Origin of the sequence: Lentisphaera araneosa HTCC2155 (assembly GCF_000170755.1) — a bacterium.
GTDB classification, from domain to species: Bacteria; Verrucomicrobiota; Lentisphaeria; order Lentisphaerales; family Lentisphaeraceae; genus Lentisphaera; species Lentisphaera araneosa.
Genome location: NZ_ABCK01000014.1, coordinates 1 through 57,671, shown reverse-complemented (window position 1 = coordinate 57,671; position 57,671 = coordinate 1). Strand labels below are relative to the sequence as shown.

The 57,671-nt window shown below is 38.3% G+C and carries 45 protein-coding genes (1 of these 45 running past the window's edge); 24 read left to right on the top strand and 21 right to left on the bottom strand.

Annotated elements, in window-relative coordinates; all coding sequences use genetic code 11:
- A protein-coding gene (locus tag LNTAR_RS14515) for a tetratricopeptide repeat protein (RefSeq protein WP_007279476.1) crosses the window boundary here: on the bottom strand, positions 1 to 338 show its 5' portion. 1,792 nt of this gene lie to the left of the window's left edge; 338 of the gene's 2,130 nt are visible here — the first part of the coding sequence; it begins with the start codon at positions 336 to 338; its stop codon lies beyond the left edge, outside the window.
- A gap of 72 nt (positions 339 to 410) precedes the next feature.
- Here LNTAR_RS14515 and LNTAR_RS14510 point away from each other — a divergent pair, with 72 nt between their 5' ends.
- Positions 411 to 716: a transposase gene (locus LNTAR_RS14510; RefSeq protein ID WP_007279475.1), complete on the top strand. Its 306-nt coding sequence runs from the start codon at positions 411 to 413 to the stop codon at positions 714 to 716.
- Positions 717 to 751: 35 nt separating this feature from the next.
- Positions 752 to 1,732 carry an IS3 family transposase gene (locus LNTAR_RS14505; protein ID WP_157473611.1) on the top strand — a complete coding sequence of 327 codons (981 nt, stop codon included), beginning with the start codon at positions 752 to 754 and terminating at the stop codon, positions 1,730 to 1,732.
- 53 nt (positions 1,733 to 1,785) lie between these two features.
- Here LNTAR_RS14505 and LNTAR_RS14500 read toward each other — a convergent pair whose 3' ends face one another.
- Positions 1,786 to 2,736, bottom strand: coding sequence for a hypothetical protein (locus LNTAR_RS14500; protein ID WP_157473605.1), 951 nt, complete (start codon positions 2,734 to 2,736; stop codon positions 1,786 to 1,788).
- A 345-nt stretch (positions 2,737 to 3,081) separates the two neighbouring features.
- Here LNTAR_RS14500 and LNTAR_RS14495 point away from each other — a divergent pair, with 345 nt between their 5' ends.
- The 4 genes from LNTAR_RS14495 to LNTAR_RS14480 are packed head-to-tail and all read left to right on the top strand — an operon-like array spanning position 3,082 to position 5,455.
- A complete protein-coding gene (locus LNTAR_RS14495; RefSeq protein ID WP_007279472.1) occupies positions 3,082 to 3,732 on the top strand; it encodes an alpha/beta hydrolase in 651 nt (216 codons plus the stop codon).
- A complete protein-coding gene (locus LNTAR_RS14490; RefSeq protein ID WP_007279471.1) occupies positions 3,729 to 4,022 on the top strand; it encodes a hypothetical protein in 294 nt (97 codons plus the stop codon). The genes LNTAR_RS14495 and LNTAR_RS14490 overlap by 4 nt, the downstream gene beginning before the upstream one ends.
- A gap of 9 nt (positions 4,023 to 4,031) precedes the next feature.
- Entirely contained in the window at positions 4,032 to 4,970 is a 939-nt protein-coding gene (locus LNTAR_RS14485) for an AEC family transporter (RefSeq protein ID WP_007279470.1), read from the top strand.
- A gap of 2 nt (positions 4,971 to 4,972) precedes the next feature.
- Positions 4,973 to 5,455: a GNAT family N-acetyltransferase gene (locus LNTAR_RS14480; RefSeq protein ID WP_007279469.1), complete on the top strand. Its 483-nt coding sequence runs from the start codon at positions 4,973 to 4,975 to the stop codon at positions 5,453 to 5,455.
- A gap of 162 nt (positions 5,456 to 5,617) precedes the next feature.
- Here the strand turns inward: LNTAR_RS14480 and LNTAR_RS14475 are convergent, their stop codons facing one another.
- The 11 genes from LNTAR_RS14475 to LNTAR_RS14425 form a co-directional block, all read right to left on the bottom strand.
- A complete protein-coding gene (locus LNTAR_RS14475; RefSeq protein ID WP_007279468.1) occupies positions 5,618 to 6,568 on the bottom strand; it encodes a TIM barrel protein in 951 nt (316 codons plus the stop codon).
- Positions 6,569 to 6,626: 58 nt separating this feature from the next.
- Entirely contained in the window at positions 6,627 to 8,138 is a 1,512-nt protein-coding gene (locus tag LNTAR_RS14470) for a DUF5077 domain-containing protein (protein ID WP_007279467.1), read from the bottom strand.
- 140 nt (positions 8,139 to 8,278) lie between these two features.
- Positions 8,279 to 10,459 carry a glutamine synthetase III family protein gene (locus LNTAR_RS14465; RefSeq protein ID WP_007279466.1) on the bottom strand — a complete coding sequence of 727 codons (2,181 nt, stop codon included), beginning with the start codon at positions 10,457 to 10,459 and terminating at the stop codon, positions 8,279 to 8,281.
- A gap of 395 nt (positions 10,460 to 10,854) precedes the next feature.
- Positions 10,855 to 11,574, bottom strand: coding sequence for an SIMPL domain-containing protein (locus tag LNTAR_RS14460; protein WP_007279465.1), 720 nt, complete (start codon positions 11,572 to 11,574; stop codon positions 10,855 to 10,857).
- Positions 11,575 to 11,698: 124 nt separating this feature from the next.
- Positions 11,699 to 13,126, bottom strand: coding sequence for an SUMF1/EgtB/PvdO family nonheme iron enzyme (locus LNTAR_RS14455; RefSeq protein ID WP_007279464.1), 1,428 nt, complete (start codon positions 13,124 to 13,126; stop codon positions 11,699 to 11,701).
- On the bottom strand, positions 13,123 to 14,082 hold the full coding sequence (locus LNTAR_RS14450; RefSeq protein ID WP_007279463.1) for an FAD:protein FMN transferase: 960 nt from the start codon (positions 14,080 to 14,082) through the stop codon (positions 13,123 to 13,125). The genes LNTAR_RS14455 and LNTAR_RS14450 overlap by 4 nt, the downstream gene beginning before the upstream one ends.
- Before the next feature lie 86 nt (positions 14,083 to 14,168).
- Entirely contained in the window at positions 14,169 to 15,029 is an 861-nt protein-coding gene (locus tag LNTAR_RS14445; RefSeq protein WP_007279462.1) for a sugar phosphate isomerase/epimerase family protein, read from the bottom strand.
- A 7-nt stretch (positions 15,030 to 15,036) separates the two neighbouring features.
- Positions 15,037 to 16,314: a Gfo/Idh/MocA family protein gene (locus LNTAR_RS14440; RefSeq protein ID WP_007279461.1), complete on the bottom strand. Its 1,278-nt coding sequence runs from the start codon at positions 16,312 to 16,314 to the stop codon at positions 15,037 to 15,039.
- A 281-nt stretch (positions 16,315 to 16,595) separates the two neighbouring features.
- Positions 16,596 to 16,916 (bottom strand): hypothetical protein, encoded by a 321-nt coding sequence (locus LNTAR_RS14435; protein ID WP_007279460.1) that lies wholly within the window; start codon positions 16,914 to 16,916, stop codon positions 16,596 to 16,598.
- Positions 16,909 to 17,835 carry a hypothetical protein gene (locus LNTAR_RS14430; RefSeq protein WP_007279459.1) on the bottom strand — a complete coding sequence of 309 codons (927 nt, stop codon included), beginning with the start codon at positions 17,833 to 17,835 and terminating at the stop codon, positions 16,909 to 16,911. The genes LNTAR_RS14435 and LNTAR_RS14430 overlap by 8 nt, the downstream gene beginning before the upstream one ends.
- Before the next feature lie 57 nt (positions 17,836 to 17,892).
- On the bottom strand, positions 17,893 to 18,612 hold the full coding sequence (locus tag LNTAR_RS14425; RefSeq protein WP_007279458.1) for a Rossmann-fold NAD(P)-binding domain-containing protein: 720 nt from the start codon (positions 18,610 to 18,612) through the stop codon (positions 17,893 to 17,895).
- 91 nt (positions 18,613 to 18,703) lie between these two features.
- Between LNTAR_RS14425 and LNTAR_RS14420 the strand changes: the two genes are divergently transcribed.
- The 4 genes from LNTAR_RS14420 to LNTAR_RS14405 all read left to right on the top strand — a co-directional run bounded on the left by LNTAR_RS14420 (position 18,704) and on the right by LNTAR_RS14405 (position 23,077).
- A complete protein-coding gene (locus LNTAR_RS14420) occupies positions 18,704 to 19,378 on the top strand; it encodes a hypothetical protein (protein ID WP_007279457.1) in 675 nt (224 codons plus the stop codon).
- An 84-nt stretch (positions 19,379 to 19,462) separates the two neighbouring features.
- The gene (locus LNTAR_RS14415) at positions 19,463 to 20,686 is read left to right on the top strand and encodes a hypothetical protein (protein ID WP_007279456.1); all 1,224 of its coding nucleotides are present in this window, start codon (positions 19,463 to 19,465) and stop codon (positions 20,684 to 20,686) included.
- Position 20,687: 1 nt separating this feature from the next.
- On the top strand, positions 20,688 to 22,670 hold the full coding sequence (uvrB, locus tag LNTAR_RS14410) for an excinuclease ABC subunit UvrB (RefSeq protein ID WP_040915005.1): 1,983 nt from the start codon (positions 20,688 to 20,690) through the stop codon (positions 22,668 to 22,670).
- On the top strand, positions 22,670 to 23,077 hold the full coding sequence (locus LNTAR_RS14405) for a DUF3293 domain-containing protein (protein WP_007279454.1): 408 nt from the start codon (positions 22,670 to 22,672) through the stop codon (positions 23,075 to 23,077). The genes uvrB and LNTAR_RS14405 overlap by 1 nt, the downstream gene beginning before the upstream one ends.
- Position 23,078: 1 nt before the next feature.
- Here the strand turns inward: LNTAR_RS14405 and LNTAR_RS14400 are convergent, their stop codons facing one another.
- The 3 genes from LNTAR_RS14400 to LNTAR_RS14390 all read right to left on the bottom strand — a co-directional run bounded on the left by LNTAR_RS14400 (position 23,079) and on the right by LNTAR_RS14390 (position 28,252).
- Positions 23,079 to 24,047 carry a DUF3500 domain-containing protein gene (locus LNTAR_RS14400; protein WP_007279453.1) on the bottom strand — a complete coding sequence of 323 codons (969 nt, stop codon included), beginning with the start codon at positions 24,045 to 24,047 and terminating at the stop codon, positions 23,079 to 23,081.
- 120 nt (positions 24,048 to 24,167) lie between these two features.
- Positions 24,168 to 26,789: a leucine--tRNA ligase gene (gene leuS, locus LNTAR_RS14395; protein ID WP_007279452.1), complete on the bottom strand. Its 2,622-nt coding sequence runs from the start codon at positions 26,787 to 26,789 to the stop codon at positions 24,168 to 24,170.
- 125 nt (positions 26,790 to 26,914) lie between these two features.
- A complete protein-coding gene (locus LNTAR_RS14390) occupies positions 26,915 to 28,252 on the bottom strand; it encodes a hypothetical protein (protein ID WP_007279451.1) in 1,338 nt (445 codons plus the stop codon).
- A gap of 338 nt (positions 28,253 to 28,590) precedes the next feature.
- Between LNTAR_RS14390 and LNTAR_RS14385 the strand changes: the two genes are divergently transcribed.
- From LNTAR_RS14385 to nspC, 4 genes are all read left to right on the top strand, one after another.
- Entirely contained in the window at positions 28,591 to 30,321 is a 1,731-nt protein-coding gene (locus tag LNTAR_RS14385; RefSeq protein WP_007279450.1) for an MFS transporter, read from the top strand.
- Between the two features lie 139 nt (positions 30,322 to 30,460).
- Positions 30,461 to 32,611, top strand: coding sequence for a DUF4159 domain-containing protein (locus LNTAR_RS14380; RefSeq protein WP_007279449.1), 2,151 nt, complete (start codon positions 30,461 to 30,463; stop codon positions 32,609 to 32,611).
- Positions 32,612 to 32,665: 54 nt separating this feature from the next.
- Positions 32,666 to 33,751: a HesA/MoeB/ThiF family protein gene (gene moeB / locus LNTAR_RS14375; protein ID WP_007279448.1), complete on the top strand. Its 1,086-nt coding sequence runs from the start codon at positions 32,666 to 32,668 to the stop codon at positions 33,749 to 33,751.
- A gap of 6 nt (positions 33,752 to 33,757) precedes the next feature.
- On the top strand, positions 33,758 to 34,927 hold the full coding sequence (gene nspC / locus LNTAR_RS14370; protein WP_007279447.1) for a carboxynorspermidine decarboxylase: 1,170 nt from the start codon (positions 33,758 to 33,760) through the stop codon (positions 34,925 to 34,927).
- Here the strand turns inward: nspC and larC are convergent.
- The 3 genes from larC to LNTAR_RS14355 all read right to left on the bottom strand — a co-directional run bounded on the left by larC (position 34,922) and on the right by LNTAR_RS14355 (position 38,568).
- Positions 34,922 to 36,352, bottom strand: a complete 1,431-nt coding sequence (larC, locus tag LNTAR_RS14365) for a nickel pincer cofactor biosynthesis protein LarC (RefSeq protein ID WP_007279446.1) — start codon at positions 36,350 to 36,352, stop codon at positions 34,922 to 34,924. The genes nspC and larC overlap by 6 nt on opposite strands.
- A gap of 275 nt (positions 36,353 to 36,627) precedes the next feature.
- Positions 36,628 to 37,476 (bottom strand): sigma-70 family RNA polymerase sigma factor, encoded by an 849-nt coding sequence (locus tag LNTAR_RS14360; protein WP_007279444.1) that lies wholly within the window; start codon positions 37,474 to 37,476, stop codon positions 36,628 to 36,630.
- A gap of 576 nt (positions 37,477 to 38,052) precedes the next feature.
- Positions 38,053 to 38,568: a DUF5063 domain-containing protein gene (locus tag LNTAR_RS14355; RefSeq protein WP_007279443.1), complete on the bottom strand. Its 516-nt coding sequence runs from the start codon at positions 38,566 to 38,568 to the stop codon at positions 38,053 to 38,055.
- A gap of 100 nt (positions 38,569 to 38,668) precedes the next feature.
- Between LNTAR_RS14355 and LNTAR_RS14350 the strand changes: the two genes are divergently transcribed.
- The 9 genes from LNTAR_RS14350 (at position 38,669) to LNTAR_RS14310 (ending at position 53,732) form a co-directional block, all read left to right on the top strand.
- Positions 38,669 to 39,196, top strand: coding sequence for an NUDIX hydrolase (locus tag LNTAR_RS14350; protein ID WP_007279442.1), 528 nt, complete (start codon positions 38,669 to 38,671; stop codon positions 39,194 to 39,196).
- A 98-nt stretch (positions 39,197 to 39,294) separates the two neighbouring features.
- The gene (locus tag LNTAR_RS14345; RefSeq protein WP_007279441.1) at positions 39,295 to 40,269 is read left to right on the top strand and encodes a CsgG/HfaB family protein; all 975 of its coding nucleotides are present in this window, start codon (positions 39,295 to 39,297) and stop codon (positions 40,267 to 40,269) included.
- Positions 40,266 to 41,138 carry a hypothetical protein gene (locus tag LNTAR_RS14340; protein ID WP_007279440.1) on the top strand — a complete coding sequence of 291 codons (873 nt, stop codon included), beginning with the start codon at positions 40,266 to 40,268 and terminating at the stop codon, positions 41,136 to 41,138. Before LNTAR_RS14345 ends, LNTAR_RS14340 begins: the two co-directional genes overlap by 4 nt.
- A 19-nt stretch (positions 41,139 to 41,157) precedes the next feature.
- Positions 41,158 to 45,063 carry a hypothetical protein gene (locus LNTAR_RS14335; protein WP_007279439.1) on the top strand — a complete coding sequence of 1,302 codons (3,906 nt, stop codon included), beginning with the start codon at positions 41,158 to 41,160 and terminating at the stop codon, positions 45,061 to 45,063.
- 101 nt (positions 45,064 to 45,164) lie between these two features.
- On the top strand, positions 45,165 to 48,197 hold the full coding sequence (locus LNTAR_RS14330; protein WP_157473603.1) for a hypothetical protein: 3,033 nt from the start codon (positions 45,165 to 45,167) through the stop codon (positions 48,195 to 48,197).
- A 321-nt stretch (positions 48,198 to 48,518) separates the two neighbouring features.
- Positions 48,519 to 49,409, top strand: coding sequence for a hypothetical protein (locus tag LNTAR_RS14325; RefSeq protein WP_007279437.1), 891 nt, complete (start codon positions 48,519 to 48,521; stop codon positions 49,407 to 49,409).
- Between the two features lie 290 nt (positions 49,410 to 49,699).
- On the top strand, positions 49,700 to 51,034 hold the full coding sequence (locus LNTAR_RS14320; protein ID WP_007279435.1) for a hypothetical protein: 1,335 nt from the start codon (positions 49,700 to 49,702) through the stop codon (positions 51,032 to 51,034).
- Between the two features lie 140 nt (positions 51,035 to 51,174).
- Positions 51,175 to 53,046, top strand: coding sequence for a hypothetical protein (locus LNTAR_RS14315; protein WP_162026405.1), 1,872 nt, complete (start codon positions 51,175 to 51,177; stop codon positions 53,044 to 53,046).
- Entirely contained in the window at positions 52,995 to 53,732 is a 738-nt protein-coding gene (locus tag LNTAR_RS14310) for a hypothetical protein (protein ID WP_007279433.1), read from the top strand. Before LNTAR_RS14315 ends, LNTAR_RS14310 begins: the two co-directional genes overlap by 52 nt.
- Here LNTAR_RS14310 and LNTAR_RS14305 read toward each other — a convergent pair.
- Together LNTAR_RS14305 and LNTAR_RS14300 are read right to left on the bottom strand one after the other, a co-directional pair.
- The gene (locus LNTAR_RS14305; RefSeq protein ID WP_007279432.1) at positions 53,729 to 54,409 is read right to left on the bottom strand and encodes a response regulator transcription factor; all 681 of its coding nucleotides are present in this window, start codon (positions 54,407 to 54,409) and stop codon (positions 53,729 to 53,731) included. The genes LNTAR_RS14310 and LNTAR_RS14305 overlap by 4 nt on opposite strands.
- The gene (locus tag LNTAR_RS14300) at positions 54,406 to 55,920 is read right to left on the bottom strand and encodes a sensor histidine kinase (RefSeq protein ID WP_007279431.1); all 1,515 of its coding nucleotides are present in this window, start codon (positions 55,918 to 55,920) and stop codon (positions 54,406 to 54,408) included. Before LNTAR_RS14300 ends, LNTAR_RS14305 begins: the two co-directional genes overlap by 4 nt.
- 407 nt (positions 55,921 to 56,327) lie before the next feature.
- On the opposite strand from LNTAR_RS14300, the gene LNTAR_RS14295 reads away from it, so the two are divergent.
- Positions 56,328 to 57,539, top strand: a complete 1,212-nt coding sequence (locus LNTAR_RS14295) for a polymorphic toxin-type HINT domain-containing protein (protein ID WP_007279430.1) — start codon at positions 56,328 to 56,330, stop codon at positions 57,537 to 57,539.
- The last annotated feature ends 132 nt before the right edge of the window (positions 57,540 to 57,671 follow it).

Sequence of the window (57,671 nt, the reverse complement as noted above, 5' to 3'; positions counted from 1 at the left end):
GACTCTAAGTACGCGTAGAATATTTTTAGATTTATTTCTTTATCTAATGAAGATTTAAAAAAATCATAAAGTAAAACTTCTTTCTTTTGATTTATAAATTCCTCCCCAATAGAACCATAAAGAGATAAATAGCCTCTATTAGAAATCAACTTCGATAATACATCATAAGCTTTTTCTAGTTTATTATCTAACAGTAAAGAATAGAAATAAAATCGTAGAGCTTCATTTAGTTCATGATCACGATGATGATAATTATTTTTGTCTGTTGTCAGCTCTAAAACCTTTCCACTTTTAAGCTCTAGTTTTTCCTTGTTTTCTTTGGGTTTGTCCTGCCTCACTCAAAGGTTCGCAATTTTGGATGTCAGATTTTCAGCTTATAATAAAACAAGAAAATAAGCAAGGAATAAGCTATGTCTGAAAAAGCAAGAAACCATATTAGCAGTGCAGAGAAAGTGTTAGCTGTTAAACGTCATTTACTCGAAGGAGTCGAGGTATCGGTAATTTGTGAAGAGTTAGATATCAACCCAAATCGTTTCTATGAATGGCAAAGTAAGCTCTTTAGCAATGGATCAGAAGCGTTAACACCGTCAAAGGAATCGCGAGCGGTCAAGAAAAAGATTGAAACTTTAGAGTCAAAAATTCGTCAAAAAGATCAAGTCGTCTTAGAACTTGCCAGCGAACTGATCGAAGCCAAAAAAAAAGCTGGGGAACTTTAAATAAACTTTGGGTTGAGCCTGATTTACGCGATGAGATCGTTGATTTCGTAGCTGACAAGAAGGCTCAATGCAAAATAAGCGAAGAACGCCTACTAGTATATATCGGCATTAGCCGAAGGAGGTTTTATGACTGGAAACAAGCTCATGGAGAACCTCGGAAATACTCTGATAACTTTATACGGACGAATATGATTACGAATCAAGAGAAAGAGGCTATTATTGATTTCTATCTATGCCACCCTTCGGATGGCTATCGTCGTTGTGCTTACATGATGATTGATCAGGATATTGCCTACGTTCAACCATCTTCCGTATACAGGGTCTTAAGCAAAGCTGGCGTTATGAGAAACCGTAACGCCAAAGAAAGTAAAAAAGGTACAGGCTTTGTACAGCCGCTAAAGGCTCATGAACAATGGCATTCCGATATTACTAACATCACTGCTGGTGATACGGTGTATTATCTAATCAGTATTCTCGATGGATATAGCCGCTCCATTATTGCCTGGGAATTAAGGGAAAGTATGAAAGTGCAAGATGTTAATATCGTTTTTCAAAAAGCTAAGGAACTTTATCCTGAGGCTCGACCACGGTGCATCAGTGATAACGGCTCACAATACAAATGTAAGGAGTTTTCACAATTCATTACCCGCAATGAATATTCACATACAAGCACATCGCCTTATTATCCGCAAAGTAATGGCAAGCAAGAGCGTTTTCACGGCTCTCTGAAAAAGGAATGTATCAGAGTTAATTGCCCTTTGAGTATGGCTGATGCTAAGCGTCTTATCGGCGAATATATTGAGTATTACAATACCCAGAGGCTTCACAGCTCTATTTACTATATCGCTCCACATGACAGGCTTAATGGTCTCACGCAACAGATTCTTGACAAGAGAGATCAAAAATTAAAACTGGCTAAACAAAAGAGAATGGAAAGCAATTCCATAATCTCAATGCAGCCACACTTCTCAAAAAACACCTCAATGGAGGGGGAGGTTGGTGGAATGCGGGGATAAATGAATGATTAAGGACTTATCGGTTATTGATTTTTTAATCGCCTATGATAGGTCTATACCACCCAGCTTAAAATCGATTTCATTTTGAGAAGTTTTAGATGAACCAAGACAGGTTTATTTACAAACTTTTTTTCAAAAGCTTCAAATAATTCAATATTAGGTATATCAAAACAAAGTTCCCAGTGAGCTTTATTTAGCTCAGCAATCATTTTTAAAGCTATTTTCTGTGCTAAAGAATAAGTATCACTGCCTTTAACAAAACGAAATGATAAGTTTATGTTTTTTGTCTTGAAAGTTTTAACTAATATTTTTTCAGCTTCTTTTCTTCCTACAAGTGTCACTAAATCTGGCATATTAATATATTGTGGAGAGTCGTACTGACTAGCTTGGTTAAGATCTTCCTCTAACTGGACAATTTCTGGTGGTTTTGAACCTTCCACTTCTAGTGATAAAAGGGGGATTAATGAAGCCAATAAACTATTCTGGTGTCTTTTATCAGAGTCATCTAAATTATTAATTTGATTTGATAACTCTGTAACAATCTCTTCTTGCTTCACAATATCATTATTGAGAACACTCATGAGTAACTTAAGATGAAGTTCACGGACTTTATCTTTGTTAGTATTGCCTTCTCTTTTTTCAATTAAGGTAGTTAACTCATCCCATTTATTTGGTTCTGGGAATAAATCTAATAAATGCCCCTTTTTTTCTTTCTTGAAATAGTCATATAGTTCCATGTAATTATCATAATTGAGTTCTAAATAACTATCATAAAGAGCCAGCCAATTGAGACTTACCTCTGCATTATTATTCTGTTTATTTTTATTTTTAATTCCTTCATAAACAGCAAGCCATTCCTGTACTGGACTTTTAGACTTTTCTTCTTCATCTTGGACAGAAACTTGTTTTAGAAAATTATTAGCTCCGAGACACTGGATTTCACCTGAATAGCTGTTGAAAATAAAAGCTGAAGTCGCAATAAATATTAGTTTCGCTCTCATCATTCCCCCTTAATGTTTTAGATGATTTTAATTTATTATTCCATTTATGATTTTCTAGCTATAGGGATATAGCTCACATTAAAAAGCTTATCTATTTACAAGTCTTTTATCTTCCTGGAGTTTTAATGAAAGTATAGGTGGTGAGCCTTTGAAAAGTCGTATTTATAAAGGTGTATATGTGAAAAATAGATATCCCCAAAACTATTGAAATGTCATTGCTAGAGTCAACAAGTTAGATTTTTAAAGTTAAAGCTTGTTTAGGCAAATCATTAAAGTTATTTTTCAAATTCGTGACTATGTAATTTTAAGTCGCTCACTATATTGACGAAATTTTATTTGGAGTCAAAAATGTTTGAAATTACTGAGTGGCAGCGAAGTGGCGATAAAGCGACGCGAGCCCTTGTTATTATGATGCATGGCTATGGAGCCGATATGCATGATTTAGTTCCTTTATCTTCAGCTTTTGGGCCAGGAGTTGTGACTTATAGCCTCAATGCACCGGGCTTATTACCTTCGCCCGAAGGAACGATTATGGGGCGTTCGTGGTTTAATTTAATTTCGAGCCCTTTTGGAATGGAATACGACCTCGAAGATGTTGAGGATTCAGCTCAAGCGGTAAAGACTTTCCTCGAAAAAATTATCCCACAAGAAAATGCCCCAAAAGTTTATTTGCTCGGCTTTTCCCAGGGAGCCTGCTTGGTTCATTATTTACTTTTGCGAGAAGCGCAAATGATTGATGGGGGTATGGCGCTGAGTGGACGCTTTGTGGATGAAGTTTTTGAAGGCGATTTTAACTGGTCAGAAATTCAAGATAAAAAACTCTTCATGAGTCATGGTGAAAGTGATTATGTCATCTCCTACGAATCAGGAGAGAAAATTAGAGAGTTTTACATTGGCAATGAAAAGTCTTTTGATTTTGTCGATTTCCCTGGTGGTCACGACATACCCGTAAAAGTTTTTAAGGCAATGAAAAATTGGTTTAATAAGGTGTGTTCATGAAGAAAGTGAACCTCATTGCTTCTGCAAAAATCAGCATCATGGATAGTCATGAAAATGCGATCATCCTTATCTTCAAAAATGCAGATGCGGGCTTTAGTGGCCTATGTGTTCAAGGCTCATCATTAAGTGAGCTTTTTAAAGGCAAAACAGAGCGCGAGCCCTATGATGCCTGTCGAGACTGGTTTAGCGAGCATCAAGATGGCTTTCTAGATGTGAAAACACTCGATTTACAAGACTCTCAAGTGAAACGTGCATTGGCAAGGTCGGAAGAGCTTCTCAAGAGCCTATAGGCACTTCTGATGGAAGCTGTCGTCAATTCAATCCTCCCGGTATTTGCCCTTATCATTATCGGTAAAGTGATTCACTATTACCGATTTTTTAAGGATGATTTTTTTAAGCAATGCAATGACTTGGTCTATTATTTAGCTTTGCCTTCTTTGCTGTTTATTTCTGCAGCGGGAGCCAATCCCAAGCAGATATTAGGTTCTTTGAAGTTCAGTGCTGTTTTGTGTGCGACAGCCTTATCTTGCGTACTTTTAAGCTTGATTGTAGCATGTTTACTGAAGATGAAGCGTTCCCATGCTGCAACCGCTTCGCATGTGGCTTTTCGAGGTAATTTGGCTTACGCGGGAATGCCCGTAGTATTTTTACTCTTTAGTAGTTTAGCTTATAGTGATTCCGACTTAGCCCGTGCGGTTATTATGATTCTTCCGGTAATCGTTTTCTACAATTTACTCGGATTGATTTTAGCGATGCGGGGAGATGATTCAAAAGAGAAAATTAGTGCGCTGAAGTTGTGTGCCCAAATAGCTAAGAATCCACTCATTATTTCTAGTGTGGCGGGTTTGATTTTTGCCTGCCTAAAGATTGACTTGCCCACTTTTGCGCAATCCACATTTAAGAGTATTGGGTCCATGAGCTTTCCCTTAGTTCTCTTAGCGCTTGGTGCTTCACTTTCTTTAAGTCAAAGTAAAAAGATCATCAAAGAAACCGTGACCTTTAGTCTTGTGAAGTGCTTGGTGTCGCCATTAATTGCAGCGGGCTTTTTATTGCTTATTCAAAGTTCCGATTCCGATCGCTGTGCATTGCTGATTTATGCAGCTTGTCCAAGTGCGGTTTCGTCTTATATTTTCACGTCAAAATATCATGGTTGGAAAGAACTCAACTCCGCTGTCGTTGTAGTGAGTACACTTCTATCATTGCCGGTGATGGCAGCTCTTATTTTAATTCTGGAATAGTTATGAATTTACAAATTATTAAAGTCGATTATAGCGATGAAAAGCAGGGAGTAGATTTATGCTACCTCTTAAACGAATACGCCAAGGACCCCATGGGTGGAGGCGAAGCGCTTAATAAGAAAGTGTTAAATTCACTCCCGGCTAAACTTCAAGACTTTCCTGGAGCTACAAGTTTTATTGCCTACCTAGATAATCAGCCAGCGGGTTTAGTGAATGGCTTTTTGGGTTTTTCGACTTTTAAAGCTCAGCCACTTTTTAATATTCACGATTTCGCAGTACTCAAAAAATATCGCGGAATGAAAGTGAGTTCTCAGCTCATGAAGACTATAGATGAGTATGCTAAAGAGCAGTGCTGTTGTAAGATCACTCTTGAGGTACTCAACAAGAACCAAATTGCCCTACAAGCTTACAAAAATTTTGGTTTTGCTGCTTACGAACTTGATCCAAAGGCCGGGCAAGCAATTTTCCTAGAAAAAGAGATATAGAGCTAAGAAAATGCAGGCAAGATGCCTGCGCTCCCAGCTTAATTAGAAATACCGCATAGAATGAGGAGCTCCCAGCTTATTTAACTGCAGCGAATGAAATGAGCGATCTGCAGTGAGCTATGCGAACGATCTGCAAGCACGAAGTGCAATCTTTTAACTTTTTTAGACCTTAGCAATCACCGCACGTGTTTTTTGAATAGCTTCTGCAAGGAAGGCTTTTGGTTCGCGTTTGCGGTATTCGGGATTGTAGAGTTCAAGAGAAACACAGCCCTTGTAGCCGATCTCTTTCAGGGGCTTGAGGTAACTCACGAGATCAATTTGGCCGTCGCCAGGAAGTACGCGGCGACTATCTAGTCCTTTGGCATTGCTGGGCTTGAGGTCTTTTGCGGCATCCGCAAATTGAAAGATGGTGATCATCTCTGGATTGAGTCGTCCAATGCCATTGGGAGATTCCTCTGTAAGGAACATATGGAAAGTATCGGGGATGACCTGAGCGTTTTCAACACCCGAGAGTAGGCCAATATGAACGGCATCGGCAAGTTTCTCTAAACCGGGAACAAAGTTGAGAAAAATGATGCCTGGATCGAGATTAAATTCCTTAGCCATTTTACAAATTTCGGCATAAGCCCAAGCGGCATTATAATGATCTAAAGGTTCTTTGCGGTCAAATTTGGGGATGATTTGTGCATGAGAAGCACCAACTTCACTGATCATGCGCAGACGTTCACGATGTTGCTCGCGATCTTTTTCAAAGGTTTCTTTATCTGGAGCCAAAGAACCCCAAACACCAATGACGCTTGGAACAAACATGCCGAGGTCTTTGACTTTTTGTGCGAGGTCTTTGAGACTTTTACCTGACTCTTCATGAGCTTTGAGTTCGCGATCCCAAGGTTCAATAGCATCGAAACCCGCTTCAGCAGCAAGCTCGATCTTTTTTTCGAGGGAGATTTTCTTGGAGAGAGTCGCCGTATCGAGACAGAGAGGCCAAGGACTTATGCCGTTCTGCCAAGAGTTTTTTACTTTGGAACTTGTCTTGTTTGAGGCACAAGAGGATAGGGCTACGGTGGCGGCTCCAGCAGCGATAGTGGATTTAATGAATTCTCGTCTTTGCATATAATTCTCTCCTAAGTTTGTTTACACTTTATTACTTCACCAAAAATTAAACTTTACATTAAATATAAATGTATTCTAAATTTCCTTCGGTTTTCTTTGGTGGTATATCTTCGTTTATGACGTCATTTTTCTCTTTATCTAAATTAATGTTATCGAGCTTCGGCGCAGTATTTTTATTACTGATTTTTGCCGTACTATGGTTTTCTTGTATAGAACTTTTTTTATTTGTATGAGTCTGTGGAGTTGGTGTTTTTTCTAAACTGGCGTAGCTCTTACTTTTCTCTATTTTATAATGAAAGACAGTTTGTTTGTCTGATTGATCAAGATTGAAAACAGGTAAGCCACTTATTTTGAGTTGACTTAAGTTCATGACCGCAATTCCCGGTTTTGTTTTTGGGACAATCGTCACGGTATACGTACCAGCTTTGTTGATATAGATTTTACCTAAATCTACTTTTTGAAAAGCAGTCCAATTTTCGGTTTTCACGACCTTCGCACTCAGTTCTTGTGCGCCAATATTAACGCTATATTCCGCGAGTTCGTCGTGAGGAAAAGCTTGTTCAATACTAACATTAACGAAGCCTGGATGTTTGAGTTCAACTTGCCATTTAATCCAAGTTTGAGAATCATTCCAAAATTCTAAAGCACCATTTATAAGGCGCGCTTCACCCTGGTTAATGAGTTCACCTTGATCCGCTTTGAGTGTAAACTGAAGTTTTTCTGCAGCCTCTTTTTTCTGTAAGAATTCATCAATGCTATAAAGTGAGTTAGGAAGTTTTTGCCAATGTGATTTACTATAAGTACGATAGAGGCTTTTTTGGTGTGTTTTTAAGATATGATTATTGATATACCAAGCGAGACTGTGACTGGTGAAGTCATTTAGATCGCGATGTTGTTTAATGTATTTGTAAAGTTGGGCATGACTAGCTAATGATCGTTTGAGTCCTCTTAAGCTAGCTTTTGTTGGCACCATCATTTTTTCACCATGACATTCGAAACAACGCGATTTATAGAGTTCGGCATTGTAGTGAGTGAACTGTTTTTTCGTACCTGCTTTCATGATGAAAAATTCTTTAAGACTAAAAGAATTAATGGGGATGATACGCATACGGTGGATTTTTACCTCACTATTAAAATTTAAGACAATTTCATTAGCCTTATTATTTTCATTGTGACTACCGTTGAAATATTCAGGGTTAAAGCGTGATGCATCGCCGAAGTATATAGTTGGTTTTTCGGGGACTCTAATAGACTTTTGTTCATTAGCTAAACGTCTGTAAGTAAAGTTTATGTGTTTAAGTCGTTTAGTAGGGAGATCGATTGCTAATTTTTGCTGATCAACACTTAAACTACTGTTCTCTGATAAAGCTTCCACCATGATATCGACTTGAACAGCAAGCTGATCTGTTAATATCGATAGATTTCCTTGACCTTGAAAAACGTTGTCTTTTAAGGAAAAATCATCAGTTTTTAATGCTTGGATTTGTTTGCCATTAAATAAATATTGGGTTTTAGCGATAGCACTTACAAGGCATAAGTGAATAATAATTAGGCTATATACTACTTTCATTATCGTCTCCTTTTTTATTACCTTTAGACGATAAAACTATTTTATCAAACAAAACTAGTATACTTCTAGTGTGTTTTTATATGTTAGCCTAAAAAAGGCCGGCTGCTAGAGCCGGCCCGTGCTTTCAGATAATCTTTAGATTATTTGATGAAAAGCATCTCTGTGTAGTTTGGTAGTGGCCAGAGATCATCAGCAATAGATGCTTCAAGAGCATCAGCAGCAGCACGTACTTCGAGCATTGCAGGAAGGATAGTGTGTGCGTAGTATACACATTCTTCAGTGGCATCTTCGATGTGCTTGCTACGAATTTCTTTAAGCTTTGCTACAGCTGAGCTAAGAGCAGCAATTTGACCTGTAACAGCTACGAGAGCTGACTTGTCGCCTTCTACACCAGCTGCACTAAGTGAAGCGATGTTTTCTGCGAGTTCAGTTTGGTAACGAACTGCAGCAGGAAGGATTTGAGTTTCAGCCATACGCTCAGTGAGGTTAGCTTCAACGTTAACTTTAGCAGCATATTGCTCTTGGTAGATGTTTTGACGTGACTCGAGTTCAACTTTAGAAAGAACGCCTTGCTTCTCGAACATAGCGACGTTTTCAGGAGTTGTGATCTCAGTAAGTGCTTCAGCAGAAGTCTTAAGGTTTTTAAGACCGCGCTTAGCAGCTTCAACTTGCCACTCGTCAGAGTAACCATTGCCATTGAAGACAATTTGACCAGACTCATCCATAACATCTTTAACAGTTGCGAAAACCGCATCTTCGATTGAAGAACCTGCTGCAATTTTTGCTTCAAGTGATGATCCGATAGAACTAAGAGCATCAGCCATCATAGTATTAAGAGCAACGAGAGGACCAGCAATTGATTGCAGTGAACCAACAGCACGGAACTCGAAACGGTTACCAGTGAAAGCGAAAGGAGATGTACGGTTACGGTCACCAGCATCACGTGGAAGTTGTGGCATTGAATCAACACCGAGGTTCATTAAACCACCATCGATAGAAGTTGTTGCTTTACCAGTGCTCTGGATTTGAGCAAAAACGTCTGCGAGTTGGTCACCGAGGAAAACAGAAAGAATCGCAGGAGGAGCTTCGTTAGCACCGAGACGGTGGTCGTTAGAAGCAGAAGCGATTACAGCGCGGAGAAGACCTTGGTTTTTCTCAACAGAAGAAATAACAGCAGCACAGAAAGTGATGAACTGGAGGTTATCGTGAGGAGTTTTACCTGGATCGAGGAGGTTACCCTGAGTTGTGTTACCAATTGACCAGTTAAGGTGCTTACCAGAACCATTAAGACCAGCGAAAGGCTTCTCGTGGAAGATTGCCGTCATGCCGTGCTTGTTAGCAGTAGCTTTAATGATGTGAACGATGAGTTGTTGGTGATCAGTAGCAACGTTAGCTGTTTCGTATACAGGAGCGATTTCGAACTGACCAGGAGCAACTTCGTTGTGACGAGTTTTTACTGGGATAGCGAGTTTGAAACACTCTTGCTCAACTTCCATCATGAAGTTAAGTACACGTGCAGGTACTGCACCGAAGTAGTGGTCGTCGAACTCTTGACCTTTAACTGGAGCAGCACCGAAAACGGTACGGTCAGCTGAGATGAGGTCAGGGCGAGCGTAGAAGAAGTTAGTGTCAACGAGGAAGTACTCTTGCTCAGGACCAGCGAAAGAAGTAACTTTAGTAACTTCTTCACCAGGATTGAGGATTTCGAGAACTTTGTGCGCTGCTTTGTCAACAGCTTGCATTGAACGGAGAACTGGAGTTTTCTTATCGAGTGCTTCACCAGTCCAAGAAACGAAACAAGTAGGGATACAAAGTGTTGTACCGTTGTCAGATTCGAGGATGTAAGCAGGAGAAGTTACGTCCCAAGCCGTGTAACCACGTGCTTCGAAAGTGTCACGGATACCACCGTTAGGGAAAGATGATGCATCAGGCTCACCTTGTACGAGGAGCTTACCAGAGAATTCAGTAATGCATTTGCCTTCGCCATCAGGAGAAAGGAATGAATCGTGCTTTTCAGCAGAAGAACCAGTGAGTGGATAGAAAACGTGCGTGTAGTGAGTTGCACCTTTTTCAAGTGCCCAGTCTTTCATTGCTGTAGCAACAACGTCTGCAGCAGCAAGATCTAGGTCAGAACCAGCGTCGATAGTCGCTTTTACTGATTTGTAAGTGTTCTTAGGAAGGCGAGCTTTCATGACCTCGTCAGTGAAAACATTGCAACCATAGAATTCAGTTACAGGGTTGTCGATATAGTTCATTGGTTCGACGTAAGTACCGTCGATAACTGCCTGGATGGCATTTTGTCTAGAGATAGAACCACTCATTGTGTGTAGCCTCTTTTTTCTTGTTTAGGTTAAAATTACAAAAATGTAAACTTTTTAATTTTTATGTCCGATACTGTAAAAGTCGAATCAATACTGTCAAGTAATTAGATCCGCAAAAGTCCTAAAAAAAGGCTTCTGATGTAAAAAACGACAATTTTGTAATACTTAAATATTATTATGGGGGATATTAAGGCAAGATAAACCTGTTAAGTACTAATTTAAAAAGAGTTAAAGTTTACTCATTCCGATTTCGTAAAAATACTCATTTTCTTATATAGCATCTGATATTTGTGTTTTATCCAAGCTTCTTGACTATGATTGACTAGGTTTTTGTCGATGCGAAAGTCCCGGGGACACATTATATATAAATGATAGAATTATAAAAAGAAATGCTCTTATTTATCTAAATAAAAGCTGATATTGGTGACAACGCGAACATCCTTTTCGATTTTATGGGTATCACCATAATCACTACCGGCATCGCGAATGTAGAAGTTCCCTTGGCGTGCGTTGCGAATTCCGCCAACTTTAACGCCAGCGTGAGAAGCAAATTCACCTGCGGCAATACGAGCATTTTTTGTGGCTTCTTTAAGCATGTCAGGTTTGATTTTGTTTAGCTCAGTAAACAGATATTTAGGAGCGTGATTATTTAAACTGATTCCTTGGGCAATGAGTTTATTCAACTCTTTTCGAGCCGCTTTAACTAATTGTACTTTATCTGACTCAAGTTCAATATCGGCATTAAGTGAATAGCTTTGCGAGATCATCACATTTTTATCATCTCTAATAGCGTGATACTGATAATCAATAATGCCCAAGTCAATTTCGCTTTCTTCGAAGCCTTGACTTTGTAAAGTATTGCTAATCTTTTTTTGCAGTTCTTCAGCTCGTTTATAAAGCAGGGCGAGGTCGGTCTTCTTATTAGAGCTCAGAGTGAAATCCATATCCCAATTAACGAGGTTGGCAGTGACGCGTCTTTCAGCCAAGCCTTTAGCTTCGGCAATATTGAGAGCGACTTTGGCATTGTACATAGTTTGGCCAATAAAATAGCCTGCACAAGTCATTCCTGTGGCAATAAGCATGCCACAGATGATTGGCGTTAAAAATTTATTCATAAACTGACTCCTATTTAGTTTTTCTTAGGATAGGTTTAGCCCACCTAAAGACAGGAGTCAGTTTGAGAAAACTATGTGAAAACTAAGTGAATGAAGTAGAGAGTATTCAACTCCCTAAATCTTATCATTCTCCTCGTTGAGGTATGGCTTTGATTTCTTCATCAGTGGGCCAGTATTTATGAAGATCTTCAAGTTTTGGGATTTCGCCTGCTCTTACGACGCGGAAGCCAACCCAAACGGCATCGGTGTGATACCAGACAGATTTGGGAATTTGGGGATCTTGTACCTTCCATTCGGGGTTGGAGTAGAAGCGTTTTGCGGATCTCAATTCATCTGCACTATTGACATAGGAACCTCCACGAACAATGCGTTCGTAGATTTTGTTCGGCCAAAATTCAGTTTCTTCAAAAGGATTTTCTTCAGGAGTTTTAGGGGCGAGATTTACTGGATCTTTACCGGGTGACTTTTCATAGAATTCTGGGTCGAAACTATCGAGAACCCATTCAGAAACATTGCCGTGCATGTCGTGTAAGCCCCAAGCATTAGGTTTCTTTTGGCCAATGGCTTGGTATGAGTCATTGGCGTTGTCCGCAAACCAAGCGTAGTCACCAAGTTTACTGGCGTCGTCACCAAAGCTATATTCACTTTGGCTTCCCGCACGACAAGCATACTCCCATTCAGCTTCGGTAGGAAGGCGATAAAAGTGACCTGTTTTGGCACTCAACCACATACAGTAAGCTTTCGCAGCTAATTGAGTCATACAAATCACAGGACGCTTTTCTTTGCCCATACCAAAACTCATATCTAAATAAGGGCCCGTAGGACGTGAGACGATGTCGGCATTTTTGTCGAGCTTGTTCATTGTGAAACTTTCTGGCGTACGGCGTTCAATGTCTAAATCAAACTGCCAAGATTCATACTCTGCCCAAGTGACTTCGTGTTTTCCCATCCAGAAAGCAGAGATTTCGATTTCTTTCACAGGTGATTCCTCATCATTTGCGGATCCGCGCTTGTACTTGCCTCCAGGAATAGGCATCATGGTGAATTCGTTTTCAGCAGCTTTATTAACTGTATAAGGAGTTTCTACTGTAGCTTTTTTACCAGCTTGCGTTTCAAAGCCAAGAGCTTTGTAAAGTTCGCTTGCCATGATGATACTTCTTTCTCCATCAACTGAAGAGAGAGTTTTAACGAATTCACCACTCGGGGCTTTTTCTTCAGGCCACTTAGCGCCTTGGTCAATCCAATTTTTAAGCGTGGTCTTTTCTTCTGAGCTTAAAGTTGTGGGCATCGGCATGCGCGGGTCGTTAGCAGCTAGTGTTGCTAAAGTGTAGATTGAGCTTTTACTGGCATCGCCTGATGTAATTCTTGCTCCATGTTTGCCGTGTGCAAAAACGCTAGATTTATCGGTAATGATTAATCCGCCAGCCCCAACATTTTTGTTGTGGCAGGTCATACAGTGCTTGTCGAAAATAGGTTTAACATCTTTTTGAAAGTCTACAGCGCTCAAGGCAGAGGCGGTGAGCATTAGGCTAAATAGGCTTCTATATTTCATAGTTTGTCTCCAGAATAAACAGTTGGGAAGTTTTTAGATTGATGAATTGAATTGCCGTTATTAATGCGGACTCCGCAATTTTTTAACAGTAGAGAGTTTTCTTGGAAGTTGAGCACACTAAAACTTGAGGCGAGGGCATCGGCCTCCATTGCGGACTCCGCAAAAACCGAGACACGTTGATTCTGAGTTAAGGCTCTTCCCGTTCTTGGATCTATAATATGGGAGTAAGTCTTGCCGTCTTTTTTGAGGTTCTGTAGAGAACTGCCCGAGGTGGCGAGGGCACCTTGTTTGATTTGGATATATTCATTATTTATGGAATGATTGCGATCACTTAAATAAATGGTCCACTTTCCTGTTGGGTGAGCCGTCATCAAGAGATCCCCAGAAGCATCAATCATTGCGTGTTGAATCGAGTTACGTTTTAAGACCTTCATGGCTTCGTCAATGGCATAACCTTTGGCAACTGCTCCTAAATCGATTTTCATTTGAGGTGCTAAGAGTTTTGCCTGTTGATCTTTTAATTCAATTTTGCGGTATCCGCAACGCTCTAGATTGCGGGCAATTTCTTTGTCTGAAGGGATTTTTTTCATGAAGCGCGCTTTGCGCCACATGCGGGTGAGGGGGCCACAAGTGATATCAAAAGCACCTGAACTTTGCTCTGATAAGTTGAGTGAATAATCGAGAACAGTGAACAAATCCTCACTTAATGGAAACCATTCTTGGTGACTTGCCGAAAGAGAGTTGACCTCACTTTTGACTAAGTAATCACTGCAGGCTTGATTGATCTCTAAAATTCTTGCGAAAGCCTTTTCTGCGGCTCGTTTTGCGAGATCCGCATTTTCTGAATAGATCATTACGCGAAAATCACAGCCCATTTGGCGGCTAGTAAAATTATGTGGCTGAAGGTCAGCATGAACCGAGAATAAAAAGCAAGCAAAAAGTGCTAATAGTTTCATTGTCGGCTCCAAAATTTTTTATCAATATAGTTCTTAGATTCGCATCCTTATAAAAATCTTGCGATTAATCGTTGATTTCCTAACAATTAATGAGAAAAAACTTTTCTCATGTTAGTGAGAATCTCTTTTAAGCGTTTTTTATCTCCACCACCGACTTCAGCTGTTGCCCAGCCTGAGTAATTGATTTCTTTCAAAGCTTTGCACACGGCGGGCCAATCATTGCTGTCTTGGCCAATTTTTGCTTTGAAGCCTTTCCACACATTTCCGCCTTCGGGCTGAAGTAAGTAGGGCTTTACGTCGAGTTTCATGATCTTATTGCCAAGGACGGGAGGCCATGAAGCTGGTGGATTGTAGCGTACCGTATTGCCTATATCGAAATAGGAGCCCACGCGTTCAGCTTCAAGTTCATTGATGTACTTAAGGGTGTCTTCTGGCCTTGTGAGGAAATCATTCCATACATTTTCTAGAAGGATATTGATTCCGAGTTCTTTGGCAAGGGGGAGAGCTTTTTTTATTTCAGCAATACTGCGATCCCAGCATTCTTGAAAAGAGGTTCCTTTGCGAACTTTTCCTGGAACGAGGAGGACTGAACTAGCACCATAAAACTTGGCATCTTTAATGGCTTGCTTAAATCCCTCTAAGCCTTTAGCTCTAATTTCTGGGCTGGGGTCTGAAAGTTGAAGTTTCCAATGAGTGCTACACACAACGCCGTGAATGGGAAGCCCGGTTGCTTCACTCGCGGCTTTTAATTGTTCTCGGTTTCCACTTGGGGCATTAACTTCAATACCATCGTAACCGAGGTCCTTGACGAGTTGGAACTTTTCCTGAACGGACAAGCCCTTTTCCTTAATCATGCCATATTTGAGAGCAAATTTGATGTCCAGCTTTTCGGCAGAAGCAGAAAAACTTAAAAAAAGACAAGTTAATAATAAGCTTAGTTTTTTCATCGGTGACCTAAATAAATTTTGTAATGCCAGGTTTAGCAACTGGAGCTACAGAAATTGGCGTATCGAAAGAATAAGCACTTGGACTTAAGTCTTCTTTGGAATTCATCAGTTGATCCCAGGTAAGTTTCTTGCCCGTATAGCCCGACATGCGGCCTAAGATGCCTAAACCACAACTTTTAATAGATTCTTTGCCGTTGTTAAAATATTTTCCAGCTCGTAGATGCTCGACTAAAACACGTTGTTCGTGTTGGTGCATCTGTTCAAATTTACCTTTGGCTGCCCAGATTTGCTCACCTTTTGAGTTGTAGATACGAGCACGTTGAAAATCGACCTTACCTTTTGTGCCATAGGCAATGTCACCAACGTATCGGTCAGCACCTGATTGCTGACGGCAAGTGAAGTTACCCGTGATACCGTTTTGGAATTCATAATTAACGCTAAAATTGTCATAAATATTACCGTATTTGGCATCTGTTCTCGATTGACGACCACCCATGGCGTTTACCGATTTGATGTCGTCATCTCCTGCAAGCCACTGCATTTTATCAATGCTATGGATGGCTTGTTCAACGATGTGGTCACCAGAGAGCCAGGTGAAGTAGAGCCAGTTACGCATTTGCCATTCCATATCAGTCCAATCTTCTTTGCGTCCACGATGCCATAAGCCACCCGCATTATAAGAAGTTTGGATATTGATGATGTCACCAATGATCCCTTCTTTGATTTGCTTCATGGTCTCAACTTTTGGGCCATCAAAACGATAGCAAAAACCACAAAGGAAGTAGAGTCCCTTTTCTTCACATTTACGGATAGCTTCGGCAGCCTTTTTTAAGCCAGCTGGATCACAAGCTAAAGGCTTTTCTGCAAAGATGTGTTTACCTGCATCTACGGCGGCTTCCATATGCATAGGACGGAAATGAGGAGGCGTTGCGAGAAGTACGATATCAACTTCTGGCATGGCCATGACTTTTTTGTAGGCATCAAAACCTGAGAAACAAGTGTCGTCAGACAATTGTACTTTGTCACCCAAGCGAGCAAAACGTTTTTTTGCAGAATCAACCTTATCGGGAAAGAGGTCAGCTAAGGCAACGAGCTGAATATTATTATCGACTTTAAGGATTTGATTGGCAGCACCTGAACCACGGCCGCCACAACCAATTAATGCGACTTTGAGAGTTTTTTGCGAAGGCTTTGTGTCTGCAAGTGCAGATGAAGCAGTTAGGCTAGAGGCGAGTAAGGCAGAGCTGCCTTTGAGGAAATTGCGTCGATCGTGAATGAGGTTCATGTTCTTTTCCTTAAGTGAATTAATGAGAGATGTCAATATATATCATATTAAATATCTATAGTCAAGATGTTTTTAGTTTAAAAAATTGTATTTTTTGGTATTAAGATAATCTTTCTATAGCGTGTTTATCACTAAAAAACTCATTTTGAGTTTAATTTATAGTAATTTTAGAGGCAATAGCAAAGCTGTATTCTATGTTTGATTTATAGGATACTTAAGTGAGATAAACTGGAGTTGTAGTGATTTGATTAAGCAAAAAATAGTATTAAAACTATAATTGATTAGGCTTTTCTGCCTCTTTTATTTTTTTTGCTTTTTTTATTTTCTTCTTCTTCCTCTTCTGGAAGCTTTTCATGTATGGGCCAAGCTGAGAAAGCTAAGGACCAGAAGAAAATAAAGGGACCTATAATAGGTAGAAGACAAATAGTTGCTTTTGACGTAGGTAGGCCTGTTTTTTTACATACTACCGATGATAGGAAGAAAAGGCTAAAGGTTAAACCTATGAGGATGATCCAGGGTGCCCACTGTGCAGGGTTGACAGGGAGGAGGTCGATCGAGCTGGAGACCGTAACAAAGTCATGCATTTGAAATATATTACTCATCTTCGGAATCTTCTTCATTAGCGCAGAAAATAGAGTGGAGCTTCCACTCATTAAAACAAATTCCCCACATAAAAATAAAAGGTCCAATTGCGGGGATGAGACAAAGTGCTGCACGTGAAGTGGGGAAGCCTGCTTTTTGGCAAATTGCCATTGCGGGCCACATAAGAGCAAGACCAAAGCCAAAAATGACTATCCAGCCAACGGAGGATCCGTCATTGAGCTTTTCTTCAAGTTCAAGTTTTTCTTCAATGCTCACAACATCTTTTTTATTACGATCTGAGAAATCAATACTTTTTTTTAGGTATGATTTTGGGTTTTTCCAATCATTTTGTTGACCGACTTCGGAAAAAATAATTCTCGAAATGGTATGCTCATCTTTTAAAATGTGCTTGAAGGGGATTTTAATTTCCATATAATTGCCTGTTGAAGCATTCATGGCACTATCTGCTGAATAGGAGATTACCTGTCTTGGGTTTTGCCCCTTTTTACTTATGTCGTAAATGTCGTAGTAGGGAACCGCTTTGTTGTTAAGTTTAAAAGGGATTACATATTCAAAACCAGGAGCTTTTACGTATTTGTTTAAACGTAGGTTTTCATCAGAGCCCGTTTTTTTATTGTTATCAATATCAAAAACAATTTTTAAGAAGGCTTCATTTTTAATAGCACCTACATGGTTTTTTGTATTGAGTAAAAGGTAGAGAGCTTCTTTGTCCATCGCCATTTTAATTGACATGACGTCGGTGTACGGAGGTTTTAAGTTTATACCAAAGTTTTGACTGAGGTATGGAATAGCCTTCCACTCCTGAATTGAGCCATCGATTTCGATGCTATTGCTCACAGGGACTTTAAATGTCTTCGGCGGCTCTTGCGCAAAACAAGTTGTATAAATTAATAAAACTGAGAATAAAATAAGTCTCAAAAAACACTCCACGTAGTTATACTAAAAAGTTTACATAGTTTTTTCAGCTACGCAAGATCAACTTAAGCTTGAAAAGTCGGTGGCTCGTAAAAAAGAATGATTTTTCTTCAATAAAGCTACTAAGAGTTCACTTTTAATTATTTTTCGGCTGATTGATTCAGCTTTGAGATCTTGTGGGAATTCAAATTTATAGTGTTTTGCAAGTGTTTCCCAGGAGTCACTTTCACCAGTGCAAAGGTTAATTCTTTTGGATTTTAAACCTAAGTCAGCCAGCTCTAAAGTGAGAGTAACGATGTCATTGACATGGATGAGGTTAACCGTTTTATTTGGGTTTTTGATGAGGCCTTTTAGTAACCAATTTTTTGGATCTCTTTTGGGGCCAAATATACCGCAAAGTGTGAAGATATTAGCACCCAATGAACGGAGTCTTTCTTCAGCAACTAATCTAGGCTTAGTGAAATCGAGTTCGGACGACTCTGTGATCACTTGATTATCGAATTCATGTTTATACACCGAGGTAGTGGAGTAAATAATGATTTGCTCAGTGATTTTTTTTAAATGCTTATAAAGAGCAAATTCTACTTCTTCATTTTTGCAGGCAAAAGTCCAGATAATAGTTTTTGATTTAGGCAGGTTCTGCCATGTACTCTGATCATTTAGATCAAAGTGAATGATGTTCTTTGATTTAGGCTGTCGGCTAGTGACAATTGCATTGGGGCTTTTTTTAATTAGACGTGAACCACAATAGCCATTTCCAAGGATGAGATAATCGTACATGAGCTTTCTTCAGTTTTTTTTATTATAAAGAGAGTTGAAAAACGATCTAAAAGAACCAGTTTCCCATATAACGTCAATAGGAGACCATATAATGGAAAAACAAGAAGAAGAATCGAGTTCCTTTCTTAAAATTTTAGGCATAGGTTGCTTGGGTTTTATTATCTTAGGAGCTTTGGGTGTGTGGTATGCCATAAATAATGTAAATAGTATCACGGCAGAAGTTGCACAGTCAATTGCAGGGAAGATAATCAACAAAACGCAGCTATCAGAACAAGATAAAAAGGAGCTCATGGTCATTCTTGATGAAATAACTGAAGATGTGAAAGATGGTAAAATTACTAATGATGAATTCAGAGCGATGCTCGCGAGCTTCAGTGAGAGTGGTTTACTTCCAGCCTTGGGCTTACGTTTTTTTGAAACGGCGTATTTGAAAGATGCCGACTTACCACACGAAGAAAAAGATGAGCTCTTGAAGAACTTAAGTCGTTACCGTTGGGGTTTAATCAATGATAAAATAGAATATTTCAATCAAAATCTTGACGACATTATGAATATTATTAGTGTCAAACAAGGTGATAAAAGTGAGTTTAAACAAGAACTCACAAATGAAGAATTACTTGAAGCGGTCAATATCATGAAAGAGGCCGCTGATATTAGTCAAATTGAAGACAAGAAGTTTAATATTGAAGTCGCTAAAGAAGTCAGAAAAGTTTTGGATCGTGCCAAAGAGAAAGCTCTAGAGCAAGAAGCTTCAGAAAACAAGTAATAGCCAGTATGTTAAGAAAAAAGTGAGTTTTATATGCCTTACCTAATTTTATTATTATTATTCCTTCTCGTTGGGTGCCAAGTTATGGATCCAGCTGATCATTATGAAGCGGATCAGTTAAGTGTTGAGCAAGAAAAGTTTGTTGATAGACGTGAAGTGCTCAAGAAAGAAGCCGAAGAGAATTCTCTGGAAGATAAAGCTGATTTCTTTGAGACGAAGATAAAAAAGAATATGCCCATGGGCTTGGCAATGATTCCCAAGTATTATGGAGAGAAGGTTGGGGATGAATTAAGAGTGGATCTTAATTGTCATTTACTCGCCGCCATGGCGTTTAAATATGATGTCACGAAAGATGAAAAAGATCTTGCATTTGTGAAGCAACTTTTTCATAGTTTTATTCAGGTCGATGAGGCCAATGGTATGGACGGTTATTTACCCGTGAAAGTTCGTTACGATGAAGAAAAAACTTTGATCTTAAATAACGAATGTCATGAAAATGTGTATGTACAGTTGTTTTTTGCTTATCAAATTGTATACGATAAAGTACCTCAGCTGAGAGAGGATGTTAAAGATCATCTAAAAATAATCTTTAAACACTTTATGAAGAATAATTTCACACTGCATGATCAAAACGATGTTGAAGTTCCCTATAGTGATTTAAAACCCAACTCCTGGCAAGTGTACAACAATCGTCGTTTGTCCATGATATCTATGATTGATTTAGGTCGTCGTTGTTTTGGAGGTAATTTACGTGCAGAGTTAGAACTGATCTACCTTCAGTTAGAGCACTTGTCTTATCCATATTTTGTACAAAGACAAGCTTACAGAAGTTTTAATTTAGAGTTTCCGACACACTCGAGTTCGTGGTTAAATTACTTGAAGATCTATAATGGCTTCACGGCATCAAAATCAGATTTTTACAAAAAAAGCTTTGAGAATCTTGAGAAGTTTTATAGCAATCAAAACAATCCTTTTTCCAAATTAGTGGGCCATGGTATTGGTGTTTATGATCTTGACGAAGTCGATGTGATAGTGATGCAGAACCTTGAAACATTCCCCTTGGATTTACGTCAATACCCCACCTTAGGTTCACTAGATACGGCGAGCAAAATGGGGTCATACGTTAAGTTAGAAGCTAGAGAGGAAGCTACTGAGTTTGTTCCCGTTTATGCACGCCCATACAAGTCTATAGAGTGGAAGCATAATCAATTGCGCTTAGATGGCAATTTTAATTCCACAGGGAATAAGTGCTTCACTGGTGTGGATTACTTGATTGTGTACTGGATGTGGAGAAGCTTTAAAAAGTAATATGGAAGTTCCCTATCAGTTAAAGTCAGATTTTGAACCCGCAGGGGATCAACCTGAAGCCATAAAGAAATTGCTCTCGGGACTTGAGTCTAGTCAGCAGTTTCAAACGCTCCTTGGTGTTACTGGTTCGGGTAAGACTTTTACTGTGGCCAACATCGTAGAACAGGCTGGGCGCCCCGTTTTGATACTGGCTCAAAATAAAACTTTAGCGGCACAGCTCTTTAGTGAGTTTAAGCATTTCTTTCCAAAGAATCGAGTTGAGTATTTTGTCTCTTACTTTGATTATTACCAACCCGAAGCCTATATCCCGCAAACGGATACTTATATTGCCAAAGATAGTTCCGTAAATGATGAAATTGAGAAATTCCGTCTTTCCGCTACCTGTTCCTTACTCGAGCGAAGGGATGTGATAGTGATTGCCTCTGTGTCTTGTATCTATGGCTTAGGTGATCCAGAAATGCTAACGCGCATGAGTGTGAAGCTTGCTGTGGGAGATGAAATGGATCGCGACGAACTCATACACTTATTAATTGAGAGCCGCTATGAACGCAATGATACGGCTCCGAGTCGCGGTGAATTTTCGGTCAGCGGTGATGTGGTCAATATTTTTCCTTCATACAAAGACGATTATATTCGGATAGAGTTTTTTGGTGACGAAATAGATGAGATCAGTTTACGAGATGAATTGAATCACAATGTCTTAGAAGGCATGTCACATACACTTATTTTCCCTGCATCACACTTTGCCACATCGAAAGATCGCTTAGAGAAGATGGTGCCACAAGTTCTTGAAGAGCTCGATGATCAAGTGTCGAAATTTGAGAATGAGGGCAAATTGGTTGAAGCACAACGAATTTACCAACGCACCAATTACGATATGGAAATGGTTGCTGAGCTTGGTTATTGCCAAGGTATTGAGAACTACTCACGTTACGTCACGGGACGGCCGATTGGTTCACGCCCTTTTACATTGATCGATTTTTTCCCCGATGATTATTTAACTATTGTCGATGAGAGTCACGTCACCATCCCACAATTTAGAGCGATGTATAACGGCGATAAAAGTCGTAAATCAAGCCTCGTTGAACACGGCTTTCGTTTACCTTCCGCATTGGATAACCGTCCGATGAAATTTGAGGAATTTGAGGCAAAAATGGGACAGACAGTTTTTGTTTCTGCGACTCCCGCAAATTATGAAATTGATAAGAGTTCGGATGTCGTTGAGTTAGTTGTACGTCCTACGGGCTTAGTGGATCCAGTCGTAGAAATTCGTCCTCTTAAAGGGCAAGTGGATGATTTGCTTGCCGAAATAAGGGATCGCTCGAAAAAGAATGAGCGCGTTATTGTGACTTGTTTGACCAAGAAGACTTCAGAAGATCTAAGTGATTATTTACAGGATCTAGGAGTTAAATGTACCTATATTCACTCGGGGATTGACACAATTGAAAGAATTGAAATCTTGCGGGAACTTCGTTCGGGAGAGATTGATGTGGTAATTGGTATTAATCTACTGCGAGAAGGTATGGACTTACCTGAGGTTTCTTTAGTAGCCGTTCTCGATGCAGACAAAGAAGGTTTTTTACGTTCGACTACGGCTCTTTTGCAGATCGCTGGCCGTGCCGCTCGAAATGCCAATGGTTCTTGTATTCTTTATGCCGATACAATGACTGGGAGTATGCGACGTTTTCTCGATGAAACGGGCAAGAGACGTGAGAAGCAAATGCAATATAATGAGGAGCATGGCATAACTCCTCAAACAATTATTCGTAAAGAGCAGGAAAGTTTATTCTCAGGAGGCAGTAGCGTTCCCGGTAAGCGTAAAAATAAAAAAGAGTCTATCCTCGAGCTCCGTGAAGAAGATATTAGTGAAGAGCTTTTACGTGATTTAAAGAATGAAATGATTAAGGCTGCAGAAGCTTTGGAATTTGAACGCGCCGCTGAATTAAGAGATAAAATTAAAGAACTCAAAGAAAAGCTGTATTAATGGATGATTTAATACAGGCTTATAAAGAGACGGATTACTTGGTTCCCGAATTCGATTTATGTATCAAAATCGATCAATGTGGTGAGGACCTCTTGAGCTTTTGCGATAGCCGCAAAGTTGAATCGTGGGCATTGATTACCGCTCATAACCCTTACTCAAAACTTTTGTCAAAAGAAGAGAACCAAAAGAGAAATGAAGCTTTATCAGCGGACCTAAAAGCTTACAAATATCACTTTGCTCTAGGAAAGGGGCGAGATACCGATTGGCCAATTGAAGATAGTTTTTTTATCCTCAATATAACTTTGGAACAAGCCTTGCTGTTAACGAAAAAATACGAGCAGAATGCCATGGTCTATGGCCTAAGGCAATCTGCGGCAAAATTGATTTTGAATAAAGACTTTAAGTAGTCTACTTACCACCAAAATCAGATTTACGACTACGCCAAATTTGGTGAACGTGATTAACGGGAGTCTTTTGAGTTCCATTTTGCGTATTGAACAAGAGAAGAACTATATCGCTACCAATAATTTGATAGTGGTGAGGCTCCTGCAAGTTAGTTCCCCCGTAATAAGTAAAGCGTATATTATTTTTGTCTTGCTCAATTTCTTTCATGACTTGAGAAGCATAATGCTCATTGAGGTCATTAATATAAGCTTGGTTAATGAGTGTCATTAAAGCTTGCTGCTGAGAAGCCTTGAGTTGGGGCCACTTAATTCCGTCCTTATCGTATTCGCCTGGAAAAGCTTTCTTACCTTCTTTCATGTCGCGCATTTGAACTTTTTCTTTGTGCGCTAAAGCTTTTTGTTTAGAGTCAAAAGACTTAACTAAGTCAAAAGCTGCGTCTTCCGCAAACGCGAGGGGGCGTTCACCTTCTTTAAGAGTAGAACTTGAGTTCTTGAATATTTTTGCGGGATTCGCACCAAAGAAGAGGGGGGTGCCACTAATGAGTTCTTTATCATTAAAAGTGAAGTTCACAGAGATATGATGACCTTCAAAGCTAAAGCCCCATTTTCCTTGATTCATTTTTCCAAAGAGCGTGAAGTAGAATTTTTTTGGATCGCGGTGATCGCCTTCAACTTCTCTTAGGATTTTTTCCATTTCAATAACGGCTTTAACTTTGTTGATTCCTTGTTTGGAAAAAACGTGTGCCATAATATGAAACATCTCATCGCTTTGTTCTTGGCTCATTGCGGAAATCGCTAAGCCCTTACGTTCTTTCATGGGAACGTAATGCCATTGAGTTCGCTCAGAACTATTGAATTCTTTACTTACGAGGGCTTTTTGTTCTTCGTTCAACTCTTGGTACCACTCGTCAAAGCCGTGGCCAAAAAGAGCACTATTGAGTGTAAACAAACTTAAAAGAAATAATTTTTTCATGACAAACTCCGTTTATATTTTTTCACAATACGCTTCTTTCTCATGAATATTAACAGAGGAGCAAGAAAAAAGGTCATAAGTTTGAACTTATGACCTTTTTGACAAACTCTGAATAGAGTTTTACGTAGCGACAATATTGACTAATCGACCGGGGACAGCGATGATTTTTCTCACTGTTTTACCTTCGATACGCGATTTTACATCATCGTCAGCTAAAGCAATCTCTTCGAGCTGTTTAGCATCTGCATCAGCAGCTACCTTCATGCGCTTAACTGGTTTGCCTAGAACTTGCACGAGAATTTCTACTTCAGAGAGTTTGAGGAATTCTTCTTTATATTCAGGCCATTGAACATAAGCAATGGTCTCTGTGTGTCCAAGTTTCTCCCAAAGCTCTTCAGCGAGGTGGGGCGCAAAGGGTGAGAGGATAGTTACAAAATCTTCGATAGCCGATTTTGGTATGGCTTTGAGCTTACTGAACTCATTAATGAAAATCATCATTTGTGAAATGGCTGTATTGAAACCGAAACTTTCGATATCTTCGCCCACTTTCTTAATGGTGGCATGAAGTGTACGGCGAGAGTCTTCGCTCAGTTCAGCGTCATCAGAAATACTTGAATTGAGTTCGCCATTTTTATCGACGACAAGCTTGTGACAGCGCGTTAGGAATTTGTTGATCCCATTGATACTGCTAGTGATCCACAGTTTAGAGTCGGCGAGTGCACCCATGAACATTTCGTATAAGCGCAGTGAATCAGCGCCAAATTCTTTAACGATATCATCGGGATTAACCACGTTAGAAAGAGATTTTGACATTTTGCCAGCCATCTGTTCGAGTTCCTCACCCGTATCTTTATGGAAGTACTTCTTTGTTGAATCGAGTTCCATATTAGAAGGTACTGCATCGCCGTTTTCGTCTACGACAAGGTCAGTGCCAACCCAGAATCCTGCTTTGTTTTTGTATGAAACGGCCAGGATCATACCTTGGTTAAAAAGCTTTTGGAAAGGTTCTTTAACAGAAACAATTCCGAGATCAAAAAGAACCTTGTGCCAGAAACGAGCGTAGAGTAAGTGTAAAACTGCGTGTTCAGCACCACCGATGTAGAGATCCACTGGCATCCAGTACTTTTCTATCTCGGGATCAAAAGCCGCTTCACTATTGCCTGCGTCAATATAACGAAGGTAATACCAGCAAGAGCCTGCCCATTGTGGCATGGTGTTTGTTTCACGACGACCTTTCATTCCTGTTTCAGGGCAAGTGTAATCGAGCCATTTAGTAGCGTTGGCTAAAGGAGACTCACCAGTTGCAGAAGGGTGGATGTTTTCCATTTCGGGTAGACGTACAGGGAGTTCGTTTTCAAGAGTTTTGATGGAACCATCTTCCATGTGGACAATTGGGAAGGGTTCACCCCAATAGCGTTGACGAGAGAAAATCCAGTCACGAAGACGGTAGTTTGTTTTTTCTTCACCAAGGCCTTTGCTCACGAGCCAGTCAGTTGCCTTGCGTTTGGAGTCTTTCACTTCCAAACCATTAAGATCTAAGCCATCTTGGTTAGATGAATTAATGAGTTCGCCATTGCCAGTCCAGCAAGCTTTACCAGCAAGTGCCGCTTCCACATCCACACCTTCGTATTTGGCTTCTTTGATGTTTGGCGAAATGATACATGTGATTGGAAGATCAAAAGCTTGAGCAAATTCAAAGTCACGGTCATCATGTGCAGGAACGGACATGATCGCTCCCGTGCCATAGCTCGAGAGAACATAATCAGAAATCCAGATGGGGAGCTTTTCGCCATTCACAGGATTGATTGCGTAAGCACCTGTGTGAACACCGGTCTTTTCTTTGTTTTCTGAACGATCTTGTTCAGACATATTACGAGCTTTAGTCACGTAAGCTTCGATTTCTGCTTTTTTATCTGCCGTAGTGATTTGAGAAACTAAATCATGCTCGGGAGCGAGAACCATATAAGTAGCGCCAAATAAAGTGTCGGGACGAGTTGTGTATACACGGATTTTGTCGCTATGGCCATCAAGGACAAAGTCAACTTCAGCACCGATAGATTTACCAATCCAGTTGCGTTGCATCTCTTTAATACCTTCAGGCCAATCGAGATCATCAAGACCTTCAAGTAGCTGTTCAGCATATTCAGTGATTTTGAAAACCCATTGCTTCATAGGTTTGCGCTCAACTGCATTGCCTTTTTCGTCCATGCCATTATTGACTTCTTCGTTGGCGAGAACTGTACGAGTAGTAGGGCACCAGTTTACATCGACATTGTCGATTTTAGCTAAACCCTTTTTATAAAGCTGAAGGAAAATCCACTGTGTCCATTTGTAGTACTTTTCATCAGTGGTGTTGATCTCGCGATCCCAGTCATAGGAAAAACCAAGCTCTTGGATTTGACGACGGAAGTTGTCGACATTTTTTTCAGTAGTGATTGAGGGGTGGACACCTGTCTTCATAGCATACTGTTCTGCAGGTAAGCCAAAAGCATCCCAACCCATTGGGTGGAGGACGTTGAAACCTTTTTGACGTTTGTAACGGCAAATGATATCGGAAGCTGTGTAGCCTTCTGGGTGACCTACGTGTAGACCAGAACCTGAGGGGTAAGGGAACATGTCCAAAGCGTAAAACTTGGGTTTTGTTTCGTCCTTTTCAACTTTAAAAGTTTTATTATCAAGCCAGTACTTTTGCCATTTACTTTCTATGGCCAAGTGGTCGTAATCTTTAATGATTTCAGACATAAATTATTCTCGTTTGTAAATTTTAAAAAATGTCGGGAAATCTATCATAAGAAGCCAAAATGCCAATAGGGAGATAAAGGAACTTTGTCTTCTTTTGTGGAGCTAAATAAAATTACTTGGGAGAACTAATTGCGGCCGCGAATTTGTTGGATGATATCGTTAATCAATTTGTTGTCTAAACGTGCACCGGGGAAATAAGAGAAAACTTCCTTGATGTGGTTATAGATTAAGACACTCACAGTTTTTAGTGAGGTATGCACGGGTATGCAAATGTCTAAGTCGATTTGGTCGGATTCACAGGGGCTACCAAGGGGGAGGTGATAAACGTAATCTGTCCAAGACTCTAGTTTGCGGCCTTTCATTCCACTAAGGACAATATTAATGTTGGCGCTTTTGTCATCAGGAATATAAAACACTCGAGCAAAGTTGATGCTGGCGTCAATGATCTCACAGATTCGAGTGATTAAACTGACGGGATCCATGCAGCGTTCTTTATGAAAATAGAGGTCGGAATTCAGCACGCGCTTGTGGTAGAAGTAGCCTTCTGGGCTCGCACGCCAAAAATCCAAGTGGCTTTTTTGTTCTTGGAAAGAGTCATCTTTGAAGAGTCGGCAAATGTAACCCTCGAAGCAATTGTCGTAGGGCTCAATTGTGCTGCCTTCTTGCCTGACATCCAACCAAAAGGGCCAGCCACTGAGGTTGCGGTTGGCTCCTAAAAAACGTTCTAAGAAACGACCGTCAAGACTCTGGCCAATACATTTGTGGTTGAGGTTGACGGAGGCTTCGAGGTAAGCGAATTTTCGATTGAGTTTGGGTCCAGCATTATAGAGGAAGCGTTGACGGGAGTTAAGGACAAAGTTTTGAAAGGGGTTGTAGAGATCAATGTCATCACTAACCTGATTAAGTGCCGTAAATTGTTGCATGAGATCATCAAAGTGTCGGCGCATAAAACGGGCAATATTAGCCTCGCGATTATCGATACAGATTTCCATCATAAAATTCATCTCGTCGTATTCAGCCATCTTGGTTTCAAACTTACCGGCTTTAAAAGCTCGAACGTAAGCGACATTTTGCTGAATCAGCATCTTATCTCCCATCATCAGAGGCTTTTTGATGCCAATAATTTTTTTGACGCCAGAACCAACGTTAAAGACTGGATATTCGAGGCCGTCTTTTTTCCAGAAATTTAGGGTGACGGGGAAAGTTGACGAGCAATAACGATGAAGCAAGAGCAAGACAAAATCAATGGAATATATTTCGCGAACGTCGCCTTCGGGTCGCCTTTCTAAGTCAGGTCGGCAGTTATCGTCGCAAAAACCGATGATCAGGCGCCCACCATTCACATTGTATAGCGCGGATAGGGCTTTGATGATTTTGGCTTGATGTTCAGGATTGTCGAGATCTAACCAAGTTTTTAATTCCGTGGAAAGGTTTTCTACTGTGAATTCTAAAGGGTTGAGCATGACAGTTCCTATTGAGTCAAAGTTGGCTGTAACCTAATTGTTAAATGACTATTAGAAAAGGAATTGTGTGTGAACAAGCTTTATTTATGATGAATTTTTAATGAATACTTATAAAACGATATGCAATATACTTTCTTTGCTTAATAAAGAAGTTTATCTTGGCGCGCTTAAAACTAAATAAGTTTAATCAATGGCTCGTGGTGGTTTTGACATAAAAATTGACGTAATCATACAATACAAATAATGATTTGAATTTACTTTAGGTGATAATTTTTCTGATCCTTGTGCAGATCTTAGAATTTTAAAAATCTTATAATAAAAATAAACGGAGTGTTTATATGAGTGATGTAACATGTAAGACGGGTTTAACTGAATCCGAAAAATCGAAGTTGTTTTGGGCGTCTTTCCTCGCTTTAACAGCTGCAGGTGTGGGCTTTGTTTTTCGCGTAATGATCCCAAAGTTATGGTCAAATGAGTTCGAGATTTCATTAGCCGAAGTTGGTGGTTTAACAGGTGCAGCTCTTTGGCCGATTGCTATCACGATGGTTCTCTTCAGTTTATTAGTTGATAAAATCGGCTATAAAGTTTCCATGTTCTGTGCATTCGCTCTTCAAGCACTTTCAGTTGTTTTAACTGTCATGGCTAAATCATACGACGCCATGTGGTATGCCTGTTTCTTTGCGGGTTTAGGTCACGGTGTTGTGGAAGCTGTAATTAACCCACTTTGTGCTTCAATTTACCGTGAGCAAAAATCTAAAATGCTCAACATTCTTCACGCTTCATGGCCTGCAGGTATTGTGATTGGTGGTTTAGCTTACTACTTCATGATTCAAGAATCTGTTGCTTGGGATGCGGCAAAATGGATCTTCTGGATCATGTTAATTCCTGTTGCGATCTACGCAATTCTTTTTGCAATGTGCCATAAGTTCCCAGTTGACGAACGTGTTGAAGCCAATGTTTCTAATAGTGATATGCTTAAAGAATTTGGTGGTCTTGGTGCAGGTCTTGCCATTACTTTCCTTTTCTATGAACTCTCTAATCAACTTGGTTTTAACTTCGGTGATACTCACTTAACAATCAGTATTATTGTTGGTATCGTCGGTGGTACTGCATTTGGTTTTGCCGTTGGTTCTAAAGGTAAGTGGTTGTTCTTTATTCTTTGTTTGATTATGATTCCTCTCGCCACTGCGGAAATCGCAACAGATGGCTGGATTCAAACTCTTATGCAGCCAGTTCTCGGTACTAAGTACTCACAGTTAGCGATTGTATGTTCTGCTGGTATCATGATGATTTTGCGTTTCTTCGCAGGTGTACCACTTAAATACATGTCTCCTCCCGCACTTTTGCTTTTAAGTTCTGTATTCTCAATCATTGGTTTATTTGCCCTTTCTTCAGTAAGTGGCGCAGGTATCTTTGTTGCCTTTACTTTCTACGCTGTAGGTCAAACTTTCTACTGGCCAACTGTTTTAGGTTTTGTTGCTGAACAGTTCCCTAAAGGTGGTGCAATGACTCTTAATACAGTTTCTGCAATGGGTCTCCTGACAGTAGGTATTTTCGGTTTCCCATTCTTAGGTGCTGTTCAAGATAGCTACAATGCTAAAACAGTTATTGCTCAACAACCAGCTCTTATCGAGCAAGCGAAAGCAGGTAACTTACCAGCTCTTGAAGTTGAAGCAAAAGTTGAAGCTGACGTAAAAGTTGAAGAGAGTGCTGAAGGCAAAGAAGCTGAAGTTGCTGCAGAAGTAAAAGTTGAAAAAGCAGAAGCTCCTGCAATCTACACACAGAAATCATTCTTCTCAGTAAAATACGATTCAGTTAACGTTGCTGAAGCTAAAAAATATATTACAGATGAAGCTGCTCTCGAAAAACTTGATGCTCAACTCCAGAAAACGGGTCAAAGTTCACTCAAAGTTGCAGCTGTTCTTCCTGGTATCATGGCGATTGCCTTTATCCTTATGATCATCTACTACAAGTCAATTGGCGGTTACAAACCAGTTGTTCTCGAAGGTGGCGGTGATAATAAGCATGACGATCCGGAAGGTGAGCCTATCCCAGGTGTAGAACTCTAAGAGTTTATCACTTGATTGTAGCGACTGAGTTAATTCTCAGTCGCTTTTTTTTGCTTTGATTCTATGGGGAATAGCTTTAATCACTTTGCTAAATAAGTCGAAAGCACTTAAAGTGCCTAAGTTAATGGAGTAGCCTATAATGTATAAGAGTTTTTTACTGACTCTCTTTATGACGATCAACTGTTTGTTTGCAGTGACGGACGAAGATCTCGTCCTGTCGATTGATTTGCTGATCAATAACATAAAGTCTCAGCAAGCACCCACGGGTCATATTGGTGGACGAAGCGCAGGTTATACGGCGGTTAATGCCTTAGCACTTTCTTATGCGGGGGTAAAAGCATCTGATCCCGTTATGAGGAAAGCTTTAAAAGTACTTTTAGATAATCCTCCGTCCCGTATCTACGACTTGTCAGTTTATATCATGCTACTATCAGAAGTGGATAAAGTGCGATATAAGAATGAAATAGATCGTCAAGCACAGGTTTTAATACGTACACAAGCGAATAATGGAACCTGGAATTATACGGGTACAGGACCAGGTGATAATTCCGTGACACAGTTTGCCTTGCTGGGCTTAAATGCGGCTCGGGCTGCAGGCGTAAGAATTCCAGATGTGGTTTTTGAACGTTCGCGGGATCACTATATCAGACAACAAAACAAAGATGGTGGTTGGGGTTATGTATCGAGCCGAAATGTAACTCCGAGTATGACTGCCGCCGGTTTGTCATCTTTGAGTATATGTGGGGAAGAACTTGAAGACTCGTTAGAAGTAAAAAAAGGACCCCGCTTTATAGGTAAGTATTTAAGTAACCCCAACATTCAAAAGTCCTATAACAAACTAGAAAATATTCTCAAAACTTCACCACAAAGTATTTTTTCGAATGGCTATACAAGTTATGGTCTTGAGCGAGTGGGCATATTTTTTGATCGTCGCTATATAGCGAATATTGATTGGTATCGTTTTGGAGCGACGAGTATGATTCGTAATCAATTTCGTTTCAGTACTTATAGCGAACCTTTCTTTTCTTTACTTTTTTTAGCTAAGGGCAATACGCCCTTGTTGATGGGGAAACTCACTCCGACTTTTGCCAAAAACAACTCAGATTTACGTCGCAATGACTGTCGTAATATGATGAAGGATTTAACGAATCTTTTAGAAACAAAAGTGGACTGGGAAAAGGTATCGCTGAGTCAGAAGAATAGGTCTCTAGGTAAACTTCCCATTCTGTATTGGTCGGGATATAATGTGACGCGTCTGACTGATGATGAAAACAAAGTTTTAAAGAAGTTTCTCGATGACGGTGGTACACTTCTCATTGCACCAGCCTTATCCAGCCGCCCCTTTGTGGATGGAACGACACAAGAGTTAAGAAAAATTTATCCAGCATCTGTTTTTGAAGAGGTTTCGAATGATCATCCTTTGCGCCAAATGTATTACGACCTTAGAACGAGTCAATTGCCGCTCAAAGTTCTAAAATCCTACTGCTCGACACATCGTGTGTTTTTATTAGAGGATGATTTCTCGATTCAATATGAAGCTAAAAAAGTCCACAAAATCAATCGTTTAACTTTGGCGAATATGGCACGTTATGCGATGGGTGAAAAACCTTTGCTCGGTCGCTTAGTTGAGCGTCAATTACTAATTAAAAAAGAAGAGAAGCAAAAGGCGATCACTCTAGATAAAAAAGATAATGCCGATGGTATGCAGTTGGCCTACTTGTCTTACACGGGAGTGGAATCCCTCAATAAGAAATCGATGGGACTAGAGCTGATGCAGGCGTATTTTCGTCAATCCATGAACTTTCCATCTCGTAACAAGGCTCAAGAAGTTGATCTAAGAGATCTAAAAGCTATGCAACAGCAGCCTTTTATTGCATTTTCCGGTTCAAAAAAACTGAACTTAAGTACTGAAGAAAAGGCGAACCTTAAGTTTTACTTGGAGAATGGAGGTTTTATTTTCTGTGAAAATACTTGTTCAAAAACTGATTTTGGTGATTCGGTTGCAGAACTGCTATTAGAGCTCTTTCCCAAAGAACAGCTCCAAGCGATCCCCGAGGATCACGTCCTATATAAAGAGCCTTACTCACAGGCTTTGACGCTACTGGGAAAAGCTCAGGGTCAAGAGCAGTTTCTCAAAGGCTTGCGATTATCGCAACGTTATGTCTTAGTGGTTTCTCCCTATGATTTAAGTAGCTCGATTAGCGGAGGAGCCCAAAGTTTTGGTGGCTTAGATACGGAATCTGCGATTCGACTTTTTACGAATATAATTTCTTATGCATTGACGTACTAACTTGCTCAAATGGCTCATAAGGCTAAGATAGGGCATGAAAATTAAGGTTGATAAATGCTAAGTGAAGAAGAAAAATTACGCTACAGTCGCCATTTACTTTTAGATGGTTTCGGTGAAGAAGCTCAAAACAAATTAAAGAAGAGTTCTGTCTTATTGATTGGTGCAGGTGGATTGGGTTGTCCAGTCGGACTCTATTTGGCTGCTGCTGGAGTTGGAAAGATCACTTTGCTCGATTTTGATTTGGTTGAAAACTCTAACTTACAACGCCAAGTGGCTTTCGAATCTGATGATTTGGGATTGCCTAAATCAGAAGTTTTAGCGGCAAAAATGCGTCAGCTCAATCCCTATATCAGAGTTCAAAGTATAAGTGAGCGTTTTGATGCTTCCAATGCTGAGCAACTGATGAAGGAACATGATGTTTTAGTTGATGGCTCGGATAATTTTTCGACGCGATATCTCTGTAATGATGCCAGCTTCCTTTACAAAAAGCCTTTGATTTTTGCCGCAGTCTCTCGTTATAGCGGTCAGCTTTCAGTCTTTAACCAAGATGACAAATCTCCTTGTTATCGTTGCCTCTTTCCTCAAGAACCAGAAGAGGGCATTACGGCAAATTGTTCAGAAGCAGGTGTTTTGGGCGCTTTGGTTGGTGTTCTTGGAACCTTGCAGGCGGTTGAGTGTTTAAAAGTATTGACTGGCGTGGGAGAGAGTCTCTCGGGTAAGTTTATGACTTATGATATGCTGACAGCGCAATTTAATAGTTTTAAACTCGCGAAATCACCAAACTGTCAACTCTGTGGTGATCAAGCGAAAATCACCGAGCTCATTAAACAGGATGAAACTTGTTCTTTAGAAGAGAAGAGTGCTTTGAGCTTAGAAGAATTTAAACAGGTCTACGAAAGCCAGAAATTAGCACTTTTAGATATTAGAGAAAATGCAGAGAAAGCACTTTTTCCAATTCCCTATGAAAATCTACACATTCCTTTGAGTGAACTGAGAAATCGCCTCGATGAACTGGATTCAGAGAAAGTTTACTGCACACTATGTCAATACGGTGAACGCTCGAGGAAAGCCTATTTGACCTTAAAGAAAAATAAAATTAAAGCCTATTACCTCGATGAAGGTATGGATAAACTCCTTTGATTCAAAATGGATTATTATAAAGATATTTTTCCTGATCGTCCTTATTTAGAAGATTTAGATTTACGGTCTTTCCCAGAGTCTCCAGCCTATATAATAGATGAACAGGCACTGGAAAGAAACTTAGAGATTCTCAAAGAAATTAAGGACAAAACGGACTGTAAAATTCTCCTCGCTTTAAAAGCCTTTTCAAATTACAAGACTTTTCCCTTAATCAAAAAATACTTAGATGGTTGCTGCGCCTCGTCTCTTTGGGAAGCCCAACTGGCCTATGAAGAATTTGGAAAAGAAGTACATACTTATTCACCCTCTTATCGAAGTGATGAACTCAATCAAATTTCTAGTTATTCGAATCACATCATCTTTAACTCTGTTCAAGAGTTGAAGCGATATAAAGCTTCATTGAAAGGTACTGAATTAGGCCTGCGCATTAATCCAGAACATTCCGAAACAGACGTAGAGCTCTATAATCCCTGTTCAAAATTTTCACGCCTTGGCGCTAAATTGGCTGATTTAGAAGGTTTAGATATAGACGCTATTTCCGGCTTTCATCTTCACACACTCTGTCAAAAGGGGGCTGATGCCCTGGAGCGAACCTTAGCAGTTTTTGAAGAAAAGTTTCATAAGTTTCTTCCTAAATTAAAATGGTTAAACTTAGGTGGCGGCCATCATATTACTCAAGTGGGCTATGATAAAGATCTACTGATGCGACTCATTAATAAACTAAAGACAAAATATGACTTGCAAGTTTATTTGGAACCTGGAGAAGCGGTGGCGATTAATACAGGCTCTTTATTGTGTACAGTTTTAGATACTTTTGAATCCGCAGGGATTCATCATGCTATCGTAGACATTTCCGCAACTTGCCACATGCCTGACGTGCTTGAAATGCCATATCGCCCAGATATTCGTGGTGCAGGTGAAGAAGGTCAAAAAAAGTTCTCCTACCGACTAGGGGGAACATCATGTTTAGCGGGTGATTCAATTGGCATTTACTCCTTTGAGGAAGAATTGAAAAGGGGAGATCGCCTCCTGTTTGATGACATGAGTCATTACACCATGGTGAAAACAAGCTTTTTTAATGGCGTACGTCACCCATCTATCTATCTAAAAGATAAGAGTAGAAGAGATGTCTTATTAAAGAAATTTACTTACGAAGATTACAGATCTAAGCTATAGCTGATCTAAATAGCCTTGGCATAAGGCCTGACATTTTCTATCCACATCAATAAGTGCGAGATCATGCTGGAGTGAGATCGCTTTCATATCTTCAAATTCAACACTGGCTTTAATGGCTTTGCCTTTGTGCAAACCGAGTTTAATTTTGAGTTTGCCCCAAGGACTTTCAATACTAACGAATTGGCGTTCCAAAATCAGTCTTTGTTCCTCGCGTATGCGTAAGCCAAAGCTACTGGTTTCCTTTAAAATAAGATCAGAAAACTTGTTTTGCTCTTCCGTCTTACAAATGATTTGGACTTGGATCCCTGGGCGCATTTTCTTCATTTGAATAGGCATGAAGCAGACGTCCAAAGCTCCTTGACTTATGGCAGTCTCAAAAAAGTGACCTAAAACCTCAGGGCTCATATCATCGATATTTGTGGTCAGAACACTGACCTTGTCAGATTGAGCATTATTTTCATTTTCGAGAAGCATGACTTTCAAAACATTTGCGTGACTCGCAAAAGTCTTTTTCCCGGCGCCATAGGAGATGTCTTTTATTTCACCATCAAAATCACTGGTGAAATTGGAGCAAAAAGTTTTAATGAGCGCTGCGCCCGTAGGCGTGGTGAGTTCGAATTTTGCGGGTCCCGCAAAAATGGGAATGCCCTTTAATAAGAGTGAAGTTGCCGGGGCGGGAATGGGAAGGATGCCGTGAGCCATCTTTCTAGTACCGCTGCCGACTGCAACGGGACTCGAACAGACAGTATCTATTTTGAGTTCATAAAAAGCTGCTGAGGCAACACATATATCTGCGATGGCATCAATCGCACCCACTTCGTGAAAGTGAACGGAATCAAAGGTTTTGCCGTGAATACTTGCTTCGGCTTCTGCTAGGTGAGTAAAAGCTTCAACGGCAACTTGCTTGGCTCCCTCAGGCATATTGGACGCCTGAATTTGAGCAATGATCTTTTTAGGAGTTCGCGAATCATCGTGATCGTGTGAGTGATCGTGTGAGTGATCGTGTGAGTGATCGTGTGAGTGATCGTGTGAGTGATCGTGTGAGTGATCGTGTGAGTGATCGTGTGAGTGATCGTGTGAGTGATCGTGTGAGTGATCGTGTGAGTGATCGTGTGAGTGATCGTGTGAGTGATCGTGTGAGTGATCGTGTGAGTGATCGTGTGAGTGATCGTGTGAGTGATCGTGTGAGTGATGATCTATATGTATATCGTCCACAAATTCATTCTTATGGGGGTCGAGAACCTTAAAAGAATAGGCACTGATACCGTTTTTAATTGTGGATTCTAAAGTACAGGAATAATTATTTAGGTCGGGAAGGTAAGTGAAGATTTCTTCTTGTTTTTCTTTGTCGAGTAAGCCTAAAAGTGCGGCTGAAAACATATCGCCTGCAAGACCAGAAAAGGGGTCGATGAATAAAGTTCTCATTGAAGATCCATAAATTTAATTTTCATAATCTAGCACTCATGGTCAACAAAACAAAACACGCTTATGCAGTTGTGAAGGTGGAGATGTTTTTATTAAGTGTACATAGCCGTCGTGCTAAGAGCACGAAGTATAATTTAGCCTATGGTTTCAACCATAGGACTGATTATGTGAAGAAGATTTTCGTTCTGTAGGAACGGAGCATATCTTTTTGCTCACCACAAAAACAAAAAGCCTCGATGGATTTCCATCGAGGCTTTTCTAGATCTGCTATGTGTTTAGGCAGCAGATCTATTGATCAAACCCTCTAACTCGTGAGGCGCGAGTTTGCAACGAAGACGTCTCAAAGCTTCTTGTTGAAGCTGACGGACGCGCTCAGAAGTGAGTCCCACTAGTTCACTAGTTTCAGCAAGTGTTTTAGCTTCACCATCATCGAGGCCAAAGCGAGCTGAAAGGATTTTATATTCTCTTTCAGTGAGTTCTTGACGGACAATTTCCATGAGGGTTTTGTAGCCATCGTGAAACTCCATCACTTCACCAGGAGTCTGTGCTTGTGAATCAGGAATGAGTTCACCTTTTTCAGTCGCTTTGCCATCTTGGCTAATTTGCTCATTAATGGAGAAAGAAGAAGTATCTACGTGGAGACTTGTAGTTCTTACTAGTCTAGGGCTAATACCCACTTCTTTAGCTACGGCTTTATCATTCGATGCATCACCAGTTTCTTGTTGGATTTTTAAACGTGCATTTTTAATTTTCTGCATGCGAAGCAATGATTGTACCGGAACACGGACAATTCTTTTATCATCTCGGATTGCTCTGCGAATATTTTGCTTGATCCACCATGCGGCGTATGAAGCGAATTTAGCACCGTGACCTGGACGGAAGCGTTGTGCAGCTTTTACTAAACCATGATTACCTTCGGCAATGAGTTCACCAAGTGCTACTCCGCGATTCATGAATTGTTTTGCTATTGTGACTACTAAGCGAAGATTTGCCAAAGTAAGTTCTTGAATGGCAGATTCATCACCTTTGGCAATTTTGTTGGCGAGAGCAATTTCTCTATCGCTATCGATTAGGTCGTAATCACTTAGGTTTTTTAAGTAGTTATCCAATGCGCTGGCAACCATTTTGTTTCTCCGTTATTTTTTATGTTCTATAGACAATTCAGAGAAAAGAAGAAATCCTTACAAGCTTTTACAAAAAAAAATCATTTTTTTTGATTTTGAGTTCAAAAAACATCAAGATTATCTAATTAACGATGTTTCGATTCATTTATTTAAGGAAATAACTGTGCCAGAGGCACTAAGAATAACTCAGACTATGGTTTCAACCATAGGAGCATGTGTTTTAAATTATTCCGTTCTGAATGAACGGAGCATAAATCAATAATGCATCGTAAACATGACGTCATGGGAGTTAAACTAATTTGAGGCTGAAGCGCTAGCTTTATTATATTTAAACAGGATCATCTAGTTTACAGTGCACCTTGATGTTGTGGAGCAAGAAAGGTACCGTGCCAAAGGCACCGAGCATAACTTAGCCTATGGTTTCAACCATAGGGTCTTAGTTTGTTACCCTAATTCCGTTCTGTAGGAACGGAGCATAGACCTAAATCAATTGTGTATTAATAGTTTTCATGTCTTTAGCGAAGTAAGGTGATGTATACTTTATATATATGCCCATTTAATGGGGTGGAGAAAAACTTATTTTGTGGAACTAGAGAAGACTTCCCAGTTAGCTTTATCTTCAAAATAAGCATGTAAAGTATTCATGACTGATAAGAGGCGTCGACCCCAGTGATATTCAAATGTGAGCCTCCAATGCCAAAGTCCATCATTTTTTAAGCCCGATTTATAGAGCTCTAAACCTTCTGCCACATCTTGATAGATATCGGCGAGTTCTTCTTGGAGGTCGGTACGAATGAGTTCATCATCATTTTGCAAGGGGTTAATAACATCGATATAGGAAGTTATGGGAAGTGAATCAAAACGATCGTAGACATTGCGCCATTGATCAATGGGGATGCGCTTTTCTGAATCAAAATCTTCTTCATCAGGTAGGTCAAGGCCTGCCAAGCCTAAGAGCGCTGCATAGAGCAAAGACATATTCTGTAAGCCGATACGCGCTTCATTCTCTGTATCAGTAGGTTCGTTTTCAGCCCAATCACAAAAGTTCTGTGCCGCCAAAACGAGCTTATCAAAAATTTCATTGTTTGACATGGTAGATACCCCATTTGTTTGATAGTTCACACTAACTGAGAGTTTGACGCTTTCCAGTCAATCACTTACTTTTATGCTACTAAAAATATAGGGATAGTTTATGCAGAAATGGGAACAGAAAAGCTCGGACTTGGTCTTTGAGGCCGGCTTTATGAAACTTCAAAAAAATAACTGCGTGAATCCACGCAATGGTCACGAGGGAGATTATTACGTTTTTCACTTCCCTAACTGGGTAACAATTGTTCCCTTTACTAAAGAAGGAAATGTAGTGATGATTCGTCAATACCGTCACGGCAGCCAAGAATATGAACTGGAGCTTCCTGGAGGAGCCATAGAGAAAGGTGAAGATGTTCTCGTGGCAGGCATCCGCGAATTACAGGAAGAAACGGGAGGTGTTTGTACAGACTTCCATTTAGCCGGTAAAGTTCGTCCCAATCCATCTATGCAAGATAATTGGTGTTACACAATCATTGCGAAAGATGTTGAGCTTAGCGCTGAACGCAACCTTGATCCTGGAGAAGATATAGAAGTTCTAGAAATGACTCCCCAAGAAGTCAAAGCAGCCATTTTTTCAGGTGAACTCAACAATACAATGATGATCTCCTCCCTCTATTTCGCAGGGGTTTAGTCACAAATTTTAAGATTTACAAAAGGCTTACAAGTTTCATCAAGATAAGATGAAAGCTTGTTATATAATCATTTTATCACAAAAAAAGGAAGCAGGAAATGAAACAATTAATTATGTTATTTTTACTTATGCCCAGTTTATTATTTGCTTATGCAGATAAAAAGGTGGTCTCAATCATCAATGTTGATGTATCAAAAAAAATTAGCGCCTCAGCCGCAGGTGAAATAGAAGAATTACTGAATGCCTTTTTAAGTACTAATGATCAACTGCTTGTCGTGGAGAGAAAAAAAATTGAAGATCTACTTAAAGAACAAGCGAGCTCCGAAGCGGGGTTTATGGATGAAGAGAATCGAGTTAAAGTTCAAAAACTTTATGGAGTTAAGTACTTCGTAACAGCAAAACTCTTCTCTGTGGGAACAAAAATGTATCTAACAACCAATGTGATTGATGTGGAGACTAGTGAGAAGAGTACTTTGATTGCCAAGGGATCCACACGCGGAAATTATTCTGATTTAGCTGATGTGGCAGGCATGAAACTCGTTAACAAAATCAATGAGATGTCAAAGAAAGTGGTAGTTGACAAGAGTGCGGATCCTAGAGATGTACTAAAGGCTAAATTTAAAGGTCAAGAATTACCGAAAGTAGCCGTGTTTATTGAAGAGCAACATGTGGCTCAGGCCATTATCGACCCTGCAGCTCAAACTGAACTTATGGATATCATGAAACAGGCTGGATTTGTAGTGAAAGAGTATAAGTCATCCATCAAATCTGATCTATTTGAAGATGGTATAAAAGAAGTGAAAGCTGATCTTAAGGATATCGATATTATCATTTTAGGTGAGGGGGTCAGTCAATTCGCATTGCGTCGTGGTGAGCTCGTATCATGCAAAGCTCGACTCGAAATGAAAGCTCTGCAAAAAGATAATGAAAAAGTTTTAGCAATCAAAAGCATCAGTACCTCAGGGGTTGATGTGAGTGAGGCAATTGCCGGTAAGGAAGCATTGCAAAATGCAGCAAATAAACTGGCAGTTGATTTTCTATCAGAGATGATGGAAACATGGAAAGGAAAATGAATAAACTACTTCTGCTTCTCTTGACCCTAGGTTATTCGCTTATGGCTCAAGAGAAGCAGGTTCTCTTGGAGGAGAGTCGTAGTTATTATAGTGGTGCAGAATTTGTCTATAAATTAAATGATAATTTCGTCACAGCGAAAGACTTGAATTGGCGTTTGGTTTTGGCGGAAAAAACGTTGGCTCAAGGACAATTAAAACCTCAAGATAAAAACTTTATAAAATGGCAATTGCCCAAAGTGAAAGAGGGGAGTTTTGTTACAGGAAACTTAGAACTTATATCAGCTTCTAATCAAATGTCACAGACTATTCCTTTTTATCTTCTAGGAGATAAACAAATTAGTTTTAAACACGATAAAGTTTTTATTTTAAGTGATGGACCAGAAATAGAGAATGAAGCTACACTAAGCGCTCATGGTTTATTCTATGAACTAGTGCAAAATCACGAAGCAGTAAGTTCTCAATTTCTTATCCTAAAAGATGTTCAATTATATGATGATTTAAATGTATTTCTAAAGTCATTTGTTTCAAAGGGAGGTAAGGTTTTGGTCTTAGGTTATTGTGCCGGAGAATTTGATTTTGGTCAGTGGAATTTAGACAAAATAGAGTTGCTGAGCAAAAAAAGTTTAAATACAGAAATTAAGGGCTTCAATACTACTGCAGTATCGACTAAAGAGTCTTGGGAATTAGATTTTCAACACAAGCTAATAAACCTTGTTGAGTCCAACTTAGATACAGCATCTTACTCTATAAGACTAAGATCAGGCAAAGGTGAGATCGTTTTTTTCTCAGCTGACTTATTTAAGCATTTAGATAAAGATCCAAGTCTAATGCTTTATCTTCAAAAAATGATCCAATCCAAGAACAAATAAAGTTCACATTGAGGGAAACATGAAATCTTTTATTAGTCTTTTGCTGTTCTTGTGTAGTACGCTGACAGCACAAACGGTCCTCGTTGATCATAGTTCGGATGAAAAAGACGACCTTTGGTCCATGGGGGCAGCAGACCTGATGAACTTTTATCTGCAAGAGCAGGGGGTAGAAGTCGTTCATCGTGATCAACTGAGTTCGATGATCAACGAGCTTTCCATTGCCGATGCGGAGATCGCAAAATCCGACATTCACAAAGGCAAATGGAAGGGTGCCCAGTTTTTAATCCAGGGGACTCTTGCAAAAACAGGTGAGCAATGGACTTTAAAAATCTCTTTAACTGAACTTAAAAATGCTAAACTGATTGATCAGCTAATTAAGACATTTGAGAAAAAAGACGACTTAGCTATAGAGGTCGAAAGTTACGCACGAAAGTGCTTGCGATTGATGAAAGGCAATCAAGGAACAGAGTTGAGTACTGCCCCAAAATCAACTTTCATTGGCTTAGAGGCAAAAAATCTTTACTCATATTATGAAGCTATTAAACGTATTCAGTCAGGTGAAGAAAATAAAGGTATTAGAGACCTTATTTATTTGACTTATAATGCCCCAGAATTTGAGTTGCCTTATTATTGGTTAGCTTCTTTCTTTTCTAAATATGAATATAAGAAAATAGAAAAATCTTTACGCAGTAAACTGCCCATAGATTTATCTTATTTTAATCAGATCAAAGCTGATCAGAAAAAGATTTTTCTTTTAACTGATCAAAGTAAAGACATAGATTTATCTGGTCTTTTGAAAACACTTAAAGATAAAGATCTCTCCGTTCTTTCTACTGAGTCGATAATGAGCTTCGATTTAGAAAAAGATTTAAAACGTTGGAAGTACATAAATGATAGTGAACTACCTAGACTTAAGACTTATTTATCTTCTTATATTATCAAAATAAATAATGTATCTCATGAAAAATTTAGATGCTCTATTTATACATCTCGAAACAATGAGACTCTTAAGGTATTTGAGGATTTGAGTATGAAGCAAGTTATTGAAGAATTACGAAAATTTGATTTTAACAAAAGTAGTAACTCTTTAAATACCTTAGGAAAAATAAACTCCTCTGATGTTGAAAAAATAGGTCATTCATGGGGAGAAGAAGAGCTCATGTTAGATTTAATTAAGCGCTTAAAATCCAACAAAAATCGTGACCTTACCCTTTGGCGCTTAATGAGTTTTCATAAAACTAAACACTTAAGAAATGCTTTATGGCCTGAACTCATTGGCTTATCTAATGAAATAAACAAACCTTTTTGGATTCAAACACGCGAATGGCAGAATGAAGAAAGTTTTAGTTTGATAGGAGACAACACACAAAAATTTAACTATACAGAGGCATACCAGAGTGCTAAGTCAGTTCGTCTCATAAATGAATACAAAAAACTTGCAAAACATTTACATGACTTTGAATTTACCTATCAATATGCCCTTGCTGTAAAAGAATTCTATAAAAATAATTTTACGCAAGCATTTGCTTTATTTTCAAATTTAGAGCAAAATTTAAGTAAGTATTCTTTTAGTTCTACAGAAAAAAGAACGCATATAAAGCCCAGTTTGAATTACTGGAGTTGGCAATGTGCAGTTAAGCTAAACCACAAGCTCAAGGATGTTTTACGTAAGAGATGTCAACATGACCAGGCAAACTGGAGAACAACAATTAGCCATATAATAGTTCCAGCATGGGAATACGGCTTCAAAAAAGATTTAAAAGGCTTATGGAAAGAAATTCCAATAACACGTGGGTGGCGGTATACACATTTTCTATCTGTAGATAAAAACCTTTTAAAAGACAAACCATGGCCTAAGTTTAATACCCTAACCCCTAGTAAGGATGTTGTTGAGAAGTGCCACATAGCTATCGCTTTATTTAAGTCTTTGGTTAATAGCAAGCAACTAGTATCTTCTAAACATAACGAAACCATGTGTTTTTTAAGTGCTGTTTCTCATTTACATTTAAATCCTTTTGAACAAGTTCCTGAGCAAGTCTTAGCCTTATGTAAGCAAAGTTATAAACAAGCTATTTCGAGACGTTATACTTCAGTTTTGTGTTTACTGGGTCAACATGACTTCGCTAGAAAAACTATTTTATCATCTGATTTACCCGACACAAAGAAAGCATATTACTTAATGCATATAGCAAAAAGCAAGCTTACATGCCTGGAGGCAATGCGTGTAGAAGCTAAATATTATATGAAGGAAGAGAATCGATCAAAAATATCGAGGTTTATAATAGAAGAATGTTTTGACTATTTATTGTTGGATGAATTAAAGAAACTTCTAGACTACAAATCTGTGAATGACAATTCTGATGAGAGTAGATTAATGACTAAACTTTATAAAGCTGAACTTATGTATTTAGAAGGTGAAGTTTTAGAGGCATTACTTTTGTTTAAAGAGTACAGGAAGCAAAACTGGGAGAAAAGTTCAACAAAAATATTTAGCCATACTATTCGCCAATACTTGAATAAAAAAATTCACTTCATAGAAACTTTAACTCAAAAAGAATCTTATAGTATTTCATGGGATAGCATAAGATTGCATGATGACTATATCCAGTATTTCTTATTTTCTCTACCTCCTAATGTAGAGCTGTTTTTGGACCCAGATTTCAAAAAAGATTTTATCGAAATAGCCAAGCCTTACTATTTTTCTAAAGCATATAATTCAAAAAATGTTAAAAAAGAAATTATATCTCTTATTGAAAAGTATGGCGAGAGAAAAGTTTTTAAACAAGTTCTAAAGTTTTTTAAATATAAGTCTATGAGTTATCAAAAAAAGATTGCTACGTCAATTTTAGTTATTTTGTCCAACTCAACTTCGTCTTCATCTACTCAAGATATGGTCATAAATGCTTTTTATAAACATCAAGCTGTTTCTCGTTCGGCTATATTAGCCGATAAAAATAAAGCTATAGAAATATTTAAGCATAATTATTGGGCTCTTGGTGGTTTAAATTCAGGGGGGATGCTAGACATCTGCATTATGCATTATAAAATTAAAGCACTGTATCCGCTCATGTTATCAAAAGCAGTTTTTAAGCCAGTAGGATCAGATGATATATTCCAAAAATTAAAAAATCAGGTGCCTGAAGACTCTTATAAAAAGGCTTTATCCTTAGCTTTATTAAATATTAGTAATAGCATTGATTTAACCGATTACAGTTATAGCCCTTGGAGTTTAGCTGAATTAGCTTTTTCTTATGGTTACCGTGAAGGAATTGAAAATTTATTATTTTATAATCAGCTATCTAAAGGCCATCACGCCTATTATTCACAGCTTGAATTAACGAGATTTGTAAATTCAAAATTTGAAGGTTTTTCCGTTCCAGATGTGAAAACTTTCCAACTAATAAAGGATAAAATAAGTTGGGATTCTAAAAAAAATAAATGGATCATAAATTTTCAAGAACTTAGTCCTGCCTTACAAGTAATTGTAAAAAAATCTAATTCAGATCAGAACTTATTTATTACTTCAGGTTTTTTGTTTAAAGAACTTGAAAATAAATCCTTTACTTTTCCATATAAAAATGGCGAATGGGGTTCATTAAAGTTAATCCACAACGACGCTGTGTATTGGAAGGGAGGTAGTAAGAGTACTTGGGAATTAGCAGACACAATGGAATGGTTTATTTCTACAGAAAATAAAATCAATGATTTTGATACCTTTGAATTCAAGCAATTAAAGAATATTAATTTTATTCAAAAAGATTTAAATAGGAAACGTAATCAGACACAGTTTAAAGTTTCAAGTGGAGACTGTTTTTTACTTCGGCACAAAAGCCAAAATAAAATCTTCCTGTTAAAAGTAATTAGTCTCAAAGATGGGGTTTTAAAACTTAAAATAAGAACATTTTTCTATGAGGTGAAAAATTGAGGTTTTACCCCTTCCTACTAGTCTTTTTTTTCTCATTAGTAGCTTTTAGTCAAACGGTCCTCGTTGATCATAGTTCAGATAATAAAGACGATCTCTGGTCTATGGGCGCTGCAGATGTGATGAGCTTTTATCTGCAAGAGCAGGGCGTTGAAGTTGTTCATCGTGGACAATTAGACTCGATGATTAACGAGCTTTCCATTGCCGATGCGGAGCTCGCAAAATCCGATATTCGCAAAGGCAAATGGAAAGGTGCTGAATATGTTGTTTCAGGACAAGTTATAGGCTTTGAAAGTGGTTTGAAGCTCAGTTTGAAAATATCAAATATCCAAAATGGGAAGATTGTCAAAAGTTATGTAAATACATTTAAAAACGAAGATGAACTTGCTTTAGAAATCGAGAATCAAGCGAGACAATTTGCTAGGGTGATACAAAATTTGGATAATAAAAAGAAGCCTTTAAATCGACTCGATAGTGACCACCTTTTTAGCGGAGTGAATGCTTCTGTTTTATATCATTACTATTATTCTGTCAACCTGATTTTATCTGACAAGGATCAAGCTTTAGGCTTATCTTCAATGTATCACTTAATGGAAACACAGCCTAATTTTAAACCTCCATATTTGTGGCTAGCGACTTTTTTTGAAAATAATAACTTAAGCTCATTGGCTTCGTGTTTGAGAGACTTAGTCAATATTAAAAATAAAAAGAGTGACAAATCCAGCCCGTCTAGTAGAAGGGTTTATTTTAAAACCAATGGAAAAATTTTATTTTCTGAATTGAAAGCACTTCAGAATGTATTGAATGAACATAAGTTAACTCTTGTAGAGCCGGAAACATTAAATGTTTTTGATAGAGAGCAGGATCTTTCAAAATGGGGATATGTTGTAAATAAAAACATATTATCCAAAGTTGATCAGTTTTCCTGTGCTTACATTCTGGTTTACAGTAGAGATGAATCTAATGATTATAAAATTTCATTAATTAATTCTTCTAATAGTGAAAACATAAAAACAATTCAAACTAAGGATTTTAAGAGGGCTCTTAATCAACTCTACAAATCTTTAGATGATTTAAATACTAATAAACCTGATACAATTAACATTGATAATAAAGAAGTTTATTTAGGGCGAAAATTAAGCAGTAGTATATTTAAAAAACGTACTGATTTTTATAATTATTTATTTCGTTATATTGAAAAGTACTCAAATACTCAGGTAGTTTTAGAGCTATGGCTCCATAGTTTTATCGAAAGATTTCATAATATTAACGTTAGATATAAAAGAAATAATACGTCATTATATCAACAAAAGAAATCTGTTCGGGAAAGTTTATATGAGGAAATTCTCAAGCAGTGCAAATCTGATCAGCGCATTTTTTTTAAAGTTGAAAAGCTTTTCGATGAAATTGTATTTACAACACGCGGTCTTCGACCCAAAATAGAGGCTTTCGTACAAGAATGCGAACAATTATCATTGAGTAACAAAAGCTCTATACTTGAATTGTGCAATAGTTTTAACAATGCATCATTATTGATTGATAAGGATAATATAAAAGCTTTGAAGGGCTTTTTAAATTTAAGGCCAAGAATAGATCAGCTTAAAAAAATATACCCCAAACTTAATCAAACAAGATTTAAGTATTTATTAGAAAGTACTGATTATTGGATATGGTACTGTGCAAAAAAATTAAATCATAATGAGTTACCCTTATATAAGCAACGAGTTGTAGATCATCAAAATAATAATGCACAACTATTTCAATTATTTTTTCCAAGATATGAAAAAGGATGGAAATCGACACTTGGTTATTATAGGTCATTTAGACCCAGAGATGAATTAGCTGATGATGGTTCAATTACTAAAGTAAATAAATGGTCATATATTCTCTATGGAGAAAAGCTAGAACTTCCTATTCTTCCTTCTAAGCCAAATGAAAAAACTTGGTTAATAGCAAAGGATTTTATTAATGTTTATCTAGATAGGGTAAATAGTGGTGAAAAAATGACATCACAAAAAATTTATAAATTAAGAGATGCTATATCCTTTTATATTAATGAGCCAAGCAAGCCAATGGGACAAGAATTACATAATAAATGTGTAGACTATGCTTTAAGCTTGAACAACACAATAACCGTTGATTTATTACTGGTTTTAGGCGAATATAAAAAAGCAAAAGATCATATTTTAGCCTATTACATAAGCGATCAAAAACTCATGTATAATCAACTGGTTTATTTTGATTACCGAGTTCTCTCGCAAAAAATATATATTCATGAAATAAGCCAATTCTATATAAAGGAAATTTCTAAAGAAGTATTCGATAGTTTTGATGTCTTTGGTTTAATACGAGAAGCTCTTTCAAGTTCAGAGTTGGCAGTCGCTTCTAATTTAATAAATTTTCTAAAATCAAAGAATTTAGATGAACGAAGAAAAACTGTATTAATGTATTTGGAAGCCAAGCTTAAATACCTAGAAGCTGATTTTATTACAGCATTATTTCTCCTTAAAGACGCTAATAAAAAGTGTATTGGTAAGTCTTATATGCCTTCATGGGGCAAAAGGGTTGGAGGTGATGAGTTGAAAGTGAAAATAGAGCGTTTGATCAATAAAATAAATTCACTGGAAAATAATAACTATAGAGCAGCAAAATGGCCTATGTGGTACAGAGGGAGTTCAAATCCCCCTTATTATGGGGGGGCACCTAAATCAGCAAGTGACGTATTAAGAGCAGACGTAAAAAAGGAGTTCAAAAAATTATATCTAAAGTATTTTTTCCAAAATAGTGTGGAGGTTTCCACCGCAGACCTGAAATCGTTTGTTGGTGATTTTGATGAAAATTTTTTGCTAGCCGAAATTTACAGATTTTATAATAGTACTCCGACAAAAAAAGAAACCGATTTAATAAGAAGTATTATCATGCACCTGGCAGTTAAAAATAATCAAAAAGAAATATTTCATTATTATTCTAATGATTGGCGCTATGCAGATGCTGCTTTTAAATTAGCTCCTGAAAAAGCAACTGAAATTTTAGTAAATAATGCTTGGGCTTTTCCTGAAAAATCCCTCTATTCGAATTTTAGAAAATATATAATTAATTATCAAATCAAAGATCTTGAGTATGTATTAAAACGTTGACTTAGAATTTCTCTAAATGATTTAAAGCTTATTAATGTAGCCTACACCATGAGCGCTTTGGATAATTTGCGGTGATTGAGGGTCGAGTTCAATGAGTTTTCTGAGTTGCGGGGAGATAGGAACAGGTGATTTTGAAACGTCAATATAAATGGCATTTGTTGGAGCAATTACAGACTTTTAGTTGGAAAAACGGGGGTAGCTGATTTTTAATCACAAGAATACAGTTATTACATATATGTTACAATTGAGGCGTAGCGAACAAACTATTTATTATGTATACTTTCGTCAGTTTTAAATCTAAAATAAAAAAGGAGGAATAAATTGAAATTATATTTCTTATGTTTAAATGTTATTGCATTTGCAATGACCGGCTACTGTAACACACAGAATAGTACTGCTTCTAAAAGCCAGTTGAAAGAACTGAGTAAGCTTTGCTCAAATTCCTTGAAAGCTTACACGACGATAAATGCCCTTAAGGAAAGGAATAGAGAGCTCCTTGGTCCTTTGCCTAAAGAAAGACAGGAAATAAGTAATGCTATTCACTACATAAGCATAACAACACCAATGACAGAAGAGTCATTAAAACAACTGGATTTCTCAATAAAAGTCGGTAATTCAAGTACCGTTATAAAAGAGCGTCAAAAACATCAATTCAAAAAAGAGCTTGGCACTATTCAAGCTGAAAAATCAAGGGATATATTTGTAGCGACACTGCAAAAAAAAGAGATTCAAATCAAAGAAGAAATTGATAAGATCGTTGAGCCCAATAATAAAAAAATCGCTGCTGTTAAAACCGAAATTCTTACTCATAATAATCTATTAAAAAGTCGTTTAGAAAAATATTTCACCTCCACTACCAATGCCAAATCTGCTAAAATTAAGCCTCAAATTGATAAAGCTTTTATATATAATTCGTGGTATGATCAAAATGGAAAAAAAATTGCTGTGGCTCATGTCCGCATGCGATCAAATGAAGAACGAATCTCTAATTCGAGTGAAAAATTACTACTTGGTAAATACCCTATAAAAATTCTTAAACACCCTTCACGGAAAAAATCTCATAATTATGTTTGGTTCTGGACAGGAAACTTTTTGATTTATTTTTACTCTGAAGACAAGTTATATCAGACTGAAAATACGCTTATTCCACTACTCGTTAAATGCATTGACTTAGAAGGACTATCTAAAATCAACATAGCTACTGTTGATTAAGTCCTCCTGTCCTTTAATTATAACCGCCTGAAGATTTAAACGTATCACCGCTAAAAACGTCGGTACGTTTTTCTGTTTACCTTATGTGGAACTAATACCTACCTAACGGAAAATTAAAGCGAAAAAATTAAAGGGATGAAAATTAAAGGGATGAAAATTAAAGGGATGAAAATTAAAGGGCAGGTCTTAGAAAAAGATGCACTACAAACTTATGACACTACTTGCATAGTCAACTGTCGTTTATGTGAATTAGAAAAAAATCACTTCCAAATAAAAAACAGGACAAATAGTTGAGATTTCTCATTTTTTTATTTTTCGTCTCTTTTAGTGGATTAGCGCAAACCGTCCTCGTCGACCACAGCTCTGAAGACTCACAGGACCTCTGGTCTATGGGCGCTGCAGATCTCATGAGCTTTTATCTACAAGAGCAGGGCGTTGAAGTTGTTCATCGTGGACAATTAGACTCGATGATCAACGAGCTCTCGATTGCTGATGCGGAGATTGCAAAATCGGATATTCGCAAAGGCAAATGGAGAGGTACTGAGTTTATTATTAATGGATCTGTTGTTACTGATTCTAAAGGTTTTTTCTTAAAAATATCGCTTAGTCGTTCTCGTACAGCTACTCAGTTACATTCTTTTCAGAAGCATTATGCCGACAAAGATAACTTAGCTACTGAAGTTGAAAATCAATCCCGAATTATTGGTCATCTCATTAATAAATTAGGGGATCAAGAAAAAACTGATTCACAGCAAAAAACAAATGAGTTATTTCATGGTGTCAATGCTCTGAGTTTGATGACTTATTACCGTGCAGCTCAATTAATACAAGAAGGGCGTGAAGGTGAGGGTATAGCTGAATTTATTTATTTGACTCAAAATGCCCCAAGTTTTGAATTGCCTTATTACTGGCTTATTAATTTTTTCAAAAAATATGATATGCCTTCGCTCGCAGAAGCCTATATGAAATTACTCTCTGTAGAAAGTCTAAAGAACTCTCAAGTCGCAGACGAGAATTTTAAGGGCATAGTTGTCAACGCTTCAAAAGAAATTTCTAGTCATGACTTAAAAGAACTCTATCAGCTTTTAAAGAAGCATAATTATCAAGTTATTAGCTCAAAAAGAGCAGAAAAACGAGAACAGGAAAACGATTTGTCTAAGTGGGGGATGTTGAGTGCTCAACATCGTAAAATCTTTCATTACGGGAGCTCATACATAATTTACCTGAGTAAAAAAAATCAAAATATAATGGTGCAAATCAATCGCTCTAGAGATGGAAAAAAACTCCTTTACATGGACTATAGTTCGCTTCGTCAAGACAATTTTTCCAAGCTCATCGAAATCCTCCAAAATAAAGCTCAATCAAGTAAAAATGACATAAAGGACAACTCATCAAAAGAGTCGCATATTAAGGGTTCTTACCGCAATAAAAAGGAGTTTCTTGCTGATATCTTCAAGGATCTATCTCAAGGCCTTAATAAAGAGAAGAATTTATACATTTTAATTAAACATTTTTCAGATGAGTTTGGATCCCATCATGACAAGTTGTGGAGTGAATTATTTCGAGTCGAGAGTGATTTGGCCTTTTATTATAAAAGTGAATATCTCTATAAAAATACCAATTAAATTCAACTCTTTCTGAAGCTGACGAAATTAGAAGAAATATTTTTTACCATATGGGGAAAGGTTACCTCCGGCACAGGGAATCAAAGTATCACTCCTATATGGAGGATGTTAAAAAAATTAAACTCGACATTCCTTTAGTTATGAAATTTTCTTTGACATATAACCGAGCTTTCGACTTATTTAAAAAACAGCAATGGTTAAAGGCGAAAGAGACATTTTTAGTCGCAGAAAAATATTTAGAACAGCATGATTTTGAAGGTTCCACAAAAGGTGCTCATTTCTTAGCTTCTTTATATGAAATGCTTTCAATTTGTGATCAAAAGCTTAAACGCCCACAAGATCAGAACATCCAGCAACACTTAGCCAATTATAAAAAGCGTTTTCGCCAAGTTTATATCAAGGAATTTATTGTTGCCGTACTTAACTCAGGCGTCCAATACTATAAAAAATCTAAGACTGATTTTTATGCCTGGTATATCAATCCACAAAAAATCAGTTTTCATGAAACTCGTATCCAGCGTGATTATTTATTGAAAAAAGCAGAACTAAGTGAATGGCCTGTTATTCCACGAACTTTTAATGCAAAGAGCTACTTACTTTGTGAGAAATATGTGGAGCTTTACCTGAAATCTATAGCAATGAAGGAAAAGCCTAAATGGCAACACCAACGTTTTGAATCTTTCCTCAAAGCTTTTAGTCATTTAACCGTTCGTGTTAATTACCAGATCAAATCAGAATTCCAGTCAAAAGCCTTAGCTTTGCTTCCAAGATTAAATTTAAGTCAACAAGTCAAGCTACTTGCAGTTATGGGAAAATATGAGGACGCGGAAAGCTTAATTATGCGCTCCCGCGATAATGGTAACACAAACTATTTTTCTACTTTGAAGCAACTAAAAGAAAAAAGCTTGTCGCGTGTAGACCTATATAAATTCGAGAAAAAAGCCTATCTATCTCGAAATAAAAATTATTGGAATCGCCCCTCTATGGTCTATAGCTTATACAAAGATGCCCTTGATCAACGGGACTTTGTTTTTGCAGAGGAACTTATCCTTGATCTAAGTAAAAATAAACAAAGGGATGAAACGTGGCAGTACAGTTTCGATAGGGGCCTTGAGTATATGAGTATAGAGCTCAAAAGGCGTCAGGGGGAAAGTCTAATTGCTCTAGGCTTGTACCGAGACTTACAAAAGAAGCTATGGAAAAAAAAGCAATCTTACTGTTTTATCTCAAATATCGAAAAACTTGTCCATGAAAAAATCTTGTACCTCGAGACGGTTCCACAAGCGAATCATTTACCTAGCTTATGGAAAACGGAACCGAGATATACTGTAAATGATTATCTCCCAAACGGGGAAAAAGTCACTTGCCTTGATCATCTTAATCCGGAACAAAAGCAAATTTTCAATAAAATATACGCAGCGATCTATTTTAGAAGATCACTGAACTCGAGTCGCGTTATGGATAATGGTGGGCAAGAATTTATTGGTAAATTTGGAGCCAAGACAATCCCTCTAATGATTACACTCCTAGACAATGATAAGCGGACATGGCGTCAAGAATTCATTGCAGAAACTTTGTTAGAAAAAATGGCTCAGCCTAAATATGCTGGAGTTTTGTTAGAAGCTTTTAAAAGAGATTTTCAATATTTTGAGGTCGCCCTCAAAGCAAAGCCTGCTAAAGCAGCTCAAATACTTCAAGTAAATGCATGGGTCTTTGGTGGTGACCTTCTTCGAGTTCCTCTACGTATATTAGAGCACAAATTAAGACAACTGTATCCTGAAGTTTATGTTCAATGCCTTAGACTCAGTAGCAATTATGCACAAAACTTAGCTAGAGTACGAAAGGATCTACAAAATGCGACTATTGAGAATAAAAAAGAATTTCGTTTAGTTTTACGCAAGGCTTTAATTCTGCATAAAGCGAAAGAGGAAAATTCTTTCCATCAAACTTACCGTAACTCATGGCACAAACAGCTTTTCAATCGGGTGAAATTGATGGTTTACGCTTATTGATTGATTCAAGTCAATTGCCATTATCGCACAAATCATACCTTTCCACTTCTGAGCTTATGAAAATATTTAATGAAAGTACCAAGAACCTAAAGCTCAATACTCTCGGACAAATTAAAAAAATTATGTATAAGCTAGAATGGAATTATAGCTCAATGAAATGGGGCTTATCTGAAGAGGCTTTAAATAGTCCAGAGCTTCAAAAAATCATTGCTAGTGACAATAATATTGCGAGCTCAAAATTAGAAAAAATCCATGATAGCTTGGAAAACTTTAACTTGAGCCAATGGCAAGTTAGTAAATCCCAGATTAAGTCTTTCAGCCACAACCCTTTTGATCAGGATCATCCTTACACTAAATTAAGCGCAAGTGGAGTAGCTTGTCGCTTTGTTGATAATGGCCCCAATAAAGTTGCGAGTTTGAGGATCAAGCCCGGAAAATCCTCATTCCTGTACTATCCAATCAAGCACTCAGAAGATTTCGATAACTATCAATTGAAAGATCATTATACATCTCATAAATCACTTAAAAAAGGTCATGAGATGGGCGTGAGTGTAGTTAAACCTCTCAAATACCTATTACGATCTCATGCCGAGCCCAATAAGATCATTCTTCTTCAAGCTAAAAAGATCGATACCAAAGAATATCAATTATCTTATAAAGTATTTAAACTAAATGCAAAAAATTAAGCTTTGTAAATATAGCCCACACCATGAGCCGTTTGGATGATTTGAGGTGATTGCGGATCGAGTTCAACGAGTTTACGTAGTTGTGATATTTTTTGGTCAATGGAGCGTGTATTACCCGTGAACTCCATTTCCCAACAGGATTGAAAGAGCTGCTGGCGTGATACGGCTTCGTTTGCGTGCTTATAAAGGTGTTCAAGGATTTTTATATCTCTCAAACCTAATTCAATCACGTGCTCTTCACGTGTACAGCTTAAGCCCTTAGGATTGATTGTTAGGTCAGCCATAGAGAAGGTTCTTTGTGTTGTACTAGTGGACTTAAGACAGCGTCTCGTTACCGCTCTAACGCGTGCAATGACTTCTTTAATCCCAAAGGGTTTTGTTATGTAATCATCAGCACCCAATTCAAAGCCCTGGAGTTTATCTTCTTCTTGCGACTTGGCACTAAGGAAGATGACGGGTATATCTGAATCAACTTTGCGAATTTCGCGACAGACATCGTAACCATTGATTTCTGGCATCATAATATCTAGACAGATAAAGTCGGGTTTTTCATTGTGGTAAAGATCGAGGGCTTCACGGCCATTTGCGGCTTCCGCAATTTGGTAGCCTTCGTCTTCAAAGATATCGACAAGGCCTTCGCGGATGAGTATGTCATCTTCGGCAATAAGTACTTTCATGAAATGTTTCCTAAGTTGGGTAAAGTTAATTTAAAGCAGGCGCCTTCTTGTGAAGGTATGAGTTCGAGTTCACCACCATGTGCACGAGCAAAATCGCGGGCAATAGCTAAGCCAATCCCTGTTCCGGTAACTCCGTCGGACATTTGATTAGAAATTCGGTAAAATGATTGGAAAATTTTACCGTGGTGTTTTTTAGGGATCCCATGACCATTATCTTGAACAATGATTTCGGTTTGTTTTTCGGTTTGTAGTGAACTTATGTCAATAGTGCAATTGTCTGGTACATATTTTTCTATATTACTAAAAAGATTACCCATGATTTGGGTGAATAAATCGGGATCGGCAAGGATGCTTTTACTTGCGTTGAGGTGGCTATTAATCGTCAATTTTTTCTTATGGAACGCTAAATCAAATTTACTTAGTGTATCAGTACAAATTTGGTCGGGAATAACTTCATCAGTTTTAATAAAAATTTTGCCTTTCTCCCATTTTGCAAAATTGAGGACGTTATTAATCATCCGAGAGAGCCGATGTGATTCAGTGATGATGACATTGAGCCGTTTCATTACTTTGGGGTCTTCATCGTCTAAACGGTTTTGTAAAAGTTCAGCATACATTCGAATGTTGGTGAGCGGAGTCTTGAGTTCGTGGCTAACTTGGTTGGCAAAGTTGACTCGTTGCGTCGACTCAAGAATGTTTCTACGACGTTCGCGATAGAGCAAGAAACAAATACCAGAAAGGCTTAAAGCAGTTAATAAACTAAAGCCAATAAGGAAGTATTGCCTGAGTGGAGAAATAAAAACAGGTTCATTAAAATGGTAGGCAAACTGAAAGGATTGGAGCGGGGCAGGCAGCTCAGCCTTTAAGATATTCGAGTAAGTGCTTGGTTCCGTCGAAGAACGATAAAGCTGTGATTCAGCACTTCTTAAAACGAGTTGGTAGGATTCTTCACTAAGTTTATCAGGGATGTTTTTAATAATCTCACTGATGAGTCTATCATGATGGAGTTCTACACCAACAGTGAATTGGTCACTTGTTTGAGTCCATAATATGAGATTTAAGTTTTTACCTGCATACCAGGAATACCAGCCAGTGGATTTATCTTGGCTATTTGAATAAGTTTGGGGATCTCGCAAAATATGATCGTTTCTTTCTAAAAAATCAGCTTCTCGAGGCGTCAGGGCTTCACTAGATGAAAGTGGATAAATGATTTTACCCTTGGGGTTCAAAATAAAGAGGTGTTTGATATAAATGCTCGAGCTACTCAATTCATTGATGGACTCATTATCCATAGCCGTCTTCTTGAGCAAGGGCAGCAAACCCTTTTCAAGCTTTTCCAAAATGAGGGTCGATTGATTGACGGCGAGTTCAAGTCTTTCTTCTTCAGCAGCGTAGTAGCGTGCTCTTAGCATGCTTTCTTCAGATTCATTGAGGCGAGAGCCCAAATAAAAAATACTCAGACTCGGAATGAGAATGATGAAAGAAAAAATACTGATGATTTTTAAGGGCATAGAGACTCGTGAAATTAATTCACATAAAACTTAATTCTAAAAACTCATTTTAAACCTTCCAAGCTGTAAGCTTTTTGTAAATAATAAAAAAGGGAGCCACGTGAGCTCCCTTTATAAGTGACTAAATGAGTTTTATTGACTTACTTGTCAGTTTTAATGGAGTGATCTTTTAACCACTCATTAAGTTGTTCTTGAGTTCGGATATGCGGGACGCGTTCGACGTGACCATCACCAAATAGAACAAGGATAGATCCATCTTTTGCATTCCTGGACGTGTTGAGATCATCGCAATCTCAGGGTCTACCATACCTGTCCCCACAGTCCCTTAAGGGTCTACCATACCTGTCCCCACAGTCCCTTAAAGGGTCTACCATACCTGTCCCCACAGTCCCTTCTTAAAAGTCTTAATGAAGTCAAAATTTTTCACAACTAATGCTCGTGGTATCAAGATTGCGGAAACAGTGGAAGATTATATCACCATTCAGAAACTTCTGGGTGAGAAAATGTGTTTTGTAGCTGGCACTAAAATTCATACTCAACAAGGTTTAGTTAATATAGAGGATATAAAGCCTGGTATGATAGTTCTCGCTCGTGATGAGCAGAATACGAATCAGTCATACAAACCTGTTCTTCAAACCTTTGTAACAAAGCCAACGCTTCTCTATCACCTTTATTACACCATTAACAGCGGTGAGTCCGATGACGAAGATCCTGAGCTGATTTCCGGCACAGGTGAGCACCCCTTCTGGGTAGTTGCTAAACAAGAATTTATTCCTGTTGAAAAACTTGAAGTCGGAGATGTTTTCCGCTTAGCCAATGGTGAATTTGCGACCCTCGCAAAAATTGAAACCGAAAATGCCCCTAAAGGTGAAAGCTTCACCACATATAATTTTGAGGTTACAGACTATCACACTTACTTCGCGGGTGAATCAGGTGTTTGGGTTCACAATAGTGGTACGCGCCCATGTGAAATACTTATTGAACAATTACGTGAGGCTAAAAAGACTTTAGAGATTTCTGATGCTGATCTAGATAAAAAACGCTTTGATACAATTAAAGAAGTCCTCGCTTCAAATAACAAAAATTTAGATGATGTAGATTCTCTCCATTGGGCAAGAACATATTTAGATGCTAGTGATAAAATGATGGATGCTTATCCGACTAAGATTTCTATTGACGAGTATCCGAATTACAATAAAATTTTCAATATCATTACAAATACACATGGAGAAACAGTAGACGTTCATCATGTTGTTGAAAGGTATATACAACGTCAGTTAGATTTACCAGAAAGTGTTTTAGATGACGTACCTGGAATTGTAATGCCGTCTAACAAGGCTTCTTTAGATAAAATAAATGAAGGTTGGGATGCCAATAGACAAATAAAAGCAATGCATAGAGGAAGACTTGAAGAAGGTAGTATTAATCAAGCCTTACGAAAAGCAATTCCTTATGGACAAAAGCCAAAGACTTTTGCAGAAAAACAAGAAATTTTGGAAAAACTAAAAATATTATATGAGTCTAAACCTGAATGGGAAAAAATGTGGCCACTCGCTCGAGATATACTAAAAAAACGCCAAGCAGAGGGATATCTTCAAAACTTGAATATTCCAAACTAAAATATTAGGAGTGTGAAAATGCCAAAGGTTAACTGGAACTTTACGATAACATATGAAAAAACTAGAACAACCATATTGCAGTGTTTCATTTATAAAATTGAATGATTTAGATACTTTTCATTATTTGGAAAA

Excerpts from the sequence above, each read along its gene's own strand:
- LNTAR_RS14510 (WP_007279475.1), top strand. The coding sequence starts at position 411 with ATGTCTGAAAAAGCAAGAAACCATATTAGCAGTGCAGAGAAAGTGTTA.
- LNTAR_RS14500 (WP_157473605.1), bottom strand. The coding sequence starts at position 2,736 with ATGATGAGAGCGAAACTAATATTTATTGCGACTTCAGCTTTTATTTTC.
- LNTAR_RS14495 (WP_007279472.1), top strand. The coding sequence starts at position 3,082 with ATGTTTGAAATTACTGAGTGGCAGCGAAGTGGCGATAAAGCGACGCGA.
- LNTAR_RS14490 (WP_007279471.1), top strand. The coding sequence starts at position 3,729 with ATGAAGAAAGTGAACCTCATTGCTTCTGCAAAAATCAGCATCATGGAT.
- LNTAR_RS14485 (WP_007279470.1), top strand. The coding sequence starts at position 4,032 with ATGGAAGCTGTCGTCAATTCAATCCTCCCGGTATTTGCCCTTATCATT.
- LNTAR_RS14480 (WP_007279469.1), top strand. The coding sequence starts at position 4,973 with ATGAATTTACAAATTATTAAAGTCGATTATAGCGATGAAAAGCAGGGA.
- LNTAR_RS14475 (WP_007279468.1), bottom strand. The coding sequence starts at position 6,568 with ATGCAAAGACGAGAATTCATTAAATCCACTATCGCTGCTGGAGCCGCC.
- LNTAR_RS14470 (WP_007279467.1), bottom strand. The coding sequence starts at position 8,138 with ATGAAAGTAGTATATAGCCTAATTATTATTCACTTATGCCTTGTAAGT.
- LNTAR_RS14465 (WP_007279466.1), bottom strand. The coding sequence starts at position 10,459 with ATGAGTGGTTCTATCTCTAGACAAAATGCCATCCAGGCAGTTATCGAC.
- LNTAR_RS14460 (WP_007279465.1), bottom strand. The coding sequence starts at position 11,574 with ATGAATAAATTTTTAACGCCAATCATCTGTGGCATGCTTATTGCCACA.
- LNTAR_RS14455 (WP_007279464.1), bottom strand. The coding sequence starts at position 13,126 with ATGAAATATAGAAGCCTATTTAGCCTAATGCTCACCGCCTCTGCCTTG.
- LNTAR_RS14450 (WP_007279463.1), bottom strand. The coding sequence starts at position 14,082 with ATGAAACTATTAGCACTTTTTGCTTGCTTTTTATTCTCGGTTCATGCT.
- LNTAR_RS14445 (WP_007279462.1), bottom strand. The coding sequence starts at position 15,029 with ATGAAAAAACTAAGCTTATTATTAACTTGTCTTTTTTTAAGTTTTTCT.
- LNTAR_RS14440 (WP_007279461.1), bottom strand. The coding sequence starts at position 16,314 with ATGAACCTCATTCACGATCGACGCAATTTCCTCAAAGGCAGCTCTGCC.
- LNTAR_RS14435 (WP_007279460.1), bottom strand. The coding sequence starts at position 16,916 with ATGAGTAATATATTTCAAATGCATGACTTTGTTACGGTCTCCAGCTCG.
- LNTAR_RS14425 (WP_007279458.1), bottom strand. The coding sequence starts at position 18,612 with ATGTACGATTATCTCATCCTTGGAAATGGCTATTGTGGTTCACGTCTA.
- LNTAR_RS14420 (WP_007279457.1), top strand. The coding sequence starts at position 18,704 with ATGGAAAAACAAGAAGAAGAATCGAGTTCCTTTCTTAAAATTTTAGGC.
- LNTAR_RS14415 (WP_007279456.1), top strand. The coding sequence starts at position 19,463 with ATGGATCCAGCTGATCATTATGAAGCGGATCAGTTAAGTGTTGAGCAA.
- uvrB (WP_040915005.1), top strand. The coding sequence starts at position 20,688 with ATGGAAGTTCCCTATCAGTTAAAGTCAGATTTTGAACCCGCAGGGGAT.
- LNTAR_RS14405 (WP_007279454.1), top strand. The coding sequence starts at position 22,670 with ATGGATGATTTAATACAGGCTTATAAAGAGACGGATTACTTGGTTCCC.
- LNTAR_RS14400 (WP_007279453.1), bottom strand. The coding sequence starts at position 24,047 with ATGAAAAAATTATTTCTTTTAAGTTTGTTTACACTCAATAGTGCTCTT.
- leuS (WP_007279452.1), bottom strand. The coding sequence starts at position 26,789 with ATGTCTGAAATCATTAAAGATTACGACCACTTGGCCATAGAAAGTAAA.
- LNTAR_RS14390 (WP_007279451.1), bottom strand. The coding sequence starts at position 28,252 with ATGCTCAACCCTTTAGAATTCACAGTAGAAAACCTTTCCACGGAATTA.
- LNTAR_RS14385 (WP_007279450.1), top strand. The coding sequence starts at position 28,591 with ATGAGTGATGTAACATGTAAGACGGGTTTAACTGAATCCGAAAAATCG.
- LNTAR_RS14380 (WP_007279449.1), top strand. The coding sequence starts at position 30,461 with ATGTATAAGAGTTTTTTACTGACTCTCTTTATGACGATCAACTGTTTG.
- moeB (WP_007279448.1), top strand. The coding sequence starts at position 32,666 with ATGCTAAGTGAAGAAGAAAAATTACGCTACAGTCGCCATTTACTTTTA.
- nspC (WP_007279447.1), top strand. The coding sequence starts at position 33,758 with ATGGATTATTATAAAGATATTTTTCCTGATCGTCCTTATTTAGAAGAT.
- larC (WP_007279446.1), bottom strand. The coding sequence starts at position 36,352 with ATGAGAACTTTATTCATCGACCCCTTTTCTGGTCTTGCAGGCGATATG.
- LNTAR_RS14360 (WP_007279444.1), bottom strand. The coding sequence starts at position 37,476 with ATGGTTGCCAGCGCATTGGATAACTACTTAAAAAACCTAAGTGATTAC.
- LNTAR_RS14355 (WP_007279443.1), bottom strand. The coding sequence starts at position 38,568 with ATGTCAAACAATGAAATTTTTGATAAGCTCGTTTTGGCGGCACAGAAC.
- LNTAR_RS14350 (WP_007279442.1), top strand. The coding sequence starts at position 38,669 with ATGCAGAAATGGGAACAGAAAAGCTCGGACTTGGTCTTTGAGGCCGGC.
- LNTAR_RS14345 (WP_007279441.1), top strand. The coding sequence starts at position 39,295 with ATGAAACAATTAATTATGTTATTTTTACTTATGCCCAGTTTATTATTT.
- LNTAR_RS14340 (WP_007279440.1), top strand. The coding sequence starts at position 40,266 with ATGAATAAACTACTTCTGCTTCTCTTGACCCTAGGTTATTCGCTTATG.
- LNTAR_RS14335 (WP_007279439.1), top strand. The coding sequence starts at position 41,158 with ATGAAATCTTTTATTAGTCTTTTGCTGTTCTTGTGTAGTACGCTGACA.
- LNTAR_RS14330 (WP_157473603.1), top strand. The coding sequence starts at position 45,165 with ATGGGCGCTGCAGATGTGATGAGCTTTTATCTGCAAGAGCAGGGCGTT.
- LNTAR_RS14315 (WP_162026405.1), top strand. The coding sequence starts at position 51,175 with ATGAAATTTTCTTTGACATATAACCGAGCTTTCGACTTATTTAAAAAA.
- LNTAR_RS14310 (WP_007279433.1), top strand. The coding sequence starts at position 52,995 with ATGGCACAAACAGCTTTTCAATCGGGTGAAATTGATGGTTTACGCTTA.
- LNTAR_RS14305 (WP_007279432.1), bottom strand. The coding sequence starts at position 54,409 with ATGAAAGTACTTATTGCCGAAGATGACATACTCATCCGCGAAGGCCTT.
- LNTAR_RS14300 (WP_007279431.1), bottom strand. The coding sequence starts at position 55,920 with ATGCCCTTAAAAATCATCAGTATTTTTTCTTTCATCATTCTCATTCCG.
- LNTAR_RS14295 (WP_007279430.1), top strand. The coding sequence starts at position 56,328 with ATGAAGTCAAAATTTTTCACAACTAATGCTCGTGGTATCAAGATTGCG.